The sequence below is a fragment of the Bradyrhizobium sp. MI1.11 genome (genome assembly GCF_055811255.1).
In genome coordinates this window covers 1,576-42,190 of record NZ_JBVVPM010000028.1, presented here as the reverse complement: position 1 = coordinate 42,190, position 40,615 = coordinate 1,576, and the positions used below count along the sequence as shown (strand labels likewise).

Sequence of the window (40,615 nt, the reverse complement as noted above, 5' to 3'; positions counted from 1 at the left end):
TTCACGCGCCCTCCACCCCGCCGGGCGCCCCCCCCCCGCCCGCTATGGCGCCGCGCGCCTCCGTCTCGCTCGCCCCCCGCCCCCCCCCCCCCCGCGCGGCCCCTCGGCTCCAGCTCCAGGGTGAAGGTCGATCCTTTGCCGATCCGGGACGACAACTGCACCCCGTGACCGAGCACGGTTGCGAAACGGCGGACGATGGAGAGGCCGAGCCCGAAACCGGCCTGATCCGTCGCGGTTGCTTCGCCGCGCTGGAATTCGCGGAAGATTGCCTCCTGCTGCGCCTGCGCGATTCCGGGCCCGGTGTCGGAGACCTGGATGCAGATGCGGTCGCCTCTCAGCCGGCATCCCATGACGACGCCGCCGCTGCGGGTATAGCGGATCGCATTGGCAAGCAGGTTCTGAAGGATCCGTCGCAACATCATCGCATCCGACCTCACCGCGAGCGGTGAGGTGCGGATGCGCAGGGCAAGCCCCTGCCGCGCCGCGACCGGCTCGAATTCGTTGCGAAGCTGCTCGAACAGGGGCGCCAGCGCGATGGCGCGCACGTCGGGCTTGAGTGCGCCGGCGTCGAGCTTTGCGATCTCCAGCAGCGACCGCAGCAGGTCCTCCAGCATCAGCAGCGAGCGGTCGGCCTGGTCGATCAGCAGGCCCGCTTCCTGCGACTCCATCATTTCGGTCAGCGCCGACAGCGTCAGGCGCGCCGCGTTGAGCGGCTGCAACAGGTCGTGGGTGACCGAGATCAGCACCGATGATTTCAGCGAGCTTGCGGCTTCAGCCTGTTGCTTGGCGCGGTAGAGCTCTTCATTGGCGCGCTCGACCGAATGCAGCGCCCCGCGCAACTGGTGAGTCCGGTCGCGAACCTTGTGGTCGAGCGCAATCGCAGTCTCGAACAGCGAGAAGGCGTTGAGCTGCTGGTCCATCGAGCGCTCGACGCGCGACATCAGGGCGGCGTTGATCTTCTTCAGCTTCGCCGCCTCGCGCCGCAACTGGTCGGTCGCATCAGGGCCCTGCCACATGTCCGTCACGACGGGCGCCTTCCGATCGCGACGCCGGTGAAGGTCTGGTTCACATGCATGGAGCCGAACTGCTCGCCATAGGTGTGAAAGCCGACGACTCGGTTCTGCCGGTACAGTTCGGACATGTCGCGGGTGAGCTGGTGCTGCTCGGCGTCGAGCCGCCGGAGCAGGCACTCGAAGCCGATATAGAGCGAGACCTCTCCGATCTGGTCGCGGATTTCGGTGAAGGTGTCGCGGGTCGAGCCGACCAGGCTGCGCGACGTCGCCGCCGTCAGCACCATGCCCTCGTCGATGGCGCAGAAGAAATGCAAGGAGCCGTCCGGTTCGACGCGCTGGATCGACCGCGCGTAATAGGCGCCGCCGACGCGCACCAGCACCGGGTGGGACGCGAAGGAGAACGGATCGAGCTTGGCGTCCAGGATCCCGACCATGCGCGAATATTCCTCGGCCGCTGGCTCCGCGTTCAGCTCCCTGACCGTTCGATTTTCGATGTCGGCTTCGGTGACCACCATCTTCTGCGGACTGGGCTCGAAATTGTCGCACTTGAAAACCCGGAACGGCAGCGAGGTGTTCAACAGGATCAGGAGGGCGGCATTGGTGTGTGCCGTGCCGTCGCAGAACACCCAGGTCTTCTCGAAGCGCATCCCGTCACCCGCGGAGCCGCCGACAACCGGAATGTCGTCGAGCGAGGCATAGATCGCGGACATAACTGCCTCTTCGCGGCGGCACAGGCCGTCGATCAACACCAGGCCGAAGGCATTGCCGCGATCGACTTGCGGGGTGATCCGCAACAGCTCGTGCCGGAGCTCGCCGCCGATCCTGCGGCCGTCCTCGACGCGGAAACTGTCGAGGTTGAAAATCGGCCGCACCGCGGCCGAGAAATCGGCACGGCTGAACGCGAGCGCCACGACGCTGTTCTCGTCCCAGCCGTCAGGGGCGAGCTCGCCCGCGGTCGTGCAACCGCAGATCCGGGTCTCATCGAACTGCCGGGTGATCTCGGCGATGAAGTGATGGGGGTCGTAGCGGGGCGAGAGGAAAACCAGAATCAGCGCCAGCTCGTCGGACGGGAGCTGGGCGACGAGCTCGGCCACGGCTTCATTGACGCTCGCAGCCTTCGATTTGGCAACGGCAACGCCAGACGCACCGCCAAACCGAAAATCGGTTTGCCCCACTCGTTTCTCCCCTCGAGGACCAGCCCGGTCTAACGCCAAGTGCCTGATAAGTGTCCGACAAGTTCCCCAAGAGTAAGGCGCTTTCCGGTTGGCCGCAACACGGCCCCCTCGGCCCGGCAAGGCTGAACGAGCGCCGGGAGGACGGATAGTCTCGCCACCCGGGGTGCAGGCCGGCTGGATTTACCGCCTCTTGACGTTTCTGCCTTAATTTTCCGCACAGGTTCGGGAAGGGCTGCTTCCGGGCCGGCTGAGCGTTGCAAGAACAGAGGGTTGGGGGTGGGAATGTCCGGACGTATCGCGTCTTCGTCGAAGCGCACCATAATGCCGACCCTCAGGTTCCGCGCCAAGATCATTCTGGGCTTTGCCGCCGTGCTGGTGATCTCCGCCGGCAGCATGGCTTTCTCCTATTTTGGCTTCGAGCGGGTCTCGTCCGGGGTCGGGTCCTACCGCAGCAGCGTCACCGAGGCCGATCTCGCCCGCAATATCGACCGGGAGCTGCTCGCCTATCGCTCGGCAGTCAAATACTTCGTCGTCACCGGCAAGGAGGACGACGCCAAGACGGCGCTGGACGCGGAGACCGGCCTGAAGAGCGCCATCGACCAGGCGGTCAAGAGCGCCAAGAAGCCGGCGCGCCAGGAGGGCCTGGGCAAGCTCGCCAAGGAGTTCTCCAACTTCTCCGCGACCTTCGCAAAAGTCCTCCAGGCCAAGCGTGACAGCGCGCTGCTGGTGCAGAACCAGCTCATGCGCAACGCCAACCTCCTGAAATACAAGCTCGACGACATCGGCAACAATGCCTCCGATTCCGAGGCGCAGGCGATCGAGTTCGGGACCAAGCAGGTCAATGCCCAATTCCAGACCGCGAACGCGGCGGCGACCAATTTCGTGCTGACATCCGATCAGGCGATTGCGACCAGCGCGCTGGCGCGGCTGAAATTCGTCGAGAACTCGCTCGGCGCGGTTTATTCCATGGACGACAAGATCGTCGCCGGCCTGAAGGATGCCAAGGGATTACTCGGTGCCTATCGGGAATCGCTGGAGAAACTGATCGCCAATGCCAAGATGATCGACGATCTCGTCACCGAGATGAGCGGTTCGGCCGGCGCGATCCTTCAGGGTGCTACCGCCATGAAGGCGGACCTCGTTGCCGAACAGCAGCGGCTGGAGTCCGAATCGGAAGCGACCATCGGGAAGACCGAGCAACTGGTGCTGATGCTGGCCGTCGGCGGCACCCTGCTCGGCGCGGTCCTCGCCTTCCTGCTCGGCACCGGCATTTCGCGTCCGATGATCGCGATGTGCAAGGCAATGCGCGAGCTTGCCTCGGGCAATTTCGACGTCGTGCTGCCGGGCCTGGGCCGCAAGGACGAGATCGGCGAGATGGCCGGCGCGGTCGAGGAATTCAAGGTGCAGGCCGTGGCCAAGGCCGAGCGCGACGCCGCCGCCAACGAGGCCCAGAACAAGGAAGCAAGCGCTGCTCGCCGCTCGGAGCTGATTCGTTTTGCCGACGATTTCGAGAGCGCGGTCGGTGCCATCGTCTCCAACGTCTCGGCGTCCGCCGTGCAGCTGGAATCGGCAGCCTCGACGCTGACCCGCACCGCCGAGACCACGCAGAGCCTGTCGAGCCAGGTCGCCGACGTCTCCGAGCAGGCCTCCAGCAACATGCAGTCGGTCGCGACCGCGACGGAAGAGCTCTCGGCCTCGGTCGAGGAGATCGGCCGCCAGGTACGCGATTCCAGCCGCATTGCCGAAAACGCCGTGGTGCAGGCAAAGGAGACCGACAATCGCATCGGCAAGCTCTCGCATGCCGCCCAGCAGATCGGCGAAGTGGTCAAGCTGATCACGGCGATCGCCGAGCAGACCAATCTTCTGGCGCTCAACGCGACCATCGAAGCGGCACGCGCCGGTGAAGCCGGCCGCGGCTTTGCCGTCGTGGCCAGCGAAGTGAAGTCGCTGGCGAGCCAGACCGCGAAGGCGACCGACGAGATCTCTTCGCACATCACAGGCATGCAGGGCGCCACCGCCGAGTCGGTTGCGGCGATCAAGGAGATCGGCGCCACCATCGGCCAGATCTCGTCGATCTCGACGTCGATTGCGAGCGCAGTGGAGCAGCAGGGCGCGGCGACGCAGGAAATCGCGCGCAGCGTCCAGACCGTCGCGCAGGGCACTCAGACCGCTGCCACCGACATCGGCCAGGTCAACCGCGGTGCCGCCGAAACCGGCTCGGCTTCGGAAGAGGTGCTGCATTCGGCCAAGACGCTGTCGTCCGAAAGCACCCGCCTGCGCGCCGAGCTCGACCGCTTCATGGGGAATATCCGCGCGGCGTAAGGCCCGAAGCGCGCCACGCACTCCGCCGTCGTCCTGGCGAAAGCCAGGACCCATTACCCCAAGGAGGAGTTGTCGGGCGAACTGCTAACCCCGAGTCATCGCCAACTGCTCACTGGGTAGCGCTTGTCCAGGACGACGAGACCCTGCGTCACCTAACCGCCAGTTGCGGCGCCACAAGTTTACCGCCGCTTATCCTTTGCCATTTACCGTGCTCACGCGTCAGGAAGCGGGCTGCTTCCGGGCTGCGCCTGTTTTTCCGCGAATGGAATGGGGTGGGGAATGCCCGTCAAGTCGAAGCCGACCACATCGAAGCTGCTCACCTTGCGTTTTCGCGCAAAAATCATCCTCGGCTTCGTGGCGGTGCTCGCCATCCTCGCCGTCAGCATGGCTTTCGCGTATTTCGGCTTCGAGCGGATCCAGGCCGCCGTGGCCTCCTACCGCTCCAGCGTCGCCGAAGCGGACCTTGCGCGGACGGTCGATCGCGAGCTGATCGCTTACCAGGGGCTGGCGCGGGCCTACACGTTGACTGGCGCGGTCGATGATGAGACCGCGGCCAAGGCAGCCGAAGAGAATCTGAGGGCCGCCATTACCAAGTCGGCGGCGGCCACCACGGGCGCGGCGCGCCGCGAGCAGGTCGGCAAGCTCGAGGCCGACTTCAAGAGCTTTACCAAGGTGTTCGGCGAGATCATCACGTTGACGCGCGAGAATGGCAAGATCGCGACCGATGAGCTCAACAGCGTCGGCAACAAGATCCGGTTCAAGTTCGACGACCTCGCCGATACCGCGGCACTGGCGGGCCTGAACTCGGTTCAGAGCACGGCCAAGGACATCACATCGCAATACCTTGCGGTCTCCACCTCGGTCAGCGCCTTCGTCGCCAAGCCGGAGCCGAAGACCGCCGACGGCGTGATCGCCCGTATCAAATTCCTGGAGACCTTGCTGGTCTCGATCTATGCCAACGACCAGAAGATCACCGACCGCGTCACCGAGATCAGCAATCTCCTCAAGCAGTACCGCACCTCCTTTTCAAAACTGACCGAGAACGTGAAGGTCATCGTCAAGCTGAACGGCGACATGACCAAGACGGCCGCATCCATTCTCAAGCTCTCGGGTGAGCTGCGGTCGGAGCTGACGGCGGATCAGCAGCGCATCGAAGTCAACGCCAATGCCACCATCGGCGACACCGAGCGGCTGATGCTGATGATGGCGCTGGGGGGCCTTGCTGTCGGCGCCGCGCTCGCCCTGATGCTGGGCAACGGCATTTCGCGTCCGATGATCGCGATGTGCAAGGCAATGCGCGAGCTTGCCTCGGGCAATTTCGACGTCGTGCTCCCGGGCCTGGGCCGCAAGGATGAGATCGGCGAGATGGCCGGCGCGGTCGAGGAATTCAAGGTGCAGGCCGTGGCCAAGGCCGAGCGCGACGCTGCCGCCAACGAAGCCCAGAACAAGGAAGCGAGCGCTGCTCGCCGTTCCGAGCTGATTCGTTTCGCCGACGATTTCGAGAGCGCGGTCGGTGCCATCGTCTCCAACGTCTCGGCTTCCGCCGTGCAGCTGGAATCGGCGGCCTCGACGCTGACCCGTACCGCCGAGACCACGCAGAGCCTGTCGAGCCAGGTCGCCGACGTCTCCGAGCAGGCCTCCAGCAACATGCAGTCGGTCGCGACCGCGACGGAAGAGCTCTCGGCCTCGGTCGAGGAGATCGGCCGCCAGGTACGCGATTCCAGCCGCATTGCCGAAAACGCCGTGGTGCAGGCAAAGGAGACCGACAACCGCATCGGCAAGCTCTCGCACGCCGCCCAGCAGATCGGCGAAGTCGTCAAGCTGATCACGGCGATCGCCGAGCAGACCAATCTTCTCGCTTTGAACGCGACCATCGAGGCGGCGCGCGCCGGCGATGCCGGCCGCGGCTTTGCGGTGGTCGCCAGCGAGGTGAAGTCGCTGGCGAGCCAGACCGCGAAGGCCACCGACGAGATCTCCTCGCACATCACGGGCATGCAAGGCGCCACCGCCGAGTCGGTTGCGGCGATCAAGGAGATCGGCGCCACCATCGGCCAGATCTCGTCGATCTCGACGTCGATTGCGAGCGCAGTGGAGCAGCAGGGCGCGGCGACGCAGGAAATCGCGCGCAGCGTCCAGACCGTCGCGCAGGGCACTCAGACCGCTGCCACCGACATCGGCCAGGTCAACCGCGGTGCCGCCGAAACCGGCTCGGCTTCGGAAGAGGTGCTGCATTCGGCCAAGACGCTGTCGTCCGAAAGCACCCGCCTGCGCGCCGAGCTCGACCGCTTCATGGGGAATATCCGCGCGGCGTAAGGCCCGAAGCGCGCCACGCACTCCGCCGTCGTCCTGGCGAAAGCCAGGACCCATTACCCCAGCGCGAAGTTGCGGCGCGGGCCGCTAACCCCGAATCTTCGCCAAACTGCTCCCTGGGGTAACAGGTCCTGGATCGGCGCTGCGCTTGTCCAGGACGACCTGGCGCTCACTCCCTCCCGAACGCCCGCTTCAGCTCCACCTTTGCCCGCTCCAGCCGGGTGCGCTGCGTCTGCGGCAGCGTCTTGCCGGCGCGGTTGATGTAGAACGTCAGCATCGACAGCGCCGAGCGGTAGGCGCCGGTCTTGCGGCGCGCGCTGTGCTCGGCCGAGCGCTTCAACGAAGCCGCGATTTTCTTCGCACTGGTCAGCTTGAACACGCCTTGTTTGAGGTCGAGCGCGTCGCTCTCCTTCGTCACGCGCTGTGACCAGCGCTTCGGTGCGGCGCGTCTGGTGCTCTTGCCCGCCGATGTTTTGCGAGAATGTGTCGTCTTTCTGGCATGAGCCATGCGTCAACTCCTTGCGGCTCCACCGAAAACCAGCGGCGCGAGCAGTCGTTCCTGCGGGAACCTGCCCTCGCCGCAGACGTTGTCGCAGGTGGCAGGCGGAATGCCGCACCCCCTTGATCGGATCGCCCCTGTCCACGCTATGTGAACCGGGGCCATGTCCATTGGTCAGATGCAACAACGCGATGGAATTGCAGCGAAGCCTAGCGCCGGACGATGGACCTGTGGTCTCCAAGGCGGTCGCGAAGGCGGCCGCGGGCGACCGCATCATCGAAACCAGCATTCCCGCGCGACTTGACGCGCTGCCGTGGAGCGGGTTTCACACCCGCGTCGTGCTCGCGCTCGGCATCACCTGGATTCTGGATGGCCTCGAGGTGACGTTGGCCGGCGCGCTCTCCGGCGCGCTGAAGCAGAGTCCCTCGCTGCATTTCTCCAATCTCGATCTCGGCATTGCCAATTCCGCCTATCTCGCAGGCGCGGTGCTCGGCGCGCTCGGCTTCGGCTGGCTCACCGACCGCATCGGTCGCAAGAAGCTGTTCTTCATCACGCTCGCGCTCTATCTCTCGGCGACGGCCGCGACGGCTCTGTCATGGAATGTCGCGAGCTACGCACTATTTCGCTTTCTCACCGGCGCCGGCATCGGCGGCGAATATACCGCGATCAATTCGACCATCCAGGAACTGGTGCCGGCGCGCTATCGCGGCTGGACTGATCTCGTCATCAACGGCAGCTTCTGGATCGGTGCCGCGATGGGCGCCGTAGCGGCCATTGTGCTGCTCGATCCCGCAGTGATCGGCCCTGATCTCGGCTGGCGCCTCGCTTATCTCATCGGCGCGGCCATCGGCCTCGTCGTGCTCTTGATGCGGATGTGGATTCCGGAGAGTCCGCGCTGGCTGATGATCCACGGCCGTCCCGACCAGGCTCACGCCATCGTCGACGAGATCGAACGCTCGGTGCTCGGACACGACCAGGATACGACCGACGGCCGCTTCGCCAGGATCCGCCTGAAAATGCGGAGCCACACGCCGATCCGCGAGGTCGTGCACACGCTGTTCTCGGTCTATCGCCAGCGGGCGATGGTCGGCCTCGTGCTGATGATCGCGCAGGCCTTCTTCTACAACGCCATCTTCTTCACCTTTGCGCTGGTGTTGACCGATTTTTACGGCATCAGCGCCGATCATGTCGGCTGGTATCTGCTCCCCTTCGCCGCCGGCAATTTCCTCGGCCCGCTGCTGCTCGGCCGCCTGTTCGATACGCTCGGCCGCCGGACCATGATCATGTTCACCTATGGCGCGTCGGGCTTGTTGCTGGCGCTGTCGGGCTATCTGTTCTCGATTGGCGCCTTGAGCGCGCAGGGGCAGACCATCGCCTGGATGGTGATCTTCTTCTTTGCCTCGCCCGCCGCGAGCGCCGCCTATCTCACCGTCAGCGAGACGTTTCCCTTGGAAGTCCGCGCGCTCGCGATCGCCGTGTTCTACGCGGTCGGCACCGGTATCGGCGGCGTGATCGGCCCCGCGCTGTTCGGCGCGCTGATCGACACAGGGTCACGCACCAGCGTGTTCGCAGGCTATTTGCTGGGGGCCTTCCTGATGATCGCAGCCGCGATCGTGGCGTGGCGCTATGCCATCTCGGCGGAACGCAGATCGCTCGAAGAAATCGCGCGGCCGCTTGCTTCCATGGAGTAGACTATGAAATCGGAACTGGCTGAATTGGATCAAGAGCGCACCATGGTCGACGATGAAGCGCCCGATGCGGTGCCGGTGCCCCACGCGCTCGTGCCGCATCTCAATGAAACAGCGATCCTGCTCGACATCGACGGGACGCTGCTCGACCTGATGCCGACGCCGCGCGAGGTGTGGGTGCCGCCCGGCCTGTCGGAAACGCTGAACCGGTTGACGGAGCGCACCTCGGGCGCACTGGCAATGGTCAGCGGCCGTTCGCTCAACGACATCGACCTGATCTTCGCGCCCGATGTCTTTCGCGCCGTCGCCGGCCACGGCGCGGAGATGCGGCTTTCGGTGGACAACGAAGCCGATGCCGTCAGCGCGCCGCCGCTGGACAAGGAGCTGAAGCGGCGGCTCGCGGCGGTCGCCAAGCTCAGTCCCGGCATTCTGCTCGAGGACAAGGGCTATTCGCTGGCGCTGCACTACCGCCTTGCGCCGCATGCGGAGAAGGCGATCTATGAATCCGTTTCGCTGATCCGCGCCGACCTGCCCAATGCGCCGATCGAGGTGCTGCCCGGCAAGTTCGTTTGCGAGATCAAGCATTCCGGTTTCACCAAGGCGACCGGCGTGCGCGAGTTGATGAAGCACGAACCTTTCAAGGGACGCCGTCCGATTTTCATCGGCGATGACGTCACCGACGAGACCGTATTCGCGATCATGCCCGACATGAACGGGCTCGCTTTCTCGGTCGGCCGCCGCGCTATGGGTGTCAACGGGCACTTCGACGCGCCGAACGACGTGCGCACGTTCCTCGCGCGGCTGCTCGACGACTCAAGGTTGGAATAAGGCACCGACATCTCGGAGCCACATATCGCGCGCGTAATTCCCCAGCGCGCCCGTTTCATGCTGTGCGCGCCACGGTAACCCAAACCGACTTTGTGTAGCGAAATCGTCGGGTTCCCTGGAGGTAAACCGGTTCCAACGCGCACGCCCGATTTTGGTTTCAATTGGTGCAAAGGATGATCAGGAACCATATTGATGAACGGCAGTTAAACGGGTGCAATGAAACAGGAGGGGACGACCTGTGAACTTAGTCGTCGTTTCGAATCGCGTCGCACGCGGCAAACCCAACGAGCCCATGACGGGCGGTCTCGCGGCGGCCTTGTTACCCGTCGTGGAACATTCGGGCGCGATCTGGGTGGGTTCCTCGGGCCGTGTGCGTGACGGTCATCAAAAGGAGCCGTTCGCCGAAATCGAAGCATTGGGTTCGGGCGCGATCGCGACGCTGGATCTGCCGGCGGCACACTATGGCGGGTATTACGAGGGTTTTGCCAATTCGGCGCTGTGGCCGGCGCTGCACTCGCGCAGCGATCTGATCCGCGTCTCGCGTGACGACTATGTCAGCTATCGCGAGGTCAACGCCTTCATGGCGCGCGCCTTGATGCGCTTTCGGAAAGCACAAACCGCGTTCTGGGTGCAGGATTATCATTTCCTCGCACTCGGCGCGGAGCTGCGGGATCTGGGCGTCGACGATCCGATCGGCTTCTTCCTCCATACGCCATGGCCTGTCGCCGCGGTGATGCAGGGCGTGCCCAATCATCGCGAGCTGATCACGGCGATGCTGGCCTACGATCTGATCGGCTTCCAGACCCATGACGACTGCCAGAATTTTCTCGGCTATGTCGCGGGCGAACTCGGCCTCGCCGTCGAAGACGGCGTTGCGATCTCGCAGCATGGCCGAACGCGCTGCGAGGTGTTTCCGATCGGCATCGACGCCGAGAAGTTCGCGCAATACGCGGCGAAATCGGCGTCGCATCCGGACGTCTCCCGGCTTCGCCGCAGCCTCAACGGTGAGCGGCTCGCGATCGGCGTCGACCGGCTCGACTATTCCAAGGGCCTCGTCAACCGCATCAGCGCGTTCGATCGGCTTTGGACCGAGCATCCGCAGTTTGCGCGCAGCATCTCGCTGTTGCAGATCGCAAATCCCTCGCGCGGTGCCATCGAAGCCTATGGCAATTTGCAGAACGAAGTCGCGCGGCTCGTGTCCGACGTCAACGGCCGCCACGGCGAGGCCGACTGGACACCTATCCGCTATCTCAACAAGGGCTTTAGCCAGGCCGTGCTCGCGGGACTCTACCGCACCGCGCAGATCGGCGTGGTGACGCCGCTGCACGACGGCATGAACCTGGTCGCCAAGGAATATGTCGCCGCACAAAACCCGGCCGATCCCGGCGTGCTGGTGTTGTCGAAATTCGCCGGCGCGGCCAACGAACTCGACGCCGCGCTGCTGGTCAATCCGCACGACATCGACGGCATGGCGCGCGCGATCGCGGTCGCGGCCGCGATGCCGCTCACCGAGCGCAAGATGCGCTGGGATGCGATGATGAAGAAGCTGCGCGGCCACACCATCCAGCAATGGTCGGCGGATTTCGTCGCAGAACTGGAGAAGTGCCGGACGGAGAAGGCCGCGGTTGCGCCGCTCGCCAACCAGCCGCCGCAAGCGCTGCGCTGGCTCAAGTCGGCGATATCGGGCGTGCGGCTGATCTAGTCTCCTCCCCGTTCATTTCGGGGAGGGCAGGGGCGAAGACGAGAGCCTCAATAGCAATACGACACGCCTTCCAGAATCGCGCACTGCCGCTTGTTCGGCGCGTTCGGATCGTCGAGCGGCACCATGCCCTTGCCCTGGCCGACGAACACGCCGGGCCCGACATGCACCGAGCTCTTGTTGCCGATAATGACGCTCTGATGCGGCGTCGCGCTCGAACGCGTGCCGTCCGGCCAGAGGATGGCATCGCCCGAAAGCATCCCGCGCCGTCCGTCGTCACAGCTGACGTCGCCCCCTTGCCGGGTGCAGACCTGTGCGGCGGCCGGTCCTGCAAAGGCGGCGGCCACAGCCGAAATCAGGCTCAGCGCGGCGATGGTGTTGCGGATGATCATGGGGCCCCCGGTCTTGTTTGACGGTCTTGAGTGAATCGTCGCACCAAACCCGCCGCCGGTTCAGCCAGCAGGCGGTTCCGAGCGTTAGCGTTGCGCCTGATATTGTCTATAAAATACAATATCTTACGGAAAAATCACCCGATTTCCCCGCGATCCCTTGCAAAATCATCGGCGCCCCTTCAAGAGAGTGCGCTCCGGAGAGATGGCCGAGTGGCTTAAGGCGCACGCTTGGAAAGCGTGTGTGCGGGAAACCGTACCGTGGGTTCGAATCCCACTCTCTCCGCCAGCCAGCCAAAGTCGTCCCGTACTTCGATGTGGAACAGGTCTAAAATCCGGCCATTTTCCTGCATTGTCCTCGCCAGAGAATTCCCACCGCCAATCAAAATAGCCGTTTGAGAGCCCCGGAGAACCGAATTTTCTCCGAATCTTAGTACCCCCAAATCGGTCTAGTACGGCATTTTCCCGCAAGCCAAGCGCTTGTTAGGGATGTGGTTTGCATCCCTCTCGCTCAACCGATGAGACCGAAGGACTCCGATTAGCTCATCGATTCGGAGTTGCTAACCAGTCGCCAGACACGAGAATTCTATCAACTTGCAAGGCGCGTCTAGCGCCCCAGCAGTTCGTCAATCGCAGCCAACAATTGCATAAATTGCATCCGACGTTTGGGCCCAAGCGTGTTCAGCTTTGCTGCAATTGTCTCCAGCGTCTGGGGCGATGGCTCTTTTGCCTCCAGGTTCGGCTCGAGCCATTGTTCCAGGCCCGCCGTGGTCTTCTTGGCTAGTTTTACTTTTCTATTCAAAACCTTGCTCATGTGCGGTTGGGTCACGCCACAGGCTTTCGCCACGTCAGACTGGCTGGCGCCAGTCTCGCGCATTTTGGTGTGAACTCGCGCTAGCAAGGTTCTCGCGGGCATCGATCGGTGTTATGCAATACATAGAAGGTACATTCATTACATACTGAGCCCCTTGGATGCAACGCGTCGTCGGCCAGTTTCGTGGCCATTTCGACTTTCTGGATCTGCCGGACCCGGAAACGCTGTTGATCGGCGATCTGCGCTGGGGCGCGTTCGAGCACCCTCTCACGCCCGCGTTCTGGGTGGCTCAGGCGTGGATGACGGGAACACCCTCAGAAGATAGCTTTCAGCTCGGGCGCTCGCTTGAGGAGGAGGTGATCTATTGCATCCTCGGCGGTTACGGCATTCCGGCCGAAGTAGGGCTTGCCGCGGCCGAACGAGTATGTCGCGCCCTTCCGGACTTGTCAGGCAACGTCCGCCGACATGTGCGATTGCAGGAACTGCTGATGCATCCGCTTCAGATTGGCGGCCGCACGGTGAAGTATCGCTTTGCCGCACAACGGGCTGAGTATCTGGCACGTGCGCTTACCGTGCTGCCCAGTATCGAGGAAACTGCGATTTCCGATGTGGCGCTGCGCAATGCGCTTCTCGGGCTGCCAGGCGTTGGACCTAAGACAGCGTCTTGGATCGTCCGCAATCGACGTGCCAGCAACGAGGTCGCGATCCTGGATGTTCACATCGTCAGAGCTTGCAGGATCATGGGCATATTCCCGCACACTGCCGATCCAGTGCGACTCTATTTTGAACTCGAGCGGCGATTTCTCGAGTTCTGCCGCGCAACCGGGTCGGCCGCCTCGAGCATGGACGCTGTTATGTGGAGCACCATGAGAGCGCTAAGCCAAAAGTTTATGCAACAACTGGTTGACGGAACGATGCAGCTGAGAAACTCTCCGGAAAGAAACGATCCGGAGGGGGTAAATGTCGGGGTCAGGCGGCTCGCGTAACGAAGGCGGCGGTGCGACAGGAGGCGGCAGGGGGCCGACCGACCCATGCGCCCGAATCCGCCGCGGTCCGATCAATAGTCCAAAAGCCACGGTCCTCGGAGCTCTTAGGATCGGCTCCGTTCTCGGCGTCGAGGTCAGGCGACTGGGCGCTTCACCAATCTTGACCGTCGTCGATGGGGTTGGGGCTGCGGCTGGCTCGCTCACGTTCGTCGGTTATCTCGAACTTGTTGATTGCATCGAGAACCGCGGTTTCACGTATCAGGCTACGATCGTAAACATTGCCGGCGGAGCCTATGAGGTCAGAGTAGATCCGGTATGACACGCGATCTCACGATCGTAGGCGGCATCTACATTGAACGATGTATTCAGCCGTTGTGGGATGCTGTCTATGGTTCGGCTGGCCGAGCGGCGTACGCAGTGCGCAATCTAGTTCCTGGGCGGATCATACTGCACTCCTATGTTTCGCCCGCGATGCTGGCGCACGCGGAGCATATGGCCTCCGACTGCGATGCGACCCTGATGCCGACCACCGCGGAGCATGATCTCAGCTTCAGCTATCTACATCCGATGTCCGTTCCGATCATTTTTCCTGCGCCGCGGGATATCAAGGCTCATGCGCCGATACCGGTAAAGGGTGATGTGGTACTTCGATTCGGAATGCTGGAGGGCGACGCAATCGTGCAAGCCGATGTCGCTGTCTATGATCCGCAATCGGCATTTGATGTAACCTCGTTTCAGGCCAACGGGTCTCGGGCACGTCGCCTGGCTGTGGTGATGAATCGCCACGAAACCGAGCAAATGACTGGTCAAGGCGATCCTTCGCTAGCAGCGAGGGATCTCATTGCAAAAGGTTTGGCTGAGGTCGTAATCGTCAAGATGGGTAGCAGTGGAGCCATGGTGACAAGTGGCTCCGGTCAGTCCGTTATCCCGGCGTACCGTTCGACCCACGTTTGGAAGCTCGGATCTGGCGACGTTTTCTCGGGCACCTTTGCTGCATTGTGGGGATGCCAGGGCATGGATGCGCCACAGGCGGCTGATCTCGCATCGCGGGCGGTGGCTCTGTATTGCGATACGCGAAGCCTTCCTGTTCCAGTTTCCTCCGATTTGCATGCGCTGAGGTACGATCCTGTCGTACCGACGAGGGGCACAGTTTACTTGGCGGCGCCATTCTTCGATTTGGCCCAGAGGTGGCTTGTTGAGGAGACGCGGGATCAGCTCCGCGCTCTTGGCGCATCCGTTTTCTCGCCTCTCCACCAGGTCGGGCCCGGGCCCGCGTCAATCGTCGGGCCGGAGGACATCAAGGGCTTGGAACAGTCAGACGCGGTGTTTGCCATCTTGAACGGCCTGGATGCAGGCACGATCTTTGAAGTGGGTTACGCCGTTAAGAAGGGCATCCCGGTCGTTTGCTTCGCGCAGAATGTCAGCGTCGAAAGTCTCAAGATGATCGAAGGGACCGGCTGCGAAGTGGTCGATGACTTTGTTTCCGCGCTGTATCGAACGATATGGAGGCTTCCGAAGGCATGAAAGCGGTTCTCATGTCCGGTGGTATGGACTCGATCAGTATTGCCTGGTGGAAACGGCCGGAGATTGCGATTTTCGTCGACTACGGGCAGAAGCCGGCCTCCGCGGAACGCGATGCGGGCCTGGCGGCCTGTCGCGCTATGGACATCCGCTACGAGCAGGTGAAAGCCGACTGCAGCGCCATTGGTTCAGGAGATATGGCGGGTACAGCTCCCAGCGTTCATGCTCCTGTTTCGGAATGGTGGCCCTTTAGAAACCAGCTCATCTTGACGCTCGCCGGTGCTGCAGCGCTGCGTCTCGGCGCGACGGAGCTGCTGATCGGGACGCTGAGGACGGACGGTCAGCATGCTGATGGTCTGCCCGCTTTCGTCGAGCAGATTTCCGATCTGATGGCGATGCAAGAGGGTGGTCTGACCGTGAGTGCGCCGGCGATTGGTCTTTCGGCGCCTGAACTGGTGGTCACCTCGGGGATAGACAAGGAAACCCTTGCCTGGGCTCACTCATGCCATACGGGAGAACTGGCCTGCGGGCAGTGTCGCGGGTGCGTTAAGCATTATGAGACCTGGAAGGCGCTGGGTTGGGATGCGCACTGAAGAGCCGACACCACGCGATACGCCATTAGCCTGGGCGCCGTACGGATTCGACATCGTCACGACGGAACTGCTGACCCGCCCCGGCCCTCCTTCCTCACGGAGCTTTGCGGATGTAATCGCCAAGCGGCGCTCGACCGTCGGCGATCCGATTACGTTGAGTTCGGTCGCCGAATTGCTGTGGTACGCAGTCGGTTGGAAAGGGTATGCGCCGAGCGGGCGGGCCGGATTGCCGATTGCATGGTCGACAAGTCCATCGTCTGGTGGGCTTCAGTCGATCAACGTCATTTGCATGCCGGATGATGGTTTGGCGCCGAGATTGTACGATCCCGTCGAACATGCGTTCTCAGTTCTCAGAGTCGACAATGAACTCGTGCGCTTGGAGAATCGCAAAGCCGTCTTATCGGTCACGGGAACGTATAACGGCTGCACATTGCGATTGGTTGGCGATCGCTCGAAACTCTACGCGGCTTACGAAAACGCTCCGTCTCTCCTGCTTCGTGATGCTGGCGCGGTCCTGGCAACTGTCTGCTTATGCGCAGAATGGCTCGGGCTTTTGGCGTGCCCGCTAGGGTTCCTGGGAGACGCGATGTTGCCCTTGTTGGGACTTCCTGACGATCGTTTCCAGGCTGTCGGAGGAATTCAGCTGTCCAGTCAGGAGACCGCGATTGTCGGATAGATCATGAGAGGCGATGGTCATCGAGCGGTTACTTGAAGCCGGTTACGATGTCACGCTTCAGCTGTTTGGCTGCAACCGAGCTGGTCTCCGGGCCTTTCTAAGGAGATCGGCCACATGGCTCGTCAACCCCACATCTCCTCGGATCCGCAAGCCGACATGGGAAGGGAGCTGCGCGAGCAGACGTCGTAATTCCTCTAGTCCGCTGGAAACTTCGAACACCTCCCACTGATCCGCTTCGCCGGGTACGAGCGTGGAAGCCGAGCTGTCAGTCGCGCCCTTGTGCAGCTGCACGATCCAGACGCGCTTGCCGTCATGCACCCATTCGAACCGCACCGGCCCCAGCTGTTCCTCGGCGAAACGATACGTCTCACGAACGTCGTGGAGTACGTTTTCAGGCAGGCGTTCCGGTAGTCGCTTGCCAACCATGAAGCTGTCTCCCTCGCCGGGAGCGCCTTCAATCACAATTTGCTTGTCTGCATCCATGATTGCGGCGCCAGCAAATGTCGCCGGTACCGCCGATTGGCACAAAACAGCCGAAATCGCTTCACCCGTTGGATCTTCCTCGGCCATGAGGCGAAACGGATCAAGCCAGCCCTTCGCCGTCGTGAACTTGCCGGGCTCTTGCTCTCGTGGGCAGGTTCTGATCCATACTTCGTTCGATGAAGTCGGCTGGCCGAAGGCGAACGGAGCAATGCGCCGAGAGATGCACGCTGTTCTTGGCACGGGAAGCCCAATGAGATTGGCGATAAGCAGGCCGAACGTCTTATCACCGATGAGCCGGCTGAACCGATTAGGCCATTTCAGTGCGGCCATAGCAGGCGCGCTATCGGAGCGCTCATACTCCCACATCAAAGTATGGCCGCGGCGCCAACCCCTGGGCTTCGGATGAATGCTGAATTCCAGCCTTCCCCGTCCGGCATCGACCGTCGCGACAGGAAAGCCGTAAACCGTTTCAAGCAGCGAAAGTCCCCAATCCAAAGGCAGGGAAGCCGTGCCGCCTTTTTCGACGCAGCGAGGCGTGTCGTCGGGTGCAAACTCGATGACGCCCCCTTGGATCACACCCGATACGCCCCCGTCCGACACGTCGACGGTTTCGTTCGCAATGACATAAAGGCCTTCAGCGGACATCTTCCGTACCAGCGCTTCTATCTGTGCGAGGTCCGACAGGCCATAGTGGAAATCGCGGCTCCTCGGGCTATCCGGGGTGAAGCTGCGCAGATTGACGGTACCTTCCGGGCATTGCTCAAGAAGGGAACGCAAGCTTTCCGCGAGACCGGAAAAGGTGCGATTGGCATCGAGGCCGGCCACACGGCTGAACTCTTGCCGGGGCTCGTCCGACCCTGGCGAATAACTTACGAATTGCGCGACGTTTCCGACCTGGGCAAGCTCGTCGAGAGACTTGTCTTTCCTGAACGACATCAACCGGGTCCTTGTACGGAAGCCTTGCCGAACGGAAGTAATGGGCCTAGGCGTTCCAGTCCAGTTGCTCCTACGGAACACTCCCGCCCTTTGACAGCCAAACACGGTTGGCTTTCCGGGGGCGCCCCGGACCTCCTGCCGGCATCCTTCCATGTTAGTGCCGTCAGCCAACCCGGAGGGCAAGCCTTGAAGCAGCGCAAACATGTGGACGAGACCGGCCCACCTGGCCTGTACGGCTACGTCTGGAGGAGGCCGCGTTCTATCCCGGCTGGAGCGGTGTTCGGCTGACGCCCATGATCTCCTAGCCAAATTTGATCTGCCGACTGTGCCAACTAGCAGAAAATTAAGGCTGGCGGCCCAAACTGAGTGGACCTTCAGCCGCGGTCTAGCGTAATGTCATACAAAGAGGATCGAATCATGACCGCCTACGCCGCCGTACTTGAGGCAAGAGATTTGGCTGAAAAGCAGGTCACTATCTTGAGGCGGGTGCTGCTGAAGAAGGGCGCTTCCGTAAAGATAGCGGGTATCTCTGCTTCGCCAAATACGAAGCGGGTAAAGCTTGTCCGCAAGAAGAAGGCCTAGCCTCTATTCCGACAGCGACTGGAAGCGCGAAGTCGACGAGGGCGGCTCCTCCGATCCTTGGCGCCTGCCCGTAGGACGTGACTACGGCAGGATCATCCACAGCGCGAGCTTCAGACGGCTACAAGGGAAGACCCAGGTCTTTCCTGGCCACGAGTCCGACTTTTTCCGAAATCGTCTCACGCACTCGCTTGAAGTGGCACAGATTGCGAGCGGCATCGCCGAGCGGTTGAACCACGTCGATCCTTACTTCAGTAAGAACAGGCTCGACCTGCGCCTGTGTGAAGCTGCCGCACTTCTCCATGACATCGGTCATCCGCCATTTGGGCACAACGGCGAGCGCGCGCTCGACGATCTCATGCGGGGGGCGGGAGGCTTTGAAGGAAACGCGCAGACGCTGCGCATCATATCAAGGCTTGAGAAAAAGGTCCGGAGAAGGACGGCCAAGGGAGACGATCGCGCGGGGCTGAATTTGACCTACCGTCTAATGGCCGCCGTTCTGAAGTACGATAGGGTCATTCCTGCGCGGCGAACCAAAGCGAGCAAGCTCGTAAAGGGCTACTACGAATCGGAAGCGGACGTCGTCCGCAACATCAAGCTGCACACGGCGGGCCGCTTTGGTCGCCGAAAGTTCAAGACCATCGAATGCTGGATTATGGATCTGGCTGATGACATTGCGTATTCGACCTATGACCTCGAAGATTCGATGAAGGCGGGCTTTCTCAGCCCTGCGTCCATTCTCGCATCCAAGGATGACTTGCTGTCCAAGGTTGCGGACAAGACGTCTGAAGAGATCGGTCGTGCGATCGCGCCGGATGATGTGCTTGATATCTTCAGCGACATTTTTGCTGCGATAAATGCCGATGACTCCGAGAATTCATTGCTCGCCTTCGTGGAGACCTTTAGGGCTTCGCAGGCGTTGAGCGAGTCGGGCTATTTCAGGACGAAACTGTCCTCGCAATTGGTTCATGAGGCCATCAACTCGGTCGGGGTGAAGCTCAACCCACAATACCCGATGCTCAGCGAGGCGTACCTTAACCATAAGGCACGCCTGAAAGTCGAGGTTCTAAAGCAGTATACCTTTGAAAGCATGATCTACTCATCGCGGGTTAAATTGCCTGAATTCCGCGGATACGAGGTAGTGAAGAGTATCTTCGAGGCACTCGCCAGCAAAAGGGGTTATCTAATGATGCCCGATGATGTGCGCGAAAACCACGCGAGTGCCTCAAACAGACCCGAGCAGCTCCGCATCATTTGCGATTTTGTTGCCGGCATGACCGATCGTTACGCGACTGAATTCTATGACCGTCTACATTCGAACGCCGGTCACAGTATGTTCAAGCCAGTCTGATTTTCGATCGCCTGTCAGCCTGCGTATCGCTGCCTCCGCAACTTCAATTGAAGCTCCTGCTAGCAATGATGTTGACCGCGCGAGCTTCTGCCGATCATCTGTTTGACCTGCCCCGCCCGTGGTCCCAGCTTCCACGCGGCCGTCGCCCTGTGGGCGAGGCGCAGAGTGATCAGCAAGCGGTTGCTGAAGTCCTAGGCGTCCGCTTTCAATGACTGCTTTCACCTTTGGCGAACATTCCAAACAAGTCAGATGGTACCAATGGTGGAGTAGCTGGACTGATAAGGTTTGGTCGCAAAGCTTATCGGTCGGTGAAATTCCATAACATTCGATTTGCGAAATCCGTGCGCGTCCAAACCGCTTCCAGCGAGGATGGTTTTACCGGCTCCCGGCTTTCCGAGCGGGCGAGCTGAACAGAGCCTGCTGCTGGTCCCATTCAGCTGGGATGCATTTCAAGAGCTGTGCCAGCTCAAGGCCGTCTGGTTGGAAACCGTTCAGGATGGCTTCGGTGATGGCCGGCGAGAGCAGGGTGAGCCGAAGCACCCGGCACAGATAGGACTCGTTGATCTTCTCGGCCTTGGCGAGCTCTCGCACTGAAGTAAAGTGGCTCGATTCAAGCATATTGCGCCAGCGATGGGCCCGCACCACGGCCTTGACTAACGTATTGTCGACCTGCGGCTTCGGCGGTGACCAGGCCTCGGCATTCGCGGGGGTGACGACGCGTTTACGACCACCCTGCCGGCGGAACGAGATCGGAATGCTGACGACCATTGTTCTTCCGTCGCGACTGAGCTTCGGTCGACCAATGGCACCGAGGGTGAGGGTGGTCGGTCGGTTCATTCGGCTGCCTGCTGGAACGGCTGCGGTTGCAATTCAGAGGAGAGCGCGGTCAGTCCATTGACCTTCAATGTGATGTCTATCCGCTCAGCATGCATGTCGATGCGTTCGACGAGCAATTCGACGATGCGCGATTGTTCTGCCGGGAACAGCTCGTCCCAAAGCTCGTCAAAACCGAGCAGCGCGCTCCGCACTTCAGCCTCGCTGGCCGCTGCGGATTGCTTGCGTAAAGCGCGCCAGGTCTGAACGATGACTTCGGGGGTTTGCAAAAGCAGGCGGACTTGATCGACGATGATCCGCTCGATCTCGGCGGCGGGCACCAACTTGACGGGGCAGTCTGACCTGCCGTGCTTCATCGCCGTCTGGCTGATGTAGTAGCGATAGAGTCGACCCGACTTTCGGGTGTGGGTTGGCGACATCGCCGCGCCGTCAGGACCGAACAGAAGCCCTTTCAGAAGGGCAGGGGTTTGCGCGCGAGCATTGCCGGCCCGCTTGCGTGGGCTTTCCTTGAGAATGGTGTGGACCTGATCCCAGAGCTTGCGATCGATGATCGGCTGGTGCTCGCCAGGATATGAGGTGCCTTTGTGAACCGCCTCGCCAAGGTAAACCCGATTGTTGAGAATTTTATACAACACCCCTTTGTCTAACAGATGGCCATACCGAGTGCGTTCGTTGGCCGCGACAAGCTCGCGAGCCAGCCGGGTGGCGGACTTGAGCTGCACAAACCGCCGAAAAATAGCTCTGACTCTCTCGGCATCGGCTTCGTGGATCAGCAATTTGCGATCATGGACTTCGTAGCCGAGCGGCGTCCAGCCGCCCATCCATTTGCCACGTCTGCGGGAGGCCGCGACCTTGTCGCGAATGCGCTCCCCGATAAGCTCGCGCTCGAATTGCGCGAACGTGACGAGGATGTTCAGGGCCATCCGACCCATCGCATCCTTGGTATTGAAGGATTGCGTGACCGAGACGAAAGTGACGCCACTGCGTTCGAACAACTCTACCAGGTTGAGGAAGTCGAGCATCGAACGCGACAGTCGATCGATCTTGTAGACGATGATCACGTCAATCTTCGCGGCTTTGACATCGGCCAGCAGGCGCTTCAGTGCCGGTCGCTCCAGGGTGCCTCCGGAAAAGCCGCCGTCGTCGTAGCGGTCCGGCACTGGAGACCAGCCCTCGGCCCGCTGACTCACAACATAGGCCTCACAAGACTCCCGCTGTGCATCGAGCGAGTTGAAGTCCATATCGAGGCCTTCTTCGCTCGATTTACGCGTGTAGATCGCGCACCGGAGCTTGCGCGTCATCGAAACACGGGCTGATAGTTCCTCGCCGAAGGAATTGGCAAGCGGCCTGTCTGCCTTCTTTGACCGGCTTCGGGACGTCATTGCCGGCCCTGCGAAGTCTTAAGGCCGAAGAAGACCCAGCCATTCCATTTGGTCCCGGTAATCTCGCGAGCCACCGATGAGAGGGACTTATACGGGCGACCCAGATATTCGAAGTCGCAGTGCCGGACAGTCACGCAATGCTCAATGCCTTCCCATTCCCGAACCAACCTGGTCCCGGCGACTGGGTGCAGCATTGGCCGCGCTTTGCGGTCAGCCGGCTTTTGGTCAGCAAATTGCCTAGCCATGGCCTTAAGCCGGTCAAGCGTGTCCCGGCTCAGGCCGCCGTAGGCCAGCTCCTGGATCCGATAGGCCAGCCGGTTCTCGAGGAAGCGGCGATTGTAGGCCGGGGGCTCGGTATCGAATAATTCGCGCCAGCGGGCCTTCAGAGCGGCTGCGGACGCATTCTTCAGGGCCGCCAATTGCAATAAAACGGTCTCTCTCACGGTGCAAAATCCTCGCATTTGCGGTCGACATCACCCCCACACCCGGCCTCACAGTCGAGCAGAGTTTTTGCAGTGTCGGGCAAAACAGGACTGGACTTCCGCGCCAAAACACGCAGGAAGCCGGACGATAGGATGATCGCGAGCTCGGTTAGGTTGTCATCGTGATTTGGAGTCATACGCCGTTACTCGGCGTAATCGTCCCGCCTGATCCAATGATTTCATATGAAACGGTAGAGCCGCGTATCGCTTCGCAATGGGACGTAGTTGGTGCGACCGTGTTGTTGTGGAGTAGTGCCAGCTGGAATCTTCCGTTTCGTCTCGGAAAGCGAAAAAATGTGCCGCTGATTCGCGGCAACGAGGTCGTTGAGCACAAGGCGTGGGGCGGGATGCTATCAGAAGCGGACAAACGCGCGCCGAATGATCTGGGCGGCCTGCCCCTGGCGGAGGCCTTCCATAGGCATGTCATCCAGGATGACGAGATAGCGGAGATAGGCCGACGAATCATGCAGGTACGGCGCGGCAATTCGGACGTGTTTCTAGAAGGGCAGTTTCCGGGGGCGTTTGTTAACTTTCACTGGCCCCTGCATATCTCCGCAGCGGATATCGCCTACGCGTTCGTAAGCTCGCCTGTTACGTTCCTGGATCGACCGCTGCCAACTCCATCTGAGCTGGAAACTGCGGCTTCAAAATTAATCGCGGATCGTCTCGCTGCGCTTGTCAGTTACCTAGCACAGGGCCAGCTCATTGCAGTTGGTACCTTCAACGCCACGGGAGTTGAGGGGCCGATCGGGACTGGCCAGTGGAGGCGCGCGGACCTTGTCATAGACGTCAAAAATAGTGCGATTTGCCAGATGAAGGATCATCGCCCCGTTGCTCTCTGGACGGGTGTCTGCCTTCAACTTCACGATCAGCATCCATCAAATGCGCAATTCGTCGTGTCCCGGCCAAATGCTGAAGAACCGACTAGGGCCCGAAAGCAGATCCAGACCAAAGAGAATTCCCGCCGTCAATGTGTAGACTGGCTCGGCGCCATGATGTCCGATCCGAGGGTCTCCCCATTGACCAACACTCAGCTATGGAGAGATGCAAAGTCGAAATGGCCAAAAACACTTAGCAAAAGAGAATTCGACAGATGCCGGGCAACCGTCCTTAGCAGCTTGAGCGAGAAGCAGAGGTATCTTTGGGGCCGCCCAGGACCCAGGCGCAAGCAGTCGTAATTCTAATCACCGCACTTCGAAATCGCGTCAGCTATTTTCAGCTCGCAAACGTAGCCAGTCTTACTGCATCGAAACCAATGCAGTAGTGACATGACCCTCGCGAATCCCACCAAAGACCCAGACGCCCTGTTGAGGGAGCAGGAGGCGGCAGACCTGCTGTGCCTCTCCATTCGGACGCTTCAATCGTGGCGCATCCGATCGGCCGGCCCACCCTTTGTTCAAGTTGGTCGAGCCGTGCGTTATCGGCGCCGCGACCTCATCGCCTGGATTGATGCAAATACCTGTGGTCGCTCTTCGGAGTACCGATCGTGAAGAATCGTCGCCTTGAGAACAGGCGTGATTGCTGGGCGGAAAACCCGCTCGAATACTCTGTTTATTTCGGTCGCGAGCGGCTTGGTCGCTTCGTTCGGTCGGGAGAGCGAGAATATCAGGCTTTCGATCAAGACGACCGGAGCCTGGGAATCTTTCGCAAGCGGAAGCAGGCTCTTCATGCCATCTACGCGGCAGTGGATGGATGCCGATGAGTTGGCAAGCTACAGCCTGGGCTATGCGCCAGAGGGTCAAGCCGCCTGCAAGCAAGCTTCTGCTGCTCGTCTTAGCGACTTATGCCGATAAGCACGGTATCTGTTGGCCTTCTCAAGAGACGCTAGCCGACGACGCGGGTATGTCGCTCGATACGATCCAGCGACATACAAAGAAACTTAAAGACCGAGGGCTTCTGTCGATTACACGTCCGCCGAAGCGTCGCGGCCAATGGCAGACTTTCGTTTATCAGCTGAGCATGTCCGCCCCTGAGGCCGGACCACAAAATGCATACCAATCGAAGAACGCGGATCGGCCGCTCCGCACGACGCCGAGTGATCGCGGAGGTAACCGTCCCGCGACCTCTGGCAACTTAGCAAAGGATTATGGCGGTGAACGGAGGGCAGCATCAGGAAGCCTCATCGAAGCCGCAGATCGCCTCATCCAAACGATTAGGTCTTTCGACGCCGGACCGCGCCATGGTTCGGGCGCCCGCCAGGCCGCGGCGAGGACGATTAATGTAGACGGGGGGGCGTCGGATTGCGGCATGGCCGCACCGCATACAGAGCGCCAGCCAGGCCGCACAGCTATGCGGCTTAAACCTTCAATAGAACCTTTAAGAGAACCGTCAGCAGCAACACCAGCGAACGATGCCGGGTCAAGACTGCAGGATTTCCGGGATAAGCAAGAGCCAACAGAGGTTACGCAGAACCGTATAGCTTGCAGGTTAGGGCCTGACGGTTGGGTGCTTCTGGGTGAACTCGACACGGCAGAGCTGGGGCGCCTTACGGCGTTGGAGCGCCGTCACCAGCTCGACGACGACACTTTAAGACTCACGATGCTGCGCGCGCGCTCCGCGCGTCAGCAATGAAGGCATTACTAGCCGGGGGGCGGCCAAAACTTGGAGGGTTACCTTGTGGACCGGTCCTCTAGTGACGGATTTTTTGCCGCAAAATTCCGCGGAATTATTTTTTGTGTGCGCGCGGTGCAGCGGAGCTTCGCGGGCCGCAACACGGCGAAAAAATCATAAGCGGCGCGATCGAAGAAGCAGTCGCGAAATTCCCTAGGGGGGGAGGGCTGCAGATCGGGACGAAATGGGGAATGACGAATGAATGAACAAGATGCGCCAGGTCTGGAATTGGGGACCGCTCTGCAAGTCGAATATTGGCCACTCGACCGATTGATCCCATATGCGCGCAACGCGAGGACGCACAGCGCCGGACAAATTGCTGAGATCGCCGGCAGCATTCGTGCTTTCGGCTTCTCAAATCCTATCCTGGTCAGCGAGGCTGGCGACATCATAGCCGGCCACGGTCGGCTGGCTGCGGCCCGAAAGCTCGGACTGACCGAGGCACCAGTGGTCGTTCTTCATGGTCTGACAGAAGTTAAGCGGCGGCAACTTGTGCTCGCCGACAATCGGATTGCCCTGAATGCCGGCTGGGATGCCGAAATGCTTGGCCTTGAGTTGGCCGATCTATCGGGGATGGGCGCCGATCTTTCGACCCTCGGCTTCAGCAGCAAGGAGTTGGCGAGAGCGCTTTCGCGAGTGGAAGGTGGCCTGACGGACGAGGACGAGATCCCCGAGGTAGCCGAAATCGCCGTGTCGCAGCCAGGCGATATCTGGCAATTGGGCGCCCATCGGATTGCATGTGGCGATAGCAGGGAAGCCAGCTTGGTGGAGTCGCTCTTTGGTGGCACAGCGCCCCAGTTGATGGTCACGGACCCACCCTATGGTGTCGAATACGACCCGGAATGGCGGCATCGCCGAGGGGTCAATACCTCTGCGCGCAAGGGAAAGATCCGCAACGATGAGATCGCGGATTGGACCCCCACTTGGAACTTGTTCCCCGGCGAGATCGCCTACGTCTGGCACGGTGCACTCCGTTCGTCGATCGTCGCCGAAAGCCTCGTCAAAAGCGGCTTTACGGTCCGGGCGCAGATCATCTGGGCCAAGGAGCGTCTGGTGATGAGCCAGGGCGACTACCACTGGCAGCACGAGCCCTGCTGGTACGCGGTGCGAAAGAAGGGCTATTGGACCGGCGACCGCAAGCAGACCACGTTGTGGACGATCGGTAGCGGTGGGCAGGACGCTGAAACTCGGCACGCTACCCAAAAGCCGGTCGAGTGTATGCGAAGGCCTATGCTGAACAATTCCGGCCCTCGCCAGACCATCTACGAACCGTTTCTGGGTAGCGGGACCACGCTGATCGCAGCGCAATCGTGCGGTCGAGTTTGTTTTGCACTCGAGATCGATCCGCTCTTCGTCGACCTTGCGATCCGTCGCTGGCAGACCTTTACGGGCGAGAAAGCGAAGCGTGCGAGCGACAGCGCCCTGTTTGACGCCCTCGCGGCGGAGGCGTCGTCAGTTGGAGAAAAGTCGTGATGCGCGGCCGCCGCCCGAAGCCGACCAGGATCAAGGCGTTGACCGGCAATCCTGGCAAACGCCCTCTCAATCCCCATGAGCCAAGGCCCGAGCCCGCAATGCCAGATTGTCCCCCTCAGCTAAGCCCTGTCGCCAAGCAAGAATGGCTTCGTCTAACCGCGGAGCTGTCCAAGCTGAACTTAGTTACACACCTGGACCGCGGTGCGCTTGCCACCTATTGCGGAGCCTACGCGCTTTGGGCGGAAGCGATGGAGCAGATCCAGAAATACGGGACGATGGTGAAGTCGCCGACGGGCTATCCCATCCAGTCGCCGTATCTCTCGATTGCCAACAGGCAGGCAGAGCTCATGATGCGCATTGCGTCAGAGTTCGGCTTTACGCCGGCAAGCCGCAGCCGGATATCAGCGCCTCCACCTGATCAGCTGCCGCTGCTAGAGCTGGCGGCAGAGGAGTATGAGGAAGACGTTGTCGATGGCGGGGGGTAGTCAAAACTCTAGGAATTGATACCCCGGACCGGTCTCCCTGGTTCACGCGCAAAATCCAGGAATTCAATACTAAAAGCCACTGGTCGAGTCGCTGATGTTGGACGGGTGGGGGGTAGTCAATTCCTCAGCGCCACTCGCGCTGCGGACCGGCCCCACTTTCATTCAGGGATTTTTTTCCTGGTGGCGCGGATTTTCGGAAAGTGCCGTTCGGAGTTTGTGCAAGCCTAAGTAACGGCAAAGGCAAAAAGCCCGCTCGTTCTGGTACTTAGCAGGGCCGACAATTGGATGTGTTGTAACCGGTGTTCGCCGCTGCGGCCGAATTTGACTATTTATTTTCAGCCGATCTGAATTCGTCCGCTTCGCGTGCAAAAACTGTCGCGAAATTAGGTAGGGGGGAGGTCAGTCCGGTCAGGCTAGGAAAATAGCGGCATCCTGGCAGTGCTTACAATCTGCTCGAAAAACGGCTCATCGCGCTCATGATCTGCATGCGCGGTTCAACGTCTTGGAGATAGATGGCAGTCTGCAGAAACTTGACCTCTGCAGCCTGGTTTGCTTCGTCGACATCGACGTACCAGGACCGCGGCCCTCCATCGGAGCCATCGCTCCAGCGATAGCCCCGCTTCTTCAACATGTCTTTCAATTCAAATGGAGAGTGCTCGGCCCAGATCCGAACAGTCTTGCGGCGAGCCCGTTCGAGCAGGATGGCGAAGGCGGATCGGTTCAGCTTTGGGATATCCGACGCCAAGATCTCTATCAACGCCCTGCAATCATCTATGGCACGATGTGCTTGATGGAACAGACCGACGCCGGCCAAGAGGTATCCGAGACGAGATCCATCGAAGCCGTGTTTACGCCACTCAACTTCCGTTGCTGAGCACGCCCAAGGCCTTCGTTCGAAAACTGGCCAGTAGCGTTCTGCGAACTTTCGGTCGAAGCTTGCATTGTGGGCGACGATCAGCGCAGCATCCGCGACGAATGACGCAACGGCATCCGGATCGATGCGATTCCGGGACACCATTTCATCGGTGATCCCGGTGAGTTCGGTGATTTCGTCCGGGATTGGGATCGACGGTTCGTTGAAGGACGAAATGACGTCGGTTATGGCTGCTATTCTGTCGTCAGGCAGATAGGTGAACTTGACCATGGCAAGTTCGATGACTTCGTCCTGTGCAGCGTTCAGGCCGGTTGTCTCGACATCGATGAGAATGCCTGTCCTGGTTATCTGCCCATTGGATGCAGCGAATTCGTTCCGCGGGAGAAGCTTGCGGAGAACGCGGTAATCGGGAGACCGAGCTAGCATCTCGGCCATTCTTGCCAGATCGATGTTTTCCGACGACATGATTTCGACCGTCTATTGCGGGAAGGCGCAACGTCGAGACCCCAAGTCTACAATCGCGCGCACCATGGTCAAAGGCAGCACCGAGCGACTGAGGCTCGTCTGGGCTTCACCGCTGTTGCCAATAGAGCAGCACGCCTAACGGGGCTAGCGCTGAATCCGGAAATGAGAGCGTGCCTCGGCGATAAGATGGGCCTGCCAGCCATCATTCCGCGCTTGCATTCTAACGGCCCTCCTAGCTAATCGATCGCAGGACGCTCCAAAAGCCACATTTGATGGTAGCAATGCGCATTATTCCCAACGAGTTGTTGTCCACGTCCGATCTAATCATCGACGCTGTGTATGAGGGTGGTGCCAGCGGAAATGCCGCTGACGATCCGATTTCGAAGCTTCTACAAGGGGTTGGGAACCAAGGAGGTTTTCGTGCAGCCGGACGCGGCCGGGACAGGACACTCGTTGTTCTCTATACGAGCGGTGCCGATCAGGATTGGCCGGACACGCTGGACTTGAACACGGGTCAGTTCGTTTACTTCGGTGACAATAAGACGCCTGGACATGAACTTCATGATACCGGGCGTGGCGGCAATAAAATCCTGAGGCGCACTTTTGAACTTCTGCACGCATCGCCCCCGATACGTGAGAAGATCCCAACCTTCCTCATCTTCAAAAAGTATCCAACGCCCGCCAGCAGCCGATCGGTGCAATTCAAAGGTTTGGCGGCGCCTGGGTTTGCTGGCCTGCCATCAACGGCCGATCTCGTTGCCGTCTGGAGAACAACGGAAGGGCAGCGGTTTCAGAATTACCGCGCCGTCTTCACTGTGTTGAATATACCGGTTGTCGAACGTTCGTGGCTACGGGAGTTGAGCAACGGGAATAGTGTTGGCTTGGCTTCCGCGCCGCTCGCTTGGCAGAGTTGGGTAAAAACCGGACGTGCGCAAGCCTTGGCGTCGGAGAGTACGACATCAATCAGGAGTGTCGATCAGCAGCGGCCCGATAGCTTCGTGAAGGCAGACATATTGAGGGCCGTGTTCGAGTACTTCGAGCAGGCGCCAGTTGCATTCGAAGCATTCGCTGCTCGTGTCTTTCAAATGCATGATCCGCGTGTGATCGTCGACACCATCACGCGAAGCAGCGTTGATGGAGGCCGAGACGCCGTTGGTCGATACCTGCTAGGTCTGGCGGAGGATCCGGTCTACGCCGAGTTTTCGCTCGAAGCCAAGTGCTACCAACCGGGGTTGGATGGCGCGCCGATCAATACCGTGGGAGTTCGAGAGGTTTCGCGGTTGATTTCTAGGATTCGCCATCGGCAGTTTGGGGTGCTTGTGACCACATCGGTCATCGCGCGCCAAGCCTATGAAGAAGTCCGCGAAGATCGCCATCCGATCATATTTCTCAGCGGAAAAGATATAGCCGAAATTTTGGTCGCGAATGGATTCAGTACGTCGGCTGCAGTACGCGCATTGCTAGATACGGAATTTTCGCTGGCGCCGAGTCCCTCATAGGGCGCGGTGCTCAAGAGCGGACGATCGATGCAGCTTAGCCGGTCTCTGCGTCGGCCACTGGCCGATTTATTCGGTAACATCTCATTTGCGAATCCAAATGCGATAACCGTATCGGTCGGGCAAACGATAGAAGGCATCCTCGTCTACGGCAGAGCGCCGCCGGCGGCCAGATCCGCCTGCATAGCAGTTAGAAATCGAAATGCGAGCGGGGGGAGGCCAGTATAGATTTCGCGGGCTTCTTCGGCGAATTGCCGCGCCAAGAACCAATCCTGAAAAGATCGATGAGCGAAGCGCAGAAGCCTTTCCCGGGTTCTTGGATCGCGACCGCCCGGTTGCAGCAAGGAGTGCATCGCGACATCTTCAATTTGAACAAAAGGGATCCCCAGGCGGGCAGACAGTTCCCGCAGCGTCCCTTCCGCAATCGTGTCGCGATGTATCGCCGAGCGCTGGCCTGGAGGGCCGGAGACATCCAGCATTTGGTCCGCGGCTTCCTGCATCAAACGGATCAGCATTTCCTTAGCTTCATCATTACCGAACCGGTCGGCGATCTCCGATGGTCGTGTCTGCATTCCGCGAGCGGCGGGACTGATGCGGTCGATATCGAATTTGTTACGGAAATATGTCCCATAGAGACGATGAAGGTTGTGCGCCGGCTCTTTTCCCAACCATACATCTTCGGCCAGCATTCCAAGAAACAGTGGGCGCTTGGGAATATCGCCATAAACCTCGGAGTACCGACCGGACGCAACAAGCTGCCGAAGGAGCTGGTAACCCAAGGATGGATCGCCGCCACGGGCTGCTGCAAAGATATCAAGGAACTGGAGAATGAGCATTTCGTTCCAATCGTCCAGAGCAAGGCGCTCGAATTCAGGTCCTGTCTTGAGCCTCTCATTAGGACGAAAATCTGAACCGCGAACATGGATGAGTTCGTCCCGCGCCGATAGAACAGCCGGAATGCCGAGATCGGCGATACATCCCCACAGCCGCGCAAGACTGTTCGGTTGGAAGGCGTACGAACTTTCGTCCAGGCCGTCTATGACCAGAAGCCAGTCTGTTGAGCGAGTTAACAGGTCGCGCAAGACGCCTCTGAACATTAAGAGCGCGGCGGGGCTCAAGTCGCACTCGTCGGGGATGATGAACTGCAGCAAGCTATCGGCGAGTCCAGAGGCATTTGTAAACGCCTGGCTGCCCAAGAGAGCAGCCGGGGCGTATATCAAATGACGGCCAGTATCGATCCACCGTTGCGAAAGTACCTGCAAGGTCGTGGTTTTGCCGAAACCAAACTCGCTCGTCACAAGGAATTTAGGCGCGTTTCGGTATTTGCCGGTCTGGTTCTCCGCAATTCCCTCGAAAAAGGAAACAAGGCGGTTCATCAGGAACGAATCCGCATCGCGCGAATCGCCATTGAAAGGCGCACCGCCGATGTGCCGGACTATCTCCATTCGCTCTTTGTAGAATTCAAATAGTTCCGCGCGCCTGTTTTCAGCCCACGAGGACAAACGCGCCGTTGCAAGTTCTTCAAGTCGCTTCATTAGCCGGGATCTGTCGAGCAGCTCGACCTCGCTGGCCTTGCCGCTGTCAACCAGCTCCAAGAGGCTGGTCTCCAGTTCATCACGCAGAGTGCGGATTTTGATCGGGCGATTTATCGCTAGCCAGTATCTCGCTACTTTCGGCCCCTTGTCCTTGTACTTCGCGATTTCAGCGAGACATTGGCGATGCTGGTCATCGCCGTACTCGACGACCTCAAATCCCTTGCATTGGATTGCGGTGCTGATCGATTCCTCATTCGCATCGAGGAGGAAGGCATCGACACCAAGTCGATCCAGTTGTCCAAGGCGCTTGGTCTCGGCGCTCCCGTCTACCAACTCGCCGAGCACCAAGGCGAAATAGCCTTGGAAGTCATGGCCGGACCGGGTCGCCAGTTCAGCCGCAATGCTTTTCATCTGATCTACCTGCCCGATGTTTTGAGCTGCATCATAAGCTTTACGTTATAGTCTCAGTACCGAGAATTGCAGCCTTGGTCGTCCGCACATCTCGCGAATTAGCCTGGTCAGAAATAGTGCCCATGCCCAGCCACCGTGATCACACCTGTTGCTTGATAGCCTATCGCGCACTACTATCGGTAGCATTGACTCGAAGCAGCTGGGTTCTGTGAGGAAACTGTCGATCCCCCGATTGCCGATGCCTAACTGCATTTCCATTGACTTATTAGGCCATGAAAAAGCAAAGCAGCGTTCAAAAGAGTACCTCACTCAGCAAGAGCCAGCTGAAGAAGAAGCTGACGCAGATTATTCTTGCGCAGGGTAATGTTTTCATCAAAGACCTCCTTCGCTCGAACAATGTCCCGATCGGTAGCACCAAGGCAGACTTCGCCGAAAACTTGGATGAAGCGATTGACGCCGGAGTCCTCACTCAAGAACTGATTGAGAACTGGCTAGCGGAGATCGAGGGGTGGGGTAATCAGCATGTCTACCTCTTCGAGCCACCGTCGATCTCACGCGCGCGCATTCGTCCGACACTTGAAGCGTCGAAGCATGCTGGACTGCTGGAGCGGAAGGTTAGCTATGAGTTTCCCAACAAGCTTACGCTGAGTACTGTCAGTTTCTCAGAAGATCATCTTTCTATCGCCTGGCAGCGCGGCCGGGGCGGTTGGGAGCGTGCGAAATCGAAGGACTATCGTCGCGATGAAGGCGCAGACACTTTCGAATACAGGGCCTACCGAGAACGATTTGACCGTAGCCTCGTACGCTTTGAATGGCGGCCAGGGGATCCGTACTGCGCCGTAATGCTCCAACTGCCGAACGAAGGCGAAGAACATACGCAAGCTCTAAGCCAAGTCTGGGGAGACTTGAAAGAACTGGGTCTCGCGCGAAGCCCGCTTACAAAAATCCGTCTCGGCTCTGCATTCAAGAGACTTAGCCGGAGGACGGACGCTACTGTTCAATCAACGCGTCTGCTGACTCAAGGTGGGCATGTCGACCTCGTTTCAACCCTTAGCGGAGGCGGCATTGATGCCGTAGAAGCTGTACGCAACGTCCGTCGCGGTGTCGAAGACGAAAGTTTCGCAACCGCGGACGGCATGTTTAGTTTCGCGGTAGAAAAATACACGCAGCTCAGTCGGACTATTAAGATGGAGGGCTATGGACTTGAGAGCCGCTTGCGGATCTGGGTTCAGTGCAAGCGGGATGACGTGTACACCATCCTATCGGTGATCTGGAGCAATAACTCGCCATGACCGAGGACGACCTTCGCGCGCGCTTTGGCGAGCAAGCGGTCGATGCACTTATTGCGCTGCTACGGTCTGGCCAGACGCCCGAGATCGACCCGCAGGTGTTCGAAGTCGGATTGGCCGAAATAGGCATCGAAATCCAGGGTAGTCAGTTACTCGATGCTGCGGCCGAAGCCCGCCTTGTTGAGCGAATATCGACCTGGCGATGCCCCGAAGCGAGTTGTCAAAGGATCATTGACGCGGATGCCCTTACTAACAATCAATGTCCTCATTGTCGCAGTGACTTCCGTGAGACAGGCAATCGCCCTGTCGATGCTTTCGTATACCGCAGTCTAGGGGCAGTTAGCCGTAGCGTTCCGTGGCTCATCGCGATTCATGGCTTCAACACGCGCGGGTCGTGGCAGGAAGACTTTAGTTGGCGGATCGCCAATCGGTTCAAGTACCATGCGCCAGTCTTGATCTACAAATACGGGCTCTTGCGCTTCGGAGTCTTGCTTCGTTGGCGGCACGAGATGTTGGCTCGACGGCTCGATCAGCGTATCCGCGAAGCCGTTGCGCACGCGCGAGAGAATCAGATCGAAGAGCCGCCCGATATCGTTATTCACAGCTTCGGCAGCCAGTTATTTCGTCTGTTATTAGAAATGCCCGAGGCCTCTGATCTAAAGTTCGGTCGGGTGATTGCTGTCGGTAGCGTCATTCGACCGGATTTCGACTGGTCGGCTTGTCTACGGAAGGGCCAGGTCGAAGCGGTGCTGTGCCAATGTGGCGCACTGGATGGGGCCGTCCCCTTCGCACAATTCTTCATTCCCAACGCCGGTCCCGGCGCTCGGCACGGCTTCATGGATCCGGCTGTTATCAACGTACGAGATGATAAGTATGGCCATTCAACTGCCTTTGCGGCAGAGGAACTCGCCCGCAATCTCGCTCACGGTGGACGATGGGATAGATTCTTTCGGGAGCCGCTAGCAACTTTCTCAGATCCGTCGCGGTTTGAGCCAGGCCCGTGGTCACCCGCATCCGGGTTGATATGCGGTTTCACTCGCCTGTGCGCTATTTTGCTGTGCGGCGCAGCAGTGCTTGCACCGGCTCTTCTGTTGGTGAGCGCGTTATGGCACTAGCGTTAGGAAATACGAGCGTCCATTGACCGACCTCTTCCATAACATCTGATCTGCGACTGAGCCGGCTTACCGCTTTGCCCTTTCTTGAAAGCCATTGTTATTCGTTGTTCTCAATCTAGCATGGCTACGCCATATGAGCCACGCGGAGTCGAACCGCGACCGCTCCGAGTGAGTCACCAGACATAGGCTGGCGGACTTTCACCGCCTGGGGAATCGAATCCCATCACGCGTTTGCCCCAGCGGCATGGATCGAGCGGCGAACCCTTCTGGTCCAAACTAAATATACCGCATCTTCGTCCCGAAAATACTTCAGGTGGCATGACTAAGTATTTGCCATCCGCCGCCTCTGCGCTAAAACGATCCACGCTGGGGACCACACATGGCGCAAAAGCCGTTCCACGAAGCTCAACACAAGGACATCAGCGACACTCCAAATCTTAAGGGGTTGTCGGATGAGCAGATCGTTGAGGCGATGAAGGACTGGGTGCTTTCGAATTTCGAGGACCCTGTTCATTCCACTCCTCACGACTCGGGTGAGGGCGGGTATCAATATATCTGGGGCGGGCCATACGAAACTCGTGACATCGTGGAAACGATGTTCGGGGATGAAGTGTCTGAAGAGATTATCGAGGAGGTGGTTTCCGACCTTGAAGACGAGACAAGCGAGTGGGTGCCGAACTCTAATAGACGGGAGCCACCGGACGAATACGAGCTTGACGAAGACAATGGCGGCGATGGTCTCGACGAGGCCTATGACCTTGTGCTCCAAGAGGTCGAGAGCCTCCAATCGCTGCTGGCGCAAATTCCAGAGCCCACGCCCGGGATCGGACACAACTATCCGCCCGAAGCCATTGAGGACGTGCCCCCTCTAACACAGGCCGACAAGCAAGAACTGACCACTGCACTAGAGACGCTGAAGGCCCAAACGGCCGCACCGGCAGACAATGGAGCAGCGGCAACAGCAGCGGTCGCCGTAGTTGAAGAAAAGCGAAAGACACTAGCCGCTTGGCTCGCGGAAAAAGCTGACGCGTTCGTATTCGAAGTTGTTAAAGAGGCGGGTAAGGAGCTGGGCAAGTGGGGCATGCGGACGCTCATTGCCTCGGTTGTTGCCCATATGTCGGGCTTGGACCAGGCTGTTTTGAACTGGCTATCCAAGCTGCAGTAACGCTCAAAGGCGGTACTTGAAATTCGCGATACCCTTGTCGCCATGATGCAGGGCACGCAGGTCGTCCCGCCGTGACGCGTCTTGATGTATTTATGTATTTGCGTTCGCGCGCGCAGGTCATGATAGGCGATGCTTTACCGAGTTTACTTAAATCGTCGCTGTACTACTGCTCGCGAGGACGACGGTTAAGCTTGTGACGAACTCAACGTACATTTCGGCGCCTCGTTGTTTGCGACGCCAGAGGTCCCAGCGCCAGGCTCAAGCTCTCGCTCTAATGTGGTGTAACTAGGAGTTCGGCTGGCTGGTACGTTCATAACGCAAAGGTCGTGAGCGCTCGGTTCAGCGGTGGTTGGGGATGGCTAGATGCGCTTTAAAAGTCCGAACAATCAGAAATTGCACTAATCTGAGCCCCGCTCAGCCCCAATCGGTGGGGCCCGGGCGGCGAACAAGGCGCGCTTTTAGGAGGATCAAATGGTCGTGGCAGTTGGCGGGACCTCTTCGGCACCGGTCAAAGTAAGCTTGCCAGACGGGAGCATTTTTCAAGTTCAGGTTAGAGATGCTGGAGGAAAAGCCCAGGTTGGCATCGGAATACTAGCGTTTTCAGATCTTACGAAATCGATTGAGGGAATATCGGCATCTCTCATGGACACGGTGAAGAAGGTTAGCCCCAGCAAGGTGGCGATAGAGTTTGGTATCGAAGCGAGCATAGAGGCAGGGAAGTTAGTCGCGCTTCTATGCAACGGTGAGACGACCGCCAACCTCAAGATAACTTTAGAATGGGAATCTAAGAAGGAATGAGCGCTGCGCTGGTCGCCTCTGGCGGTTCGGGTGGCGATCCGCTGATAGAATTACTGATAAAGGAGTGTTGTGTGCTTGTCCTGGGCAGCCGCCCGGGCACCGGTTTCTTTGTTACGCCGAACAAAATCATTACTTGTGCTCACGTTGTCGGTCCCTTGCAGAAGGGAGCTGAGGTCGGCGTGAGGCGAAACAGCGAGCAGTTCACCGCAACTCTGATTGATATTCTCCCTCACGAAAATGATGATCTGGCACTGCTTCATGTTAGCGACCTAACTGGCCTACCGGTGCCTCTTGGTGCCGACGTTTCGGTTGGCGATCCGCTTTACGCGTGCGGCTTCCCAGAAACGGGGCTTGGTCAGGGCGTTGACGTGTTCGATGCGAAATATGAGGGGAGGACCGAGCCTGCCGACGATCGCCAACCGTCGCCTCGGAGATACCTGCACAAATTCAAAAATGCGCACGTTGTCTCAGGCTTTAGTGGAGGTCCAATTCTAAACGCGCGTACCTGCCGGGTGATTGGAGTCGTATCCCACACCCGTTCTGCTCAGAGCGCAATCGGAGGATGGGCGATTCCGACGGAGTTTGTCCTCTCGGCGTTTTCGCTTTTACACGATGCTCGGGTCGCACATGGAGAAGCGGGGCCCCGATGGGAAGCCGCAGCTAAAAACTTTAAGAGATCGCCTGACGAAGGCAACTTAAGAGGAGGCCAGATTGTCCAATATTTTTGGGTTGGATCCGGCATTCATATTACAGCAACGGGAATGTCCGATGCGCGCGAACCATCTCTTGCATGGATAGATCTGCCGAGTGACTCGGAAGCAGTTTTCCCGCTCCTTTCATGGCGTGTTCGTTTAGCAGATCTTGTTGGGCGAGCCCGGGAAAAAGACGCGCTCCTCTCATGGTCTCGATCAGGAGCTGGCGCTCGAATTAGACTCCTTTCAGGCGGTGGGGGAGCAGGAAAAACACGGCTTGCAGCAGAGATAGCGGACACCCTGCGGGCCGAGAGGTGGACAGCTGGCTTCGTGCGTCCTGATGATCCAATCACTGTACCTGTGCGGAGCGCCGGACTACTGCTAATCGTTGACTACCCTGAAGAGCAGCTCGACAGTGTGAAGAAGCTGCTCAGGGACCTCACCACAGTCGAACTTGGCAACGTCTCAGTCAGATTGCTTATGCTTAGCAGGCAGAGTGCCGAGTGGTGGCTTGAGATAGTAGAAGCTGCGCACGCCAGTCACCTATTCGACTCTTATGAAATTGAATTGAGGGCCTTAGGTCAGGAGGAAGCTTACTTCGCTTTCCGGCAATCTATTCAGCGCCTTAAAGCTAGATATGACCTCGAGATACCCGAGGTCAGCTCAGCGGAATTCGGTGTCTGGTTCGCGCGAGATCCAGGCTTGCATGGATTGCCGTTGTTAGTTCCAGCCGTGTCAGTTTATCTATCGCGCCCCAATGCGACTCTTGGGCTTGGAGGTGGTCAAATTGTCGGCGCGCTGGCGGAGCGCGAAAGAAGCCGCCTTGACAACGCTGGAAAATCGCTGGGGTTGTTCAACAAGAGTCCATCGCGATTGCTTGGGCTTGCTGCAGTACCTGGTTCGCTTGATGTCGACATGGTTCGGCGTTTGGCCAATCCAGAGTATGAGATTGGGCTTCCCACCGCGGATCGATTGGTCGATTTGTTGTCCAAACTTCCTTGGTGGAGGAATGGCCGCATCGCGGCGCCGAAGCCGGACGTATTGGCCGCCGTGCTCCTAATCAAAGTGCTATCTGAGCGGCGTGACGTCGCATCAGAATGGATGTGGGCTATAGTTTCTTGCAGCGACAATCTCACGGACCAGCTGGGAAGACTTCTCTATGACTTAGGCACAATTGATCAAACGTATAGAACAACATTACAAGAGATACTGATCGAGATGATTGAGCGGTCTCCGGCCCGTTCGACCTCCCTGCGTTACATGATCGAATCTAAGCGACTGCCGAGAGGATTGATTCCTTTAGCTGCCGCGGCCTGCCGATCATTGCTTGGCAGCTCTCTGCCGGAAGAGGAGGAGGCAAAGCTACTAGGATTTCTTTCGATTAGACTTGGGGAGGCTGGCGAAAGAATGGAGGCGCTAGGGCCAATCAAATCTGCAATCAAAATCTATCGCTCGTTGGCTCTTAGGGACCCTACACGGTTTGAGGCGGAGCTGGCTTCGAGCTTACATACGGAGTCTACGCGTCTGAGTGATGCTGGGGAGCGTGTGGCGGCGCTCGGGCCTATCCGCGAAGCTGTCAACATTCGGCGTCAACTTTCCTTTAGGAACCCCTCCGAATTCGAGCCCGAGTTCGCGGATAGTCTCAATAATTTGTCCAATCGACTTGTTGAAGCCGGCGACTGGACAGCAGCACTGCCGCCTTTAAGAGAGGCCGTAGAAATTCGGAGACGGTTTGCGTCCCTTGATCGCTCGAAGTTCGGGCCAGATCTTGCTAGCAGTCTTCAGAATCTTTCAAATCGACTGCGCGATGTTGGCGATCGCGTGGGCGCGCTCGCCAGAGCTCGGGAGGCTGTTGAAATAAGGCGAGGTTTGGCAGACCAAGATCCCACTCGCTTTGAGTCTGAATTGGCATCGGCACTAAATACGTTATCAGTGCGCTTGAAGGATTTGGGCGATCATAAAGGCGCGCTATCTTCCTTTCGTGAAGCGGTAGAGATTCGCCGCCGCTTGACTTCGGAGGCACCTGCTCGGTTTGAAAGTGAACTCGCCCAAAGCCTCCAGAACGTATCCGAATTGATGAGCGCGATGGGGGAGCATGACAATGCTTTGGCTCCTATTGTCGAGGCCGTAGGGATACGCCGTCGGCTGGCGGAACGGGAAAAGGCCCGGTTTACACCCGATCTCGGATGGGGACTGAACACTCTAGCAATTCGACAGAGAGAGGCCGGTGATAGATCAAGCGCCTTAAAAACAATTCAAGAAGCCCTTGAGATATGGCGCCAACTTTCGGCCACGGAAGCTGCTCGATTTCATCGCGAACTAGCTTGGGCACTTCGTATTTTGTCTGATTGTCTTGCAGAGTCTGGCAGACGTATCGACAGCTTGCGTCCATTATATGAGGCGCTCGAGATTTCGCGCCGTTTGGCTAAACAAGAGCCGGTGCTTTTCGAGCCTGAGTTAGCGTGGGGCTTGAACGCGCTTGCAATTCGCTCAGCCCAAGCTGGCGCTCGAGGCGAGGCCTTGGCCGCGATCAACGAGGCGATCGGAATTTGGCGCCATTTAGCCGAAGTTGGCGCAACCATATTTGAGAGTGATCTCGCTACCGGTGTTCAGAACGCGGCTGTCTTCGAAGCCGTTCTCGCCGCTGGTCTTCGAAATCTGGCTGATCGTTTAGGAGATTGCGGTGACTGGGGTGGAGCACTGGGCAGTCTGCGCGAATCCGTTGATATTTGCCGCGGCATAGTTGCCCAAGAGGCTATCTCATACGAACCCGAATTGGCCGCAAGTCTAAACAATTTCTCTACGCGTCTAAGGAACGCTGGTGACCTTGGAGGAGCGCTGGCTTCGATTCAAGAAGCTGTGGTGATCCGGGAGCGACGAGCGTTAGAGGAACCTCGGCGATTTGAACCCGCTCTTGCGTTTAGTCTCACCAATCTTGCGTACCGTTTGAGCGATGTCGGCGACCGCATAGGTGCACTTGTACCTGCTCGGAAAGCCGTTGCAATCTGGCGCCGGCTTAGCCAACAAATGCCCGCCCGCTTTGGTGCGGACTTGGCATCCGGACTGCGCACCCTCTCTGATGTATTGAGAAGCGCGGGTCGTCCTGGTGAGGCCCTCACCGCTATCCAAGAGGCCGTTGAAATCTATCGCCGACTGGTGTCGAAAGAGCGTGAGCGCTTTGAGCCCGATCTCGCTTGGCGGCTGACTGATTTGTCGGTTCGGCTCGGCGATGTTGGTGATCGCACCGCCGCCGTTGCCACGGCGCGGGAGGCCGTTGAAATCTGGCGTCGACTTGCGGAACAGGAGCCGGCTCGTTTCGATGGGGACTTGGCCTCGGGCTTGCGCACGCTGTCGGATCGTTTGCAAAGTGCAGGTCATTCCACTGATGCGCTCACCGCTATCCAAGAAGCTGTCGAAATCTATCGCCGTTTGGTGTCGAAAGAGCCCGCTCGCTTTGAGCCCGATCTCGCCTGGCGGCTGACGGATCTGTCGCTTCGGCTCCGCGATGTAGGTGATCGGCCGGCGTCCCTCTCCCCGATGCGGGAGGCTGTTGAAATTTGGCGCCGGTTCGCGGAACAGGAGCCGGCTCGTTTCGATGGGGACTTGGCCTCGGGCTTGCGCACGCTGTCGGATCGTTTGCAAAGTGC

33 protein-coding genes and 1 tRNA gene are annotated in these 40,615 nt (G+C 59.3%); 23 read left to right on the top strand and 11 right to left on the bottom strand.

The window, feature by feature from the left end; all coding sequences use genetic code 11:
- Both AC0L30_RS25595 and AC0L30_RS25590 read right to left on the bottom strand, forming a co-directional pair.
- Positions 1-1,016 (bottom strand): sensor histidine kinase (locus tag AC0L30_RS25595; protein ID WP_473405562.1); only part of this gene is annotated, 1,016 nt, incomplete at its 3' end.
- Between the two features lie 5 nt (positions 1,017-1,021).
- A complete protein-coding gene (locus AC0L30_RS25590) occupies positions 1,022-2,188 on the bottom strand; it encodes an FIST N-terminal domain-containing protein (RefSeq protein WP_473405525.1) in 1,167 nt (388 codons plus the stop codon).
- Positions 2,189-2,470: 282 nt separating this feature from the next.
- Here AC0L30_RS25590 and AC0L30_RS25585 point away from each other — a divergent pair, with 282 nt between their 5' ends.
- Positions 2,471-4,510, top strand: a complete 2,040-nt coding sequence (locus AC0L30_RS25585; RefSeq protein ID WP_473405524.1) for a methyl-accepting chemotaxis protein — start codon at positions 2,471-2,473, stop codon at positions 4,508-4,510.
- Between the two features lie 279 nt (positions 4,511-4,789).
- Positions 4,790-6,823, top strand: a complete 2,034-nt coding sequence (locus tag AC0L30_RS25580; protein WP_473405523.1) for a methyl-accepting chemotaxis protein — start codon at positions 4,790-4,792, stop codon at positions 6,821-6,823.
- A 166-nt stretch (positions 6,824-6,989) separates the two neighbouring features.
- Here AC0L30_RS25580 and AC0L30_RS25575 read toward each other — a convergent pair whose 3' ends face one another.
- Positions 6,990-7,328 (bottom strand): DUF3175 domain-containing protein, encoded by a 339-nt coding sequence (locus AC0L30_RS25575; RefSeq protein WP_473254816.1) that lies wholly within the window; start codon positions 7,326-7,328, stop codon positions 6,990-6,992.
- Positions 7,329-7,510: 182 nt separating this feature from the next.
- Here AC0L30_RS25575 and AC0L30_RS25570 point away from each other — a divergent pair, with 182 nt between their 5' ends.
- The 3 genes from AC0L30_RS25570 to AC0L30_RS25560 all read left to right on the top strand — a co-directional run bounded on the left by AC0L30_RS25570 (position 7,511) and on the right by AC0L30_RS25560 (position 11,537).
- Complete coding sequence (locus AC0L30_RS25570; protein WP_473405522.1) at positions 7,511-9,010, top strand: MFS transporter; 1,500 nt, start codon at positions 7,511-7,513, stop codon at positions 9,008-9,010.
- A gap of 3 nt (positions 9,011-9,013) precedes the next feature.
- Entirely contained in the window at positions 9,014-9,835 is an 822-nt protein-coding gene (gene otsB / locus AC0L30_RS25565; protein WP_027515103.1) for a trehalose-phosphatase, read from the top strand.
- Between the two features lie 238 nt (positions 9,836-10,073).
- Positions 10,074-11,537 (top strand): trehalose-6-phosphate synthase, encoded by a 1,464-nt coding sequence (locus tag AC0L30_RS25560; RefSeq protein ID WP_007599076.1) that lies wholly within the window; start codon positions 10,074-10,076, stop codon positions 11,535-11,537.
- A 47-nt stretch (positions 11,538-11,584) separates the two neighbouring features.
- Here AC0L30_RS25560 and AC0L30_RS25555 read toward each other — a convergent pair whose 3' ends face one another.
- On the bottom strand, positions 11,585-11,926 hold the full coding sequence (locus AC0L30_RS25555; RefSeq protein ID WP_007599077.1) for a hypothetical protein: 342 nt from the start codon (positions 11,924-11,926) through the stop codon (positions 11,585-11,587).
- Between the two features lie 196 nt (positions 11,927-12,122).
- Between AC0L30_RS25555 and AC0L30_RS25550 the strand changes: the two genes are divergently transcribed.
- Positions 12,123-12,212: transfer RNA gene (locus AC0L30_RS25550), tRNA-Ser, on the top strand.
- Positions 12,213-12,530: 318 nt separating this feature from the next.
- On the opposite strand, the gene AC0L30_RS25545 is transcribed toward AC0L30_RS25550, so the two are convergent.
- Positions 12,531-12,800 carry a helix-turn-helix domain-containing protein gene (locus AC0L30_RS25545; RefSeq protein ID WP_473405521.1) on the bottom strand — a complete coding sequence of 90 codons (270 nt, stop codon included), beginning with the start codon at positions 12,798-12,800 and terminating at the stop codon, positions 12,531-12,533.
- 95 nt (positions 12,801-12,895) lie between these two features.
- Here AC0L30_RS25545 and AC0L30_RS25540 point away from each other — a divergent pair, with 95 nt between their 5' ends.
- The 4 genes from AC0L30_RS25540 to AC0L30_RS25525 all read left to right on the top strand — a co-directional run bounded on the left by AC0L30_RS25540 (position 12,896) and on the right by AC0L30_RS25525 (position 16,513).
- Positions 12,896-13,723 carry an 8-oxoguanine DNA glycosylase gene (locus AC0L30_RS25540; RefSeq protein ID WP_473405520.1) on the top strand — a complete coding sequence of 276 codons (828 nt, stop codon included), beginning with the start codon at positions 12,896-12,898 and terminating at the stop codon, positions 13,721-13,723.
- A gap of 315 nt (positions 13,724-14,038) precedes the next feature.
- Positions 14,039-15,247, top strand: a complete 1,209-nt coding sequence (locus AC0L30_RS25535; protein WP_473405519.1) for a PfkB family carbohydrate kinase — start codon at positions 14,039-14,041, stop codon at positions 15,245-15,247.
- Entirely contained in the window at positions 15,244-15,837 is a 594-nt protein-coding gene (locus AC0L30_RS25530) for a 7-cyano-7-deazaguanine synthase (protein WP_473405518.1), read from the top strand. Before AC0L30_RS25535 ends, AC0L30_RS25530 begins: the two co-directional genes overlap by 4 nt.
- Complete coding sequence (locus AC0L30_RS25525; protein WP_473405517.1) at positions 15,827-16,513, top strand: nitroreductase family protein; 687 nt, start codon at positions 15,827-15,829, stop codon at positions 16,511-16,513. The genes AC0L30_RS25530 and AC0L30_RS25525 overlap by 11 nt, the downstream gene beginning before the upstream one ends.
- Before the next feature lie 57 nt (positions 16,514-16,570).
- On the opposite strand, the gene AC0L30_RS25520 is transcribed toward AC0L30_RS25525, so the two are convergent.
- Positions 16,571-17,932: a hypothetical protein gene (locus tag AC0L30_RS25520; RefSeq protein WP_473405516.1), complete on the bottom strand. Its 1,362-nt coding sequence runs from the start codon at positions 17,930-17,932 to the stop codon at positions 16,571-16,573.
- Between the two features lie 417 nt (positions 17,933-18,349).
- Between AC0L30_RS25520 and AC0L30_RS25515 the strand changes: the two genes are divergently transcribed.
- Positions 18,350-18,514 carry a hypothetical protein gene (locus AC0L30_RS25515; RefSeq protein ID WP_473405515.1) on the top strand — a complete coding sequence of 55 codons (165 nt, stop codon included), beginning with the start codon at positions 18,350-18,352 and terminating at the stop codon, positions 18,512-18,514.
- A complete protein-coding gene (gene dgt, locus AC0L30_RS25510; RefSeq protein WP_473405514.1) occupies positions 18,492-19,862 on the top strand; it encodes a dGTP triphosphohydrolase in 1,371 nt (456 codons plus the stop codon). The genes AC0L30_RS25515 and dgt overlap by 23 nt, the downstream gene beginning before the upstream one ends.
- A 375-nt stretch (positions 19,863-20,237) precedes the next feature.
- On the opposite strand, the gene AC0L30_RS25505 is transcribed toward dgt, so the two are convergent.
- The 3 genes from AC0L30_RS25505 to AC0L30_RS25495 all read right to left on the bottom strand — a co-directional run bounded on the left by AC0L30_RS25505 (position 20,238) and on the right by AC0L30_RS25495 (position 22,521).
- A complete protein-coding gene (locus tag AC0L30_RS25505) occupies positions 20,238-20,630 on the bottom strand; it encodes a hypothetical protein (RefSeq protein ID WP_473405513.1) in 393 nt (130 codons plus the stop codon).
- A 65-nt stretch (positions 20,631-20,695) separates the two neighbouring features.
- On the bottom strand, positions 20,696-21,997 hold the full coding sequence (locus AC0L30_RS25500; RefSeq protein ID WP_473405512.1) for a recombinase family protein: 1,302 nt from the start codon (positions 21,995-21,997) through the stop codon (positions 20,696-20,698).
- Between the two features lie 77 nt (positions 21,998-22,074).
- Positions 22,075-22,521 carry a DUF2924 domain-containing protein gene (locus tag AC0L30_RS25495; protein WP_473405511.1) on the bottom strand — a complete coding sequence of 149 codons (447 nt, stop codon included), beginning with the start codon at positions 22,519-22,521 and terminating at the stop codon, positions 22,075-22,077.
- Positions 22,522-22,733: 212 nt separating this feature from the next.
- Between AC0L30_RS25495 and AC0L30_RS25490 the strand changes: the two genes are divergently transcribed.
- From AC0L30_RS25490 to AC0L30_RS25470, 5 genes are all read left to right on the top strand, one after another.
- Complete coding sequence (locus tag AC0L30_RS25490; protein WP_473405510.1) at positions 22,734-23,738, top strand: hypothetical protein; 1,005 nt, start codon at positions 22,734-22,736, stop codon at positions 23,736-23,738.
- A gap of 90 nt (positions 23,739-23,828) precedes the next feature.
- Positions 23,829-24,050 (top strand): helix-turn-helix transcriptional regulator, encoded by a 222-nt coding sequence (locus tag AC0L30_RS25485; RefSeq protein WP_473405509.1) that lies wholly within the window; start codon positions 23,829-23,831, stop codon positions 24,048-24,050.
- A gap of 202 nt (positions 24,051-24,252) precedes the next feature.
- Positions 24,253-25,131, top strand: coding sequence for a helix-turn-helix domain-containing protein (locus AC0L30_RS25480; RefSeq protein WP_473405508.1), 879 nt, complete (start codon positions 24,253-24,255; stop codon positions 25,129-25,131).
- Between the two features lie 237 nt (positions 25,132-25,368).
- Entirely contained in the window at positions 25,369-26,643 is a 1,275-nt protein-coding gene (locus AC0L30_RS25475) for a site-specific DNA-methyltransferase (protein ID WP_473405507.1), read from the top strand.
- Positions 26,643-27,128 (top strand): phage terminase small subunit P27 family, encoded by a 486-nt coding sequence (locus tag AC0L30_RS25470; RefSeq protein ID WP_473405561.1) that lies wholly within the window; start codon positions 26,643-26,645, stop codon positions 27,126-27,128. Before AC0L30_RS25475 ends, AC0L30_RS25470 begins: the two co-directional genes overlap by 1 nt.
- A 442-nt stretch (positions 27,129-27,570) precedes the next feature.
- On the opposite strand, the gene AC0L30_RS25465 is transcribed toward AC0L30_RS25470, so the two are convergent.
- On the bottom strand, positions 27,571-28,467 hold the full coding sequence (locus tag AC0L30_RS25465; RefSeq protein ID WP_473405506.1) for a 3'-5' exonuclease: 897 nt from the start codon (positions 28,465-28,467) through the stop codon (positions 27,571-27,573).
- 272 nt (positions 28,468-28,739) lie between these two features.
- Between AC0L30_RS25465 and AC0L30_RS25460 the strand changes: the two genes are divergently transcribed.
- Positions 28,740-29,966, top strand: a complete 1,227-nt coding sequence (locus AC0L30_RS25460; RefSeq protein WP_473405560.1) for a restriction endonuclease — start codon at positions 28,740-28,742, stop codon at positions 29,964-29,966.
- Between the two features lie 143 nt (positions 29,967-30,109).
- Here the strand turns inward: AC0L30_RS25460 and AC0L30_RS25455 are convergent, their stop codons facing one another.
- On the bottom strand, positions 30,110-31,909 hold the full coding sequence (locus tag AC0L30_RS25455) for a hypothetical protein (RefSeq protein WP_473405505.1): 1,800 nt from the start codon (positions 31,907-31,909) through the stop codon (positions 30,110-30,112).
- Positions 31,910-32,181: 272 nt separating this feature from the next.
- Between AC0L30_RS25455 and AC0L30_RS25450 the strand changes: the two genes are divergently transcribed.
- The 5 genes from AC0L30_RS25450 to AC0L30_RS25430 all read left to right on the top strand — a co-directional run.
- Positions 32,182-33,201, top strand: coding sequence for a hypothetical protein (locus AC0L30_RS25450; protein WP_473405504.1), 1,020 nt, complete (start codon positions 32,182-32,184; stop codon positions 33,199-33,201).
- A complete protein-coding gene (locus AC0L30_RS25445) occupies positions 33,198-34,313 on the top strand; it encodes a hypothetical protein (protein WP_473405503.1) in 1,116 nt (371 codons plus the stop codon). Before AC0L30_RS25450 ends, AC0L30_RS25445 begins: the two co-directional genes overlap by 4 nt.
- Positions 34,314-34,692: 379 nt before the next feature.
- A complete protein-coding gene (locus AC0L30_RS25440) occupies positions 34,693-35,478 on the top strand; it encodes a hypothetical protein (RefSeq protein ID WP_473405502.1) in 786 nt (261 codons plus the stop codon).
- Positions 35,479-35,949: 471 nt separating this feature from the next.
- Positions 35,950-36,276 carry a CU044_2847 family protein gene (locus AC0L30_RS25435; protein WP_473405501.1) on the top strand — a complete coding sequence of 109 codons (327 nt, stop codon included), beginning with the start codon at positions 35,950-35,952 and terminating at the stop codon, positions 36,274-36,276.
- Positions 36,273-40,615 (top strand): tetratricopeptide repeat protein (locus AC0L30_RS25430; protein WP_473405500.1); only part of this gene is annotated, 4,343 nt, incomplete at its 3' end. The genes AC0L30_RS25435 and AC0L30_RS25430, both read left to right, overlap by 4 nt.

What these genes read in the sequence shown, in the direction of transcription:
- AC0L30_RS25500 (WP_473405512.1), bottom strand. Translation starts at nt 21,997, where the DNA reads ATGACGCGCAAGCTCCGGTGCGCGATCTACACGCGTAAATCGAGCGAA.
- AC0L30_RS25455 (WP_473405505.1), bottom strand. Translation starts at nt 31,909, where the DNA reads ATGAAAAGCATTGCGGCTGAACTGGCGACCCGGTCCGGCCATGACTTC.
- AC0L30_RS25475 (WP_473405507.1), top strand. Translation starts at nt 25,369, where the DNA reads ATGAATGAACAAGATGCGCCAGGTCTGGAATTGGGGACCGCTCTGCAA.
- AC0L30_RS25470 (WP_473405561.1), top strand. Translation starts at nt 26,643, where the DNA reads ATGCGCGGCCGCCGCCCGAAGCCGACCAGGATCAAGGCGTTGACCGGC.
- AC0L30_RS25450 (WP_473405504.1), top strand. Translation starts at nt 32,182, where the DNA reads ATGAAAAAGCAAAGCAGCGTTCAAAAGAGTACCTCACTCAGCAAGAGC.
- AC0L30_RS25435 (WP_473405501.1), top strand. Translation starts at nt 35,950, where the DNA reads ATGGTCGTGGCAGTTGGCGGGACCTCTTCGGCACCGGTCAAAGTAAGC.
- AC0L30_RS25515 (WP_473405515.1), top strand. Translation starts at nt 18,350, where the DNA reads ATGACCGCCTACGCCGCCGTACTTGAGGCAAGAGATTTGGCTGAAAAG.
- AC0L30_RS25505 (WP_473405513.1), bottom strand. Translation starts at nt 20,630, where the DNA reads ATGGTCGTCAGCATTCCGATCTCGTTCCGCCGGCAGGGTGGTCGTAAA.
- AC0L30_RS25585 (WP_473405524.1), top strand. Translation starts at nt 2,471, where the DNA reads ATGTCCGGACGTATCGCGTCTTCGTCGAAGCGCACCATAATGCCGACC.
- AC0L30_RS25490 (WP_473405510.1), top strand. Translation starts at nt 22,734, where the DNA reads ATGATTTCATATGAAACGGTAGAGCCGCGTATCGCTTCGCAATGGGAC.
- AC0L30_RS25485 (WP_473405509.1), top strand. Translation starts at nt 23,829, where the DNA reads ATGACCCTCGCGAATCCCACCAAAGACCCAGACGCCCTGTTGAGGGAG.
- otsB (WP_027515103.1), top strand. Translation starts at nt 9,014, where the DNA reads ATGAAATCGGAACTGGCTGAATTGGATCAAGAGCGCACCATGGTCGAC.
- AC0L30_RS25520 (WP_473405516.1), bottom strand. Translation starts at nt 17,932, where the DNA reads ATGTCGTTCAGGAAAGACAAGTCTCTCGACGAGCTTGCCCAGGTCGGA.
- AC0L30_RS25460 (WP_473405560.1), top strand. Translation starts at nt 28,740, where the DNA reads ATGGTAGCAATGCGCATTATTCCCAACGAGTTGTTGTCCACGTCCGAT.
- AC0L30_RS25535 (WP_473405519.1), top strand. Translation starts at nt 14,039, where the DNA reads ATGACACGCGATCTCACGATCGTAGGCGGCATCTACATTGAACGATGT.
- AC0L30_RS25525 (WP_473405517.1), top strand. Translation starts at nt 15,827, where the DNA reads ATGCGCACTGAAGAGCCGACACCACGCGATACGCCATTAGCCTGGGCG.
- AC0L30_RS25465 (WP_473405506.1), bottom strand. Translation starts at nt 28,467, where the DNA reads ATGTCGTCGGAAAACATCGATCTGGCAAGAATGGCCGAGATGCTAGCT.
- AC0L30_RS25445 (WP_473405503.1), top strand. Translation starts at nt 33,198, where the DNA reads ATGACCGAGGACGACCTTCGCGCGCGCTTTGGCGAGCAAGCGGTCGAT.
- AC0L30_RS25540 (WP_473405520.1), top strand. Translation starts at nt 12,896, where the DNA reads ATGCAACGCGTCGTCGGCCAGTTTCGTGGCCATTTCGACTTTCTGGAT.
- AC0L30_RS25580 (WP_473405523.1), top strand. Translation starts at nt 4,790, where the DNA reads ATGCCCGTCAAGTCGAAGCCGACCACATCGAAGCTGCTCACCTTGCGT.
- AC0L30_RS25480 (WP_473405508.1), top strand. Translation starts at nt 24,253, where the DNA reads ATGCCGATGAGTTGGCAAGCTACAGCCTGGGCTATGCGCCAGAGGGTC.
- AC0L30_RS25555 (WP_007599077.1), bottom strand. Translation starts at nt 11,926, where the DNA reads ATGATCATCCGCAACACCATCGCCGCGCTGAGCCTGATTTCGGCTGTG.
- AC0L30_RS25570 (WP_473405522.1), top strand. Translation starts at nt 7,511, where the DNA reads ATGGAATTGCAGCGAAGCCTAGCGCCGGACGATGGACCTGTGGTCTCC.
- AC0L30_RS25440 (WP_473405502.1), top strand. Translation starts at nt 34,693, where the DNA reads ATGGCGCAAAAGCCGTTCCACGAAGCTCAACACAAGGACATCAGCGAC.
- AC0L30_RS25545 (WP_473405521.1), bottom strand. Translation starts at nt 12,800, where the DNA reads ATGCGCGAGACTGGCGCCAGCCAGTCTGACGTGGCGAAAGCCTGTGGC.
- AC0L30_RS25575 (WP_473254816.1), bottom strand. Translation starts at nt 7,328, where the DNA reads ATGGCTCATGCCAGAAAGACGACACATTCTCGCAAAACATCGGCGGGC.
- AC0L30_RS25530 (WP_473405518.1), top strand. Translation starts at nt 15,244, where the DNA reads ATGAAAGCGGTTCTCATGTCCGGTGGTATGGACTCGATCAGTATTGCC.